The sequence below is a fragment of the Chryseobacterium angstadtii genome, from assembly GCF_001045465.1.
In the GTDB taxonomy this organism is placed as follows: Bacteria; Bacteroidota; Bacteroidia; order Flavobacteriales; family Weeksellaceae; genus Chryseobacterium; species Chryseobacterium angstadtii.
On record NZ_LFND01000004.1, the window covers coordinates 115344 to 173014 of the forward strand.

The 57671-nt window shown below is 38.5% G+C and carries 49 protein-coding genes (2 of these 49 cut by a window edge); 18 read left to right on the plus strand and 31 right to left on the minus strand.

What is annotated here, in order from left to right:
* The 4 genes in view from ACM46_RS13905 to ACM46_RS13920 are tightly spaced (at most 54 nt apart) and all read right to left on the minus strand, a layout consistent with a single transcriptional unit that may run on beyond the window.
* Positions 1-4: the 5' end (the start) of a DUF2911 domain-containing protein gene (locus tag ACM46_RS13905; RefSeq protein WP_048507475.1), read on the minus strand. It extends 602 nt beyond the left edge of the window; 4 of the gene's 606 nt are visible here — the first part of the coding sequence; it begins with the start codon at positions 2-4; its stop codon lies off the left edge, out of view.
* A gap of 29 nt (positions 5-33) precedes the next feature.
* Positions 34-546, minus strand: coding sequence for a methylated-DNA--[protein]-cysteine S-methyltransferase (locus ACM46_RS13910; protein ID WP_048507476.1), 513 nt, complete (start codon positions 544-546; stop codon positions 34-36).
* 44 nt (positions 547-590) lie between these two features.
* On the minus strand, positions 591-1139 hold the full coding sequence (locus tag ACM46_RS13915; protein ID WP_048507284.1) for a DinB family protein: 549 nt from the start codon (positions 1137-1139) through the stop codon (positions 591-593).
* 54 nt (positions 1140-1193) lie between these two features.
* The gene (locus ACM46_RS13920) at positions 1194-1712 is read right to left on the minus strand and encodes a Crp/Fnr family transcriptional regulator (protein ID WP_048507285.1); all 519 of its coding nucleotides are present in this window, start codon (positions 1710-1712) and stop codon (positions 1194-1196) included.
* A gap of 75 nt (positions 1713-1787) precedes the next feature.
* On the opposite strand from ACM46_RS13920, the gene ACM46_RS13925 reads away from it, so the two are divergent.
* On the plus strand, positions 1788-2642 hold the full coding sequence (locus ACM46_RS13925; RefSeq protein WP_048507286.1) for a hypothetical protein: 855 nt from the start codon (positions 1788-1790) through the stop codon (positions 2640-2642).
* Positions 2643-3048: 406 nt separating this feature from the next.
* Here the strand turns inward: ACM46_RS13925 and ACM46_RS13930 are convergent, their stop codons facing one another.
* From ACM46_RS13930 to ACM46_RS13975, 10 genes are all read right to left on the minus strand, one after another.
* Positions 3049-4152 (minus strand): alpha/beta hydrolase, encoded by a 1104-nt coding sequence (locus ACM46_RS13930; RefSeq protein ID WP_048507287.1) that lies wholly within the window; start codon positions 4150-4152, stop codon positions 3049-3051.
* 26 nt (positions 4153-4178) lie between these two features.
* The gene (locus ACM46_RS13935; RefSeq protein WP_048507288.1) at positions 4179-5417 is read right to left on the minus strand and encodes a PepSY-associated TM helix domain-containing protein; all 1239 of its coding nucleotides are present in this window, start codon (positions 5415-5417) and stop codon (positions 4179-4181) included.
* Between the two features lie 57 nt (positions 5418-5474).
* A complete protein-coding gene (locus ACM46_RS13940) occupies positions 5475-7685 on the minus strand; it encodes a TonB-dependent siderophore receptor (protein WP_048507289.1) in 2211 nt (736 codons plus the stop codon).
* A gap of 177 nt (positions 7686-7862) precedes the next feature.
* Positions 7863-8687 (minus strand): acyl-CoA thioester hydrolase/BAAT C-terminal domain-containing protein, encoded by an 825-nt coding sequence (locus ACM46_RS13945; RefSeq protein WP_048507290.1) that lies wholly within the window; start codon positions 8685-8687, stop codon positions 7863-7865.
* Positions 8688-8746: 59 nt separating this feature from the next.
* A complete protein-coding gene (locus ACM46_RS13950; RefSeq protein WP_048507291.1) occupies positions 8747-9322 on the minus strand; it encodes a Crp/Fnr family transcriptional regulator in 576 nt (191 codons plus the stop codon).
* Between the two features lie 219 nt (positions 9323-9541).
* On the minus strand, positions 9542-12385 hold the full coding sequence (locus ACM46_RS13955; protein WP_048507292.1) for a T9SS type A sorting domain-containing protein: 2844 nt from the start codon (positions 12383-12385) through the stop codon (positions 9542-9544).
* A 214-nt stretch (positions 12386-12599) separates the two neighbouring features.
* On the minus strand, positions 12600-15779 hold the full coding sequence (carB, locus tag ACM46_RS13960) for a carbamoyl-phosphate synthase large subunit (protein ID WP_048507293.1): 3180 nt from the start codon (positions 15777-15779) through the stop codon (positions 12600-12602).
* Between the two features lie 45 nt (positions 15780-15824).
* Complete coding sequence (locus ACM46_RS13965) at positions 15825-16187, minus strand: four helix bundle protein (RefSeq protein WP_048507294.1); 363 nt, start codon at positions 16185-16187, stop codon at positions 15825-15827.
* 11 nt (positions 16188-16198) lie between these two features.
* On the minus strand, positions 16199-17281 hold the full coding sequence (locus ACM46_RS13970) for a carbamoyl phosphate synthase small subunit (protein WP_048507477.1): 1083 nt from the start codon (positions 17279-17281) through the stop codon (positions 16199-16201).
* A gap of 90 nt (positions 17282-17371) precedes the next feature.
* Positions 17372-18262, minus strand: a complete 891-nt coding sequence (locus ACM46_RS13975) for an aspartate carbamoyltransferase catalytic subunit (protein ID WP_048507295.1) — start codon at positions 18260-18262, stop codon at positions 17372-17374.
* A gap of 242 nt (positions 18263-18504) precedes the next feature.
* Between ACM46_RS13975 and ACM46_RS13980 the strand changes: the two genes are divergently transcribed.
* A complete protein-coding gene (locus ACM46_RS13980; RefSeq protein ID WP_048507296.1) occupies positions 18505-18966 on the plus strand; it encodes an Lrp/AsnC family transcriptional regulator in 462 nt (153 codons plus the stop codon).
* Positions 18967-19116: 150 nt separating this feature from the next.
* On the opposite strand, the gene argH is transcribed toward ACM46_RS13980, so the two are convergent.
* The 8 genes from argH to ACM46_RS14020 all read right to left on the minus strand — a co-directional run bounded on the left by argH (position 19117) and on the right by ACM46_RS14020 (position 27917).
* The gene (argH, locus tag ACM46_RS13985) at positions 19117-20421 is read right to left on the minus strand and encodes an argininosuccinate lyase (protein ID WP_048507297.1); all 1305 of its coding nucleotides are present in this window, start codon (positions 20419-20421) and stop codon (positions 19117-19119) included.
* A 264-nt stretch (positions 20422-20685) separates the two neighbouring features.
* Positions 20686-21768 (minus strand): M20 family metallo-hydrolase, encoded by a 1083-nt coding sequence (locus ACM46_RS13990; protein ID WP_048507298.1) that lies wholly within the window; start codon positions 21766-21768, stop codon positions 20686-20688.
* A complete protein-coding gene (gene argB / locus ACM46_RS13995; RefSeq protein ID WP_048507299.1) occupies positions 21743-22537 on the minus strand; it encodes an acetylglutamate kinase in 795 nt (264 codons plus the stop codon). The genes ACM46_RS13990 and argB overlap by 26 nt, the downstream gene beginning before the upstream one ends.
* Positions 22538-22599: 62 nt before the next feature.
* The gene (locus tag ACM46_RS14000) at positions 22600-23556 is read right to left on the minus strand and encodes a Rossmann-fold NAD(P)-binding domain-containing protein (RefSeq protein ID WP_048507300.1); all 957 of its coding nucleotides are present in this window, start codon (positions 23554-23556) and stop codon (positions 22600-22602) included.
* A 133-nt stretch (positions 23557-23689) separates the two neighbouring features.
* Entirely contained in the window at positions 23690-24829 is a 1140-nt protein-coding gene (locus ACM46_RS14005) for an aspartate aminotransferase family protein (RefSeq protein WP_048507301.1), read from the minus strand.
* 282 nt (positions 24830-25111) lie between these two features.
* Positions 25112-26074, minus strand: coding sequence for an N-acetyl-gamma-glutamyl-phosphate reductase (gene argC / locus ACM46_RS14010; protein ID WP_048507302.1), 963 nt, complete (start codon positions 26072-26074; stop codon positions 25112-25114).
* 75 nt (positions 26075-26149) lie between these two features.
* Positions 26150-27343: an argininosuccinate synthase gene (locus ACM46_RS14015; protein ID WP_048507303.1), complete on the minus strand. Its 1194-nt coding sequence runs from the start codon at positions 27341-27343 to the stop codon at positions 26150-26152.
* Positions 27312-27917, minus strand: a complete 606-nt coding sequence (locus ACM46_RS14020) for a GNAT family N-acetyltransferase (RefSeq protein WP_206541009.1) — start codon at positions 27915-27917, stop codon at positions 27312-27314. The genes ACM46_RS14015 and ACM46_RS14020 overlap by 32 nt, the downstream gene beginning before the upstream one ends.
* 160 nt (positions 27918-28077) lie before the next feature.
* Here ACM46_RS14020 and ACM46_RS14025 point away from each other — a divergent pair, with 160 nt between their 5' ends.
* The 13 genes from ACM46_RS14025 (at position 28078) to nhaA (ending at position 44849) form a co-directional block, all read left to right on the plus strand.
* Positions 28078-28494, plus strand: a complete 417-nt coding sequence (locus ACM46_RS14025) for a transposase-like zinc-binding domain-containing protein (RefSeq protein WP_048507304.1) — start codon at positions 28078-28080, stop codon at positions 28492-28494.
* Between the two features lie 539 nt (positions 28495-29033).
* Positions 29034-30413, plus strand: a complete 1380-nt coding sequence (locus tag ACM46_RS14030) for a hypothetical protein (RefSeq protein ID WP_048507305.1) — start codon at positions 29034-29036, stop codon at positions 30411-30413.
* Between the two features lie 50 nt (positions 30414-30463).
* Complete coding sequence (locus tag ACM46_RS14035) at positions 30464-32044, plus strand: MFS transporter (RefSeq protein WP_048507306.1); 1581 nt, start codon at positions 30464-30466, stop codon at positions 32042-32044.
* A gap of 43 nt (positions 32045-32087) precedes the next feature.
* Positions 32088-32315 carry a DUF6814 family protein gene (locus tag ACM46_RS14040; protein ID WP_048507307.1) on the plus strand — a complete coding sequence of 76 codons (228 nt, stop codon included), beginning with the start codon at positions 32088-32090 and terminating at the stop codon, positions 32313-32315.
* Between the two features lie 69 nt (positions 32316-32384).
* On the plus strand, positions 32385-32579 hold the full coding sequence (locus ACM46_RS14045) for a hypothetical protein (RefSeq protein ID WP_034731116.1): 195 nt from the start codon (positions 32385-32387) through the stop codon (positions 32577-32579).
* On the plus strand, positions 32572-35277 hold the full coding sequence (locus tag ACM46_RS14050; protein ID WP_048507308.1) for an ATP-binding protein: 2706 nt from the start codon (positions 32572-32574) through the stop codon (positions 35275-35277). Before ACM46_RS14045 ends, ACM46_RS14050 begins: the two co-directional genes overlap by 8 nt.
* Before the next feature lie 6 nt (positions 35278-35283).
* Positions 35284-35652, plus strand: coding sequence for a response regulator transcription factor (locus ACM46_RS14055; protein WP_048507309.1), 369 nt, complete (start codon positions 35284-35286; stop codon positions 35650-35652).
* Between the two features lie 165 nt (positions 35653-35817).
* Positions 35818-37704, plus strand: a complete 1887-nt coding sequence (locus ACM46_RS14060; protein WP_048507310.1) for an AMP-binding protein — start codon at positions 35818-35820, stop codon at positions 37702-37704.
* Positions 37705-37720: 16 nt separating this feature from the next.
* Positions 37721-39676, plus strand: a complete 1956-nt coding sequence (gene acs / locus ACM46_RS14065; protein ID WP_277619857.1) for an acetate--CoA ligase — start codon at positions 37721-37723, stop codon at positions 39674-39676.
* Positions 39677-39853: 177 nt separating this feature from the next.
* Positions 39854-40807, plus strand: coding sequence for a hypothetical protein (locus ACM46_RS14070; RefSeq protein WP_048507312.1), 954 nt, complete (start codon positions 39854-39856; stop codon positions 40805-40807).
* A 175-nt stretch (positions 40808-40982) separates the two neighbouring features.
* A complete protein-coding gene (locus ACM46_RS14075) occupies positions 40983-41348 on the plus strand; it encodes a hypothetical protein (protein ID WP_048507313.1) in 366 nt (121 codons plus the stop codon).
* A gap of 109 nt (positions 41349-41457) precedes the next feature.
* Positions 41458-43668 (plus strand): RelA/SpoT family protein, encoded by a 2211-nt coding sequence (locus ACM46_RS14080; protein WP_048507314.1) that lies wholly within the window; start codon positions 41458-41460, stop codon positions 43666-43668.
* Positions 43669-43670: 2 nt separating this feature from the next.
* Complete coding sequence (gene nhaA / locus ACM46_RS14085; protein WP_048507315.1) at positions 43671-44849, plus strand: Na+/H+ antiporter NhaA; 1179 nt, start codon at positions 43671-43673, stop codon at positions 44847-44849.
* Here the strand turns inward: nhaA and ACM46_RS14090 are convergent.
* Entirely contained in the window at positions 44846-45859 is a 1014-nt protein-coding gene (locus tag ACM46_RS14090; RefSeq protein ID WP_048507316.1) for a YihY/virulence factor BrkB family protein, read from the minus strand. The two genes, nhaA and ACM46_RS14090, sit on opposite strands and share 4 nt — an antisense overlap.
* A gap of 346 nt (positions 45860-46205) precedes the next feature.
* On the opposite strand from ACM46_RS14090, the gene ACM46_RS14095 reads away from it, so the two are divergent.
* Positions 46206-46679 (plus strand): 23S rRNA (pseudouridine(1915)-N(3))-methyltransferase RlmH, encoded by a 474-nt coding sequence (locus ACM46_RS14095; RefSeq protein ID WP_048507317.1) that lies wholly within the window; start codon positions 46206-46208, stop codon positions 46677-46679.
* Here ACM46_RS14095 and ACM46_RS14100 read toward each other — a convergent pair.
* The 4 genes from ACM46_RS14100 to ACM46_RS14115 are packed head-to-tail and all read right to left on the minus strand — an operon-like array spanning position 46676 to position 48903.
* The gene (locus tag ACM46_RS14100) at positions 46676-47131 is read right to left on the minus strand and encodes a tRNA (cytidine(34)-2'-O)-methyltransferase (protein ID WP_048507318.1); all 456 of its coding nucleotides are present in this window, start codon (positions 47129-47131) and stop codon (positions 46676-46678) included. The two genes, ACM46_RS14095 and ACM46_RS14100, sit on opposite strands and share 4 nt — an antisense overlap.
* Positions 47132-47185: 54 nt before the next feature.
* Complete coding sequence (locus ACM46_RS14105) at positions 47186-48001, minus strand: tetratricopeptide repeat protein (protein ID WP_048507319.1); 816 nt, start codon at positions 47999-48001, stop codon at positions 47186-47188.
* Positions 47998-48564 (minus strand): phosphatase PAP2 family protein, encoded by a 567-nt coding sequence (locus ACM46_RS14110; RefSeq protein WP_048507320.1) that lies wholly within the window; start codon positions 48562-48564, stop codon positions 47998-48000. Before ACM46_RS14110 ends, ACM46_RS14105 begins: the two co-directional genes overlap by 4 nt.
* Positions 48565-48567: 3 nt before the next feature.
* A complete protein-coding gene (locus ACM46_RS14115) occupies positions 48568-48903 on the minus strand; it encodes a Sec-independent protein translocase subunit TatA/TatB (protein ID WP_048507321.1) in 336 nt (111 codons plus the stop codon).
* A gap of 519 nt (positions 48904-49422) precedes the next feature.
* On the opposite strand from ACM46_RS14115, the gene ACM46_RS14120 reads away from it, so the two are divergent.
* Positions 49423-50367 (plus strand): hypothetical protein, encoded by a 945-nt coding sequence (locus ACM46_RS14120; RefSeq protein ID WP_048507322.1) that lies wholly within the window; start codon positions 49423-49425, stop codon positions 50365-50367.
* Between the two features lie 314 nt (positions 50368-50681).
* Here ACM46_RS14120 and ACM46_RS14125 read toward each other — a convergent pair whose 3' ends face one another.
* The 4 genes from ACM46_RS14125 to ACM46_RS14140 form a co-directional block, all read right to left on the minus strand.
* On the minus strand, positions 50682-51338 hold the full coding sequence (locus tag ACM46_RS14125) for a hypothetical protein (protein WP_241486018.1): 657 nt from the start codon (positions 51336-51338) through the stop codon (positions 50682-50684).
* Between the two features lie 75 nt (positions 51339-51413).
* Positions 51414-52313: a helix-turn-helix domain-containing protein gene (locus ACM46_RS14130; RefSeq protein ID WP_048507323.1), complete on the minus strand. Its 900-nt coding sequence runs from the start codon at positions 52311-52313 to the stop codon at positions 51414-51416.
* Between the two features lie 47 nt (positions 52314-52360).
* The gene (locus tag ACM46_RS14135; RefSeq protein ID WP_048507324.1) at positions 52361-53596 is read right to left on the minus strand and encodes a TCR/Tet family MFS transporter; all 1236 of its coding nucleotides are present in this window, start codon (positions 53594-53596) and stop codon (positions 52361-52363) included.
* Positions 53597-53827: 231 nt separating this feature from the next.
* Positions 53828-56737 carry a protein translocase subunit SecDF gene (locus ACM46_RS14140; RefSeq protein ID WP_048507325.1) on the minus strand — a complete coding sequence of 970 codons (2910 nt, stop codon included), beginning with the start codon at positions 56735-56737 and terminating at the stop codon, positions 53828-53830.
* Positions 56738-56955: 218 nt separating this feature from the next.
* On the opposite strand from ACM46_RS14140, the gene ACM46_RS14145 reads away from it, so the two are divergent.
* On the plus strand, positions 56956-57671 hold the 5' portion of the coding sequence (locus tag ACM46_RS14145) for a PQQ-dependent sugar dehydrogenase (protein WP_048507326.1). 658 nt of this gene lie beyond the right edge of the window; only the first 716 of its 1374 coding nucleotides appear in the window; the start codon lies at positions 56956-56958; its stop codon lies beyond the right edge, outside the window.

Sequence of the window (57671 nt, forward strand, 5' to 3'; positions counted from 1 at the left end):
TCACGTGTAAATTTTTGCCTAAATTTACAAAAATCAAAACAAAATAGCCTTTTCTAATTCCAATAATTTTTGTTTTCTCCAGATTCCTCCTGCATAACCTACCAGCTCTCCATTTGAACCAATTACGCGGTGGCAGGGGATCAGAATGGCAATTTTATTGATTCCGTTTGCCGTTCCTACTGCACGTATTGCCTTAGGATTTCCCAGAAATTCAGACTGTTGTTTGTACGTACGGATTTCGCCCATCGGAATCTCCCGCAGAAGCTGCCATACCTTTTCCTGAAATTCTGTTCCTGTGGTATAAAGCGGAACATCAAATTTAGCTCTTCGTCCCTCAAAATATTCTTTCAGTTCTTCTTCGAGTTGCACGAAGTGCCTGTGATCTCCATCTTCAAAACCGGCCTTTAAAGCTTTTGAAAGAGATATAAACTGTTTTTCAAAATTCTTTCTGTCTGTGAATTCAAGCAGACAGATTCCCTGCTCAACGGCGCAGGCAACCATTTCCCCCAGTGGAGTCTGTATTGTTTTTCGGTAGATGATTTCCATTGATTTAAAAGTAATCATTATTTGGAATCTTTACCGCCGTTATCTCAAATATTCTCCAAAATCCGTTCTGCCTGTTTCATATGTCTCGTATTATGATTGATCACAAAACGGAACGTATCTCCCAGTTTCAATTTTATCAGTCTGGTAATACTGATGCTGGTTTTCACTTTATTGAGATTGATATTTTTTGATTTTTCGAGTAATTCCAGGATTTGATTCTGCTGTCTGATGAATTCTTCCACCACCGTTTTATTCAGTTCACTATGGATTGGATTCATGTTTGAAAGGGTTTTCATTTTATTCAGTTTTTCTTTAGGAAGCATGGATTGAGCAAAATAATTTCCGAGAATTCCGGATTGGAAAGCAGATGCAGGGGAAGTTTTAGAAGAAGAAATCCTGCGGCTTATTTCCGGAATGTAGAATTTGCCGTAGCGGTTGAGATGCTCCATACATTCCAGCACACTCCAGCTGTTTTCTGAAATTCTGGAATTTATTTTATCTTCAGGTTCCTGCAAAAGGCGCTCTGCGTGTTGAATATGTATCAAAGTCCGGGCTTTCAGTTCATCCAATAATTGTGACGTAGAAAATTTCATTGATTATTTTTATACAAATTTCGGAATCACTTTTTTCTTAAATCTTGACTGAACTCAAGATTTTTTAAGCCTCGACAAGGTTTCCGGAGACATTCTAAGATAATTCGCAATGTATTTGTTGGGCACTTCCTGAAAAAGTTTAGGGCTTCTTTTCAATACTCTTTCAAAACGTTCTTTAGGTGAATTGATCAGTAAATCCTTTTCTCTTTCAATCTGCTGCAAAACAAGGTCTTCCAGAATGCTGTTCCAAAATCTGAGATTCTCTTCACCCGACCGGATAAATTCGTAAAAGTCTTTTTTAGAAGCTACCCTTACACCGGTCTTTTTTATCGCCTGAATATAAAAATCCGATGGTTTTCCGGACAGAAATGAATCAAGAGATACAATAATATTTCCTGTATATCCAAAGCGGATGATTCTTTCTTCCTTTTCATCCATCATAAAAATCCGGACACTACCGCTTTCTACAAAATAAATATGAGTATCCGTACTTCCTGAGATCTTCAGAAATTCATTTCTCCTGAATTCTTTTTTTTCCCAATGAAGGCCACTGTCAAGAAGTTTTTGAATCATATGAATTTAGTATTTGCTTTTCCAAAGATAATGGGTAATTTTAAATTTCACGATTTTAACCATTAATCACGTTATATGTTCAAAAAAATAAGCCTTATTTTTCTTTTCTCTTGTGGTATTTTCAATTGCTATGCACAACAAACCATTCCTTTCCGAATTACGAAACATAATAATATCATTGTAAAAACGCTGGTCAATAAAAAAGACTCTCTGGATCTGATGTTCCAGATCGCAATGGAAGGTGCTTCTATTTCTCCGGATAGGCAAAGAAAGGCAGATCATATTGTTTTTAATAAAGACGAAATCAGTGAAAATAATACCGTTCAGATTGGAAAGTTAACTTTAAATAACATCCGTTTTTCAGATAATCAACTGACCGGACACGAAGCAGACGGAAAGATTGGAACTGCTCTGTTCGGAGGAAAAGCATTTAAAATTGATTATGATCATAATCAGTTCATTATATATAATCAAAAGCCCGATCTGAAAGGGTACCAACCTATTACCACATTATATGAAGAGGAAGCTTTTTATATTGCAGCAGATAACATTATTGACGGCGACAAGCAGCAGGAAGCTTATTTCGTACTTCAATCCGGATATTCGGGAGGGTTGTTATACAGTAATGATTTCGCCGCCGAAAAAGAGCTGGATAAAAAACTGAAGATAACGGGAGAAAAAACACTGAAAAATTCAAGCGGAAAAAGTATCGTTACCAAACAGGCCATACTTCCTTTCCTGAAAGTGGGAAATAGTGTTTTAAAAGATGTTTCGGCCGGTTTTTTTGTTGGTGATCTGAAAAAACAGACAGTCAATTATTTCGGGGCTGATTTGCTGCGAAGGTTCAACTGGATTTTTGATGCGGATAGAAAAACGGTGTATATCAAACCGAGTAAGTATTTTTCGGAGCCGTATTATAAGATTAATTAAAGGGAGCATAAGAGGATTTTTTATGATAGATGGGTTATTTGTTTTTCCCGCGCAGATTTTGCAGATGGAGCGGATTTTAAACCAGTCTAAATATTTTTGCAGTTTGATCAATGGGAAAATGATCTACAGGATAGAAGCTAGGTTTTGGCTAAAGCCGTGCTTTGTGTGTTTTTATGTTTAAACGGGCTAAAGCCCGTTCCTATTGAATTGAATGTTTTTCCGTTAATTTTTAACAATTGAATGGTTTTTTTAGTTTAATCAATCCAATAAAAAAGAAACTCTCCATCCAAAGACAGAAAGTTTCTTCAAGTAAAATCAAATATGACAAATTAGACGTTTTTTGTTGATACCTTTATAATCCCGGAGATTTCTATTGCATTATATATTCGGTTTACAAAGGCCTTCCCTAGTTTTTTTGAGGATAAAGTTTATTTTTTAATCCATCAAAATAAGTTTCTGATTCTTTAAAGCCATTGGTCTTCATAAATTTTAAAATGACATTCAGATAGCTTTCGGAAGGGATAAATTCTGCTCCTGCTTTCTGTGAAAATTTTTTGTATTCTTCTTCCAGCAGCTGTGGATTTTTAGACAGTTTCTTAATATCTGTTCTGAATCCTTTAAAAATATATTTCAGAGCATCATAATTTCCCGGGTAAGAAACTGTTCCGTGAACTTCATTTTCAAAGAAATGATGTTTGTAGTTCAGAGATCCGTTTTTTTCGACAATTCCCCTGAACTCTTCAATGGCCTGCGTCATATCCGAGTTCCAGTTTTTGTTCTGTTCTTCGTTATCGGCTTGCGAAACATACAGAAATTTATGGTCCGGAAACTTTTTGTTCTTATCCAGGTATTCTTTTGTTTTGGTGATCAAAATTTTGTTGTCCCACCATAGGCTTGGATCATTCGCTACATAAGCATTGAAATATTCAGGATGGGTAAGCAGTACATTCACGGCAAAAAGTCCACCGAAAGAATGCCCTACCAGTATGGAATAATCAAGGGTCCGGTAGTTTTTATTGATGAAAGGTTTTAATTCTTCCTGAATAAATCTTACAAAATTCTCACTTCCCCCACTGTCTCCGAAAAGAACCACATCAGGATTTACCGGACTCTTTTTGTGTGACTTTGTAGGAGTCAGGTCTCTGGTTCTTTCCGTATTTTTAATTCCGACAACGATACATTCGGGCATATCAGCGTAGGGTGGTTTGGCCAGAAAATCGCTCATTCCGGCATAGGACTCAAAATTGATTTCACCATCCAGAAGATAGATTACCGGGTATTTTGCAGGGTGGATGCTGCTATCGTTGTAGGTTTTCGGAAGATGAATCCATATTTCTCTGTTTTCGTTAAGAATGGCTGAAGATAAATTCTTTTTTTCTCCGATTGAGATTTTTTCCTGTGCTTTGCCCGACAGACTGAGAAGCAGAAACAGGTTTAATAATAAGCATTTAAGCCGGTTGTTCATGATACTGGTTTCTATGTTGATGAATGTATTTTTTCTTTTAACCATCAGATCTATTTAAGTTGTAAGGATAGTTAAGAATTACTCAAATTGACGGTTACTTTTTTGGGTGTTTTTTTACGTCTTCCCCACCAGATCAGGAATCCGGTAACGGGAAGGCTTGTACAGATAATACCGATGGCAAAAGTGAAAATTTTTCCAAACATTCCACCCCAGTATCCTACGTGAAGATCAAAGTTCATATGTTCTATGATTTCATGCCTCTGCACTTTCTCAGGATAAATAATTTCTTCTCCGGTATATTTGTTTGCTTCCATGCTTTTTCCTTTTTCCAGACTTTTCAATCCGATAAACTGAGCGGCTACCACATGATAAACCGTAGCTGAATCATTCCTCGGAATGCTCATTCTAAACTGTCTGGCCTCGGGAAATTTTCTGAAGTTTTTATCTGCAAAAGCGGCATAGGTAAGTGCTTTTTTATCCGGATCAAATTGAGGTTCATACTTTTCTGCAATTTTATGGGCATCCTTTGTCCCGCCGAAGGCTTCCTGGGTAAGGTTCGTTAGAATTTCATAAGCCATGATCAGCCCTGTTATCGTAATAAATACAGCCGGAAGCAGGGAATAGAACCCAAAAACATTATGAAAATCATAATTCTTTCTTCTCCATTTTGTTCCTGATTTTATTTTGAATGCTGTCGTTCTTGTTGTTTTGTTCCATTTTTTCGGCCACCAGAGAATCAAACCGCCAATAAGCTGTACAAAAAATATAATAGAGGCTACTCCAACTACTGTTTTTCCAAATTTACCCGCCAGAAGCTGAGCGTGAATATGGGCCACCACGTAGAAAAATTCGTAGCTTTTTGTTGAACCGATTACTTTTCCGGTGTAAGGATCAAGATAATGGTAGGCAAATACGCCTCTGGGACCCCGTTCTTTTGATTTTCCTTTCTTTGATGCCTTTTTATTTTTGTCTTTCGGAGGTTGAGTGGCGGAAGCTACCCTGAAGCTTCTGTCGGCCTCTTTATAGGTATCAAAATAAAATGCTTTCCTGTCCGGCACCTGCTGATGAAACTGAGCCAATAACTCTTCCGGGGACAGTTTTTGTGCATGGGCAGGAGCCTGTACATATTTCGCGCTTCCTCCGCAAAGGTCGATAATTTCATCACAAAAGACGAACATCGTTCCGGAAAGCGTCACCACCAGTACGATAATCCCTGAAACCAATCCGAGCCAGAGATGCAGCCATCCGGTTATTTTTTTGACGGGAGATTTCCCCTGCCGTTTCTTCTTATCTGTTGTTTTCTTTTCCATATCTATCAATACATGAGAGCGGCAAAGCATTACCGCTCTTATTTTGTTTATAAAAGCTTAGAATTTAAAAGCAAAATTGGCGAGAATTTCTCTGGGCTTCTGGGGCTGGCCGTAGAAGTTCCAGTACGTTTCATTCAATGCATTATTCATTTTTACTCCTATTCTGTATTTCTTTTTATCATAGAATATGGTAGCACCTACGGTAGTATAAGCGGGAGACAGAAAATGGTTGGTGATATTGATATAGGTTTTATCTACAAAATTGAATCCTGCCCCGAAGCCTAATCCTTCATAAGAACCATCCATGATCTTGTAGCTGGTCCAGAGATTGGCAACATGTTTAGGGGTCCAGGCGATTCTTTTGCCATTGTCTTTACTTCTGTCGTCATTTTTATTATCATTATATCCGTAGCCGGCAACGATATTCCAGCCTTTAAAAGGATTGGCTATAAAATCGATCTCAAATCCCTGGTTTTTAACGTTACCATCCTGTCTGTTTCCCATTCCGGAAGGATCTGCGATCAGTCGGTTTTTTACGTTCATGTGATAGTAAGTAATCGTTGAAAGGAGTTTTTTGCCGAAAAGATCCAGTTTAAAACCTCCTTCAACCTGATTTCCCTGTTCGGGATCCCATTTGGTAAGGATTCCGTCCTGATTGGCAGACGGAGCGAAGTATTTAAATCCGTTGACATAGTTGGCGAAGAATGAAATCTGCTCTTTCACAATCTCATAAACCAATCCGAATTTCGGAGAGAACTGAGTCTGCGTATATCCCATGACGTATTTGGGCTGAAAACCATTCGCCTCAGATACTTCCACTCCATTGACAACTGTATTTTCGTTTTTGTAATTATCCATTCTCAAACTGGCCATCACCAATAGATTATCCGTCACATTCAATACATTGGAGACATAAGCACTGAATGTACTGAATCTTGTGATCTCATAATTCGTTGGTTTTGTCAGGCTGCTTGGATTATCCAGACTCCCAGGATTCGGATTGACCGGAATTCTTTCTAAATTTTCTACCAGACTTCTGGAAATAGGCTGCCACGGTGAAGTCTCATTCAATTTAATGATATCGTAGGGTGCAAAAACAGAACCTACGGTATCTGTCGCGTTTCTTTTAAACATTCCGTACTGGTTTTTGGCGCTCTGCTGATAATAGTCCAGACCAACTACCAGTCTGTTTCTTAAATTTCCGATCTTAAAATCTCCGATGAAATTCTGCTGAATATTGTCCGTTGTAATTTTGTAGCTGTCAAAAGGACGGATTCCACGACTTACAGTATTATTATCAATATAGCTTAAAACTAAAAATATAGATTCATTTTCATTGGCCATTCCTCTTTGGTATGAAGTTCTGGATGTCCACTGATCATTGAATTTATGAGTTACTTCTGCCATCGTCACGAAGTTGGTTCTTTTGGAGCCAATATCATTGCTGGTAAATGATCTCTGGTGAGCTCCTGTAAGGTCTTTCATAGATGTGATTGTCAATTTTTCAGACTGTCTCACATATGCATTCAAGGTTTTTTCCGGAGCGTGGAATTCCGTATCTAAAGTAACGGTGGTTTTATCACTTACTTTATATAAAATACTTCCTGAAAAGAACAGTCCTTTATTGTATCCTGCATCCTGAAAAGAATCCTGGGAATAAGCAGCTACATTAAATCTGGCAAGCGCTGTTTTTTCTTTGTTCAAAGGGGCATTCACATCTGCCGTGATCCGGTTCATTCCCCAGCTTCCTGTCGTATATCCGATAATTCCGCCAAAGTTTTCCTGAGGTTTTTTGGTTACAATATTCACGACACCGCCATAGTTGGCCAATGTACCTCCAAACAGGGTTCCTGAAGGCCCTTTAATCACTTCTACCCTTTCTACATTGGCTATTTCAGACTGTACTCTCGGATTTTGAATAAGTCCGTTCCTGAAGTTGGCAGAAGAGCTGAATCCTCTCAGAAAGATATCATTTCCACTATCGTTCACACTGTTATTCACTACAATTCCCGGAGCAGATGCCATTGCTGTATTAAAATCCACGGCATTCATTTCGCTGATAATTTCTTTAGGAACGATGTTGTAAACAGTTGGATTTTCCAGGTTTTCAAGAGGAAGTCTCGCTACAGATTCTGTTTTCTTTGTTCTGTAATTATGGGTTCCCTGCAATGACACAGACTGAATTTCAGAGACTCTGACCGTATCCGTTTTCTGGGCACTCAGCATGGAAACCGCCAGTAAAGAGGCAGAAATAATTGATTTTTTCATTGTATAAGTAAGTTAGTTGCGCAAAATTATATTATTTTTATTAATTCTAAATAAAAATTGATATAAATCATAAAATTTAGCTTCCATAAATACACGATGAATAAAGGGTTTCCAAGTGAATAAAAACCCTTTGAGTGAATTATAAAAAGATGATTACAACTTCAACTGAGGTTCAGATTAAAAGTTATTCTGAAGAAAATCAAAGACTTTATCAAAATGCTGGTAAGGTTCAGAATGCCCTCCTTTGAACTCTATATGTTCATAACGGTAATGAAACCGCTTGTTTTTTAATCTTTGAATTATTTTTTCTGACATTTCCGATGAAGGACAGATTTCATCATCAGTTCCGGACATCAGCAGCACCGGAGCTTTGATATTTTCAACTTTTATGAGTGATTTTTCTTCGGCAGTTTTGTCCTGCAGCATCGCTTCAAAGGCTTTCCTTATTTTCCGTTCCATCATAAAAGGAACTGCAGCTTCATTCACCGGGACAAAAGGAAGCTCTTTTCCGCCAAACGTCCAGCTGGATGTAGAAAAATGATCTGTATTTCCGGGAAAAACGGCATGACTTGACGACAAACCGACAATGCACGAGATATCAGAATAGTAACTTCCCAACAACAGAGCCAGATCTGCTCCTCTGGAACCTCCAATTACGGCAATTTTATCGGTCGGAACTTTGCTTTTTGCTATATCAATGGTATTATGAACATCCTGAATTTCAATTTTATCGAGTTGTTTCGGAGAGTTGACAGACCCAAAATAAGCAAGCGCCAGAAATGCATATCCTTTGTCTAAAAACTGATCCCTTACGGTTTTCCAGCGTTTCGATGCCCAGGCATTTCCTCCCTCTGATCCTCCAAATCCTACAACGAGGCCCCGGACATTTTTGGAGGGTTTATACAAAACAGCATCTGTATTTTTAGATTGAATGGTATCCTGACCTTTAACAAGATTACAGGTGAAAATCAGGAGGAAGGCAATTTTAAATAGTAGTTTCATTGTTTTTTTTAACAAAAATATCTCAGTCTTTCCGGATTATTTTTGCTCTAGATCAAAAACTACTTTTCTGCCCTTAATCTGCTGAGTGTGGATTGTGTAATTCCGAGATAAGAAGCCGTCATTCCCAACGGAATTCTGTGATAAATTCCTTTGTAAACCGTCAGAAAATGTTCGTATTTTTCTTTGGCAGTGGTAAATCTTTGGGAGGTAATACGTTCCATCAGGTGCCCGAACACACTTCCCATAGAAAGTCGTGCATATCTTTCCATTTCAGGAAAATTATCGAACAGGTATCCCAGATCGTTTACTTTGAGGCAGAAGGTTTCCGTTTTCTCGAGACAGTCGATGAAATAGATGTCTTTTATGCGTCCTATAAAGCTTTTGGGAGAATTCACCCATTCGTTTTCGCAGGAAAAATACTCGCTGATTTCTGTTCCATCCTTCAGGTAATAGGTTCTGGTCAGGCCGTTTAGGATAAAATAGCTTTTGGTGCAGATCTTATCAGCATCATGCAGAAGTTCTCCCTTTTCAAAGGTTTGAAAGGATAATCTGTCGAGCAGTTCTTTTTTTAAAGTCTCGCTGAGCTTGATGTATTGGGAAAAGTGATTTAAAACGGGAGTAAATTCTGAGGACATGGTGGTGTTTTTGTAAAGATACAATAAAGAGCTATGCTTTAAACCACACCCCCTATTTTTCTAAATTTTCTCACTTATAAGAAGATGTTTTTCCCGGCTCCAATAATAAGTTTTCTGAGTATTCATCAAAAAGTTGTACTGACAAAAGAACAGCTGTATGAAACTAAAACGTTCGGGTTATTCTTCTGTCAGTACTCTATTATTTAACTGATGAATGTATTATTTTTTTATAATTTTTCCGGAAAACAAAACTTTATTTTCTGTTCCATATACGCTTAGTATATAAGCTCCTGCACTTAAATCTGACAAATTAACAGTCTGCTTTTTACTTGAATTAAAATTGACAGTTTTAATATTTTTTCCTGAAAAATCAGTAACCAATATCTTTTCAAACTTCTCAATCGATTCTATTGTAATCTCACTTGAGAAAAGGGCAGGATAAATTTTGAACTCCGTATTTGATTTTGGAGATTCATTGGTATTCAGATAATAGCCTGTCATGTCTATTTTCCAAACATCATTATAATTCAAATGATCATAAGTTTCTGTTTGTGTACCCCCGAATAAATACAGGTTGCCGGCATTGTCATTCCAAGTTGCAGAATAGCGTCTATAAGGCGGTAAATTTGTATTAGAAGGGACATTTAACAGGCCGTAATTATATGAAGATGAGGTTTGAGGGCCATACATCCAGGTCCAATTGGCTGTAAGAATATTATATCTCCAAAGATTCTGTTGAGATGAACTGTTTCCGCCAAAAAGCCATAAATCACCATTCTTTCCGCTCCAGGTTAATGCTTTAGGTCTATCGCCAGGGAAGTTGGCTGCGCTTTCTGTTCCCATAGTTCCATAATTTGCATTTCCGTAAGGAGGAGGAGTTCCTATTGTAGACCAGCTATTGGTGCTGGTCTGATATTTCCACATTTTAGCATTTGTAAAATACCAGAAATTTTTATTGTCATCAACCCAGTTAATTCCGGTTCCATAGTCAGCCGGAGGATAATTGGTAGCGGAGAAGTTATTAACTGTTTTATCTCCGCTTAACCATACCCATTGATCTATGCTGACATCGTATTTCCATACATCATTTAAATAGCCTTCATTGGTAGATACTTCATCAAATCCGTAGCCGCCATACAGATAAAAATTACCCTGGGCATCTGTCCATGTTTTTCCTCTTACTCTTGCTCCCGGAATATTAGTTGAAGAATATATTCCCTGGCTTCCGTAATTTGCGCGTCTGTTTGATCCTAAACTGGCATTTTGTACACCTCCTTTCCAAACCCAGTTATTGGATGTTTTATTGTACATCCACAGATCCTGATAATAAGAGTTTACCTGTGGCGTCTGCCCTCCGAACATCCAGAGATTTCCGTTGGCATCTGTCCAGGACATTGCGTCAATACGGCGACCCGGCGCGCTTCTTTTGTTTTCGGTATTGAGTGATCCGTAATTGATCAGATCTCCTGTATAAGATTTAAAAAAACTGTTTTCGTTGCCGTTGATCCATTGCCATTTTTTTTGTGAGGAAATAAACTTCCATAAATCAACAGAAGAGTACGCTGTAGTGTTTACTTCGTTACCATATTTTCCATAAATTCCATATACCCATAGATTTCCTTCAGCATCTTTCCATTGAGCACCATATTTGGCCATTCCACCCGGAGTATTTTCACTTTCTACAAGACCTTCCAGCTTTTCATAGGAAACAAAATCATATGAATTACCGCCGCTTGTCACTCCCGGACCCTTTATCCGAACCCAATTATTGGTAGTGATATTGTATTTCCAGAAATCAACTCCATAATTTCCTGAAGAAGTGATGTTTCCGTTATACAAATAAAGATTTCCTTCATTTCCGGTCCAGCAGGCTGAAGAACTTCTGAATCCCGGGAAATTTTGTGCATCCTCTACATTCAATGTTCCATACACCGGCGGTTGGGTCACAGGAGGATTTCCGTTTTTTTTCATAACGGTCCAGGAATTACTGGCTGGGTTATATTTCCACATATAGTAATTGATCTGAATCCAAAAGTTCCCGTTTTTATCTGTCCAGTTATTGGGTTTGGAACCGTCTATGGTTCCCGGCATATTGTTCGTATTTTCTATTCCTACGCCCGCAGCAATGTTCTCAGTACTTGTCTGGCTTCCCTTTAGCCAGGTCCACAATCCGTTTACAGGATTAAATTTCCATAAATCATTGTAATTGTATCCCTGAGTCGCGGTACTGTGATAGCCTCCATAAATAAATATGTTTCCCTGTAAATCTTTAAAACTGCAACTTCCAAATCTTGAACTGGGCTGGTTTAAAGCATTTTCCTGTCCAATACTGTTGTAGGTTCCATTGATGTTGGCTTGATCTGTTCCTCCTATCCAGGACCACATATTGGTAGAAATACTATACTTCCAAACGGTATTGTATTCGTTTCCGTTTGATGTTTTTCCACCAAAAAGGAATAGATTTCCTGATGAATCAGTCCATGTGGTTGTATTGATCAATGCAGGAGGAATATTTGCAGGGTTTTCAATGTCTTTTGTTCCGAAATTGCCTTCTCCATTGGATGTTCCGTTAGAAATTTTAATCCAGTTATTGGTGAGGCTATTGAATTTCCACAAATCATTTTTTTGCTTACCGGATGCATCTGCTCCTCCAAAAATATATAAATTTTTATTCGTTGAAGACCACATGGAAGACTGTCTTACCGCTCCGGGAACATTTCTATAACTCTCTACATTTACTCCTTTATTGTATCCGTTAAAGTCATGATAAAGCCATCCCTTTCTAAACGTAAAATTATTATTTTGGGAATTATAGCTCCATAATAAGCTTGAGGCATTACCCACCCAACCTGTACTGTGGCCGCCAAACATCCAGAAAGTCCCATCACTATCTGCAACATAAGACATTTCTTTCAAAATATTGGGCCAGTTTTCACTGCTTTCCAATCCGTAAATGCCAAACTCAGCATCCTGCTCAATCTGATTACCTCCCTGTACCCAAGTGAAATTAATGTTTTGTGATAAGCAGAATGTACTTATCAATAGAAAAAAGATTTTCTTCATGCTTTAAGATGTGTGTTTTTTAATTTTCATTTATAAAATAATCTCCTTAGCCCATTTTAAAAGTAAAAAATGTATACTAATCGGAAATTATATTATTAATTTTTAGCGAATTTATACAAATTCTATAAATTAACAAACAATTTAATTTTTCTTGAAAAACAAAACCCCGCAAGAAAACTCGCGGGGTTTGAAATATATTATCTGGCTTCGATGATTACATCGTCTCCATTTTGAAACTCATGCTTTCAATTACTTTCAGGATGGCTTCTACTGTATCCATTGACGTCAGACAAGGAACACCGTTTTCCACACTCATTCTTCTGATCTGGAATCCGTCTCTCTCAGCCTGCTTACCTTTGGTGGTGGTATTAACAACATACTGAACTTTTCCTTTCTGGATCAGGTCGATCAGGTTCACATCTTCCTCTCCTATTTTGTAGCCTATTTTACAAGGAATTCCTTTGCCTTCGAAATATTTGGCCGTTCCTTCTGTAGCCCAGATTCTGAATCCTACTTCGTGGAATCTTTCTGCCAGAGCTGCAGCTTCTTCTTTGTGCTTATCTGCTACTGTGAAGAGAATGGAACCGTGCATCGGTACTTTTCTTCCTGCTGCAATCAGTCCTTTGTAAAGTGCTTTTTCCAGAGTGGTATCTTTACCCATTACTTCTCCTGTAGACTTCATTTCAGGGCCTAAAGAGATGTCTACTTTCGTCAGTTTTGAGAAAGAGAACACAGGAACTTTTACATAAACACCTTCTTTGCTTGGAACCAGACCGTTTTTGTAGCCTAAATCTGTCAGCTTTTGTCCTAAGATGGCTTTTGTTGCCAGATTTGCCATAGGAACTTCTGTAATTTTAGACAGGAAAGGAACTGTTCTTGAAGAACGTGGGTTCACCTCGATTACATAAACATTTCCTTCGAAAAGAACGTACTGGATATTCATTAAACCAATCACATTCAATCCTTTGGCCAGCCTTTGTGTGTAGTCTACTAAGGTATCAATTTCCTTCTGTGAAACATTCTGTGTAGGATACACCGCGATAGAGTCTCCGGAGTGTACTCCTGCTCTTTCGATGTGCTCCATAATTCCCGGAATCACTACTGTTTCTCCGTCGCAGATGGCATCAATTTCTATTTCTTTTCCTACCATGTATTTGTCTACCAATACCGGGTGTTTAGGGCTTGCTTCAACGGCATTTTCCATGTAGTAGGCAAGTTCAGCCTCACCGTACACAATTTCCATCGCGCGGCCTCCCAATACGTAGCTTGGACGAACCAGAACCGGATAACCGATCTCGTTGGCAATTTTTATGGCTTCTTCTTTTGAAGTGGATGTTTTTCCTAATGGTTGAGGAATTCCCATTTCCTGAAGCGCTTTTTCAAACTTGTCTCTGTTTTCAGCTCTGTCAAGGTCTTCAAGAGTAGTTCCCAGGATCTGTACCCCATGTGAAGCCAGTTTATCGGCAAGGTTGATGGCCGTCTGTCCTCCAAACTGAACCACTACTCCTTTAGGTTTCTCAAGCTCGATAATATTCATTACATCTTCTTCCGTTAATGGTTCGAAGTATAATTTATCTGAGATAGAGAAGTCTGTAGAAACGGTTTCAGGGTTATTGTTGATGATAATCGCTTCGTAACCCATTTCTTTAATGGCCCAAACCGAGTGAACTGTTGCGTAGTCGAATTCTACTCCCTGCCCGATTCTGATAGGCCCTGAACCTAAAACGATGATCTTTTCTTTATCTGAAACAACGCTTTCGTTTTCTTCTTCGTAAGTTCCGTAGAAATACGGGGTTTCACTTTCAAACTCAGCCGCGCAGGTATCTACCATTTTGTAAACCGGCATTACTCCATTTTCTTTTCTGAAATTGAAAACTTCACGCTGTTTCACTTCCCAAAGGTGGGCGATATTCATATCTGCGAAGCCTAATTTTTTAGCTTCAATTAAAGTTTCTTTGTCAAATTTGTTGGCAGCGATTACTTTTTCGAAATCAACCAGTTTTTTCAGTTTCCAGATGAAGAATTTATCAATCTTGCTCCATTCTACAATCTGCTCCCAGTCATATCCTTTTCTTAAAGCATCTCCGATAATGAAAAGTCTCTCATCATCACAAACTCTGATTCTTCTTTCGATTTCTTCAGCCGTTAACGCTTCAGCCTGTTTTGTTTTTAATCCTAAATGTCTGATTCCGGTTTCAAGAGAACGGATGGCTTTCTGTAAAGATTCTTCAAAATTTCTACCGATAGCCATTACTTCTCCGGTTGCTTTCATCTGTGTAGACAATCTTCTGTCCGCCGTTTCGAATTTATCGAATGGGAATCTCGGGAATTTTGTTACCACATAGTCAAGTGCAGGTTCAAAACATGCGTATGTTTTTCCTGTCACCGGGTTCATAATTTCGTCAAGTGTTAAACCTACCGCGATTTTCGCTGCAATTTTTGCAATCGGATATCCAGTTGCTTTACTTGCCAGTGCGGATGAACGGGAAACTCTAGGATTCACCTCAATGATGTAGTAGTTGAATGAATGCGGATCCAAAGCCAGCTGTACATTACAACCTCCTTCAATTCCTAAGGCTCTGATGATCTTCAGAGAGGCATTTCTCAAAAGCTGATATTCTCTGTCCGAAAGTGTCTGAGAGGGTGCCACTACAATAGAATCTCCTGTGTGAACTCCAACCGGATCTATATTTTCCATGTTACAAACCACAATCGCATTGTCGTTCGCATCACGCATTACTTCGTATTCGATTTCTTTGAAACCTGCAATTGATTTTTCGATAAGACATTGCGTCACCGGACTGTATTTCAATCCTAATTCAGCGATTTCTTTCAATTCAGCTTCCGTAGAGGCGATACCTCCACCTGTTCCTCCCATTGTAAAGGCAGGACGAACAATGACCGGATATCCAATCTCATCAGCAAAACGAATAGCTCCTTCTACTGTATTTACGATATCTGATTCCGGAACGGGTTCGTTCAGTTCTCTCATCAGCTCACGGAAAAGATCTCTGTCTTCCGCTCTATTGATTGCAGAAAGCTTAGTTCCTAAAACTTCCACTTTACATTCTTCAAGAATTCCTGATTTTTCCAGTTCTACCGCCATATTCAGACCTGTCTGTCCTCCAAGCGTAGGTAAAAGAGCATCCGGACGTTCTTTTCTGATGATGTGGCTTACAAACTGAAGGGAAATAGGCTCGATATATACTTTATCTGCGATTTCCACATCCGTCATAATAGTTGCAGGGTTTGAGTTGATCAAAATCACCTTGTAGCCTTCTTCTCTCAAAGACAAACAAGCCTGCGTTCCTGCGTAATCAAATTCAGCTGCCTGCCCGATGATGATGGGCCCTGAACCGATTACTAAAATTGTTTTTATGTCGTTTCTTTTCATAAGTTTAAAATGTAACAATTTATCAATCTAACAGTGTAACAATTTTTACAAACCGTTTTCCTTTGATAAACTTGTGCTTAAAATTTTATAAATAATTTTTCCAATTTCTATGATCTGTATTTCCAACTTATCTTCAAAAGGATAATTTTTGGAGTGTTTACACAGATATAACCAATATTTTGTTTCTTCAAGTTCTTTGGCTGCAATTTTTATTTTATTAACAAAATCTTTCTTACTATAAGGATTTTGCGCTTCAAAAGAATTTGCACCAATACTTGTTCCTGAGCGTAATAACTGTTTAGCAATGACGAATTTCTTATGTTGTTCCAATAATTCACAAAACTCAATAATATCCAAAGAGAATTTCATGGTTTTTTCAATTAAAGGATTCTTTTCGAAATTGATCATTTAATTTATTGTTAAACTGTTACATTTTTAAATTGGTACATTAAATCAATGAACTCATCAAACAAATAATTTGCGTCTTCAGGGCCGGGGCTTGCTTCCGGGTGGTACTGAACGGAGAAGCAAGGGTGAATTTTGTGTTTCAGGCCTTCGTTGGTTCTGTCGTTCAATGCAATGTGGGTTTCAATAAGGTCTGTTCCTTTAAGACTTTCCTGATCTACGGCGTATCCGTGGTTTTGAGAGGTGATGGAAACTTTGTTTTTCTCAAGATCCAGTACAGGGTGGTTTCCTCCTCTGTGTCCGAACTTCAGTTTGAACGTTTTTGCTCCACACGCAAGACCAATCAGCTGATGTCCCAGGCAAATTCCGAAGATGGGAACTTTTCCTAATAATCCGCGGATCATTTCTAATGCCTGAGGGTTGTCTTCAGGGTCACCGGGACCGTTTGAAAGCATAATTCCGTCCGGATCCATCAGTAAGATTTCTTCTGCTGTAGTATCTTGTGAAACTACTGTGATATCGCAGTTTCTCTGAGATAATTCTCTGATAATTCCTAATTTGGAACCAAAGTCTACCAGAACTACTTTAAATCCTCTTCCCGGATTGGCGTAAGGTGTTTTTGTAGAAACCATTTCTACCTGATTGGTAGGGAAAGTTGTAGATTTTAATTCCGTCACTACTGTATTTTCATCAGCATCGGAATTTACAATCTTTCCTTTTACCACTCCATAATTACGCAGAACTCTAGTCAGTCTTCTGGTGTCGATTCCAGAAATTCCTGAAAGATTTTTCTTTTTAAATAATTCATCTAAAGTCATCTGAGTACGGAAATTAGAGGGAAGATCGCACAATTCTTTTACGATAAGTCCTTTAATAGCCGGCTCGATACTTTCATAATCATCACGGTTAATACCATAATTTCCGATAAGCGGATAAGTCATGCAAACAATCTGACCGCAGTATGACGGATCGGAGATCAACTCCTGATAACCTGTCATTCCGGTATTGAAAACTACTTCTCCTGCAGTTTCCAATTCTGCTCCGAAACCTTCTCCATGAAACACTTCACCGGACTCCAGTATTAATTTTTTCTTCATTTTAAAATTAGATTTTCTATTATTTTTTTGTACAATGTATTCACGTATTAATGTATTCATGAATACTTTTTACAGTTTTACTTTTTATAATTATTTAAAGGTATATCCTTCTTTTTCCAGTGCTTCTTTCAGAATGGCCATTCTTGCGAAAACACCGTTCTGCATTTGTTTGAACACTCTTGAACGTTCGCATTCTACAAGATCCGTATCAATTTCAACGCCTCTGTTAATAGGTGCCGGATGCATGATAATGGCTTCTGCTTTCATTGCTCTTTCTCTTTCTTTAGTTAATCCGTATCTTCTGTGGTATTCAGAAGCGGAAAAACTCATTTTTGCATCGTGTCTTTCGTGCTGAATTCTCAACAGCATCAGTACATCCACTTCAGCGATTAACTGATCCACCGGTAAGTAAGTTCCGTTAATTAAAGCTCCTTCATCAAACCAGTCTTCCGGACCTGAGAAATATACTTTAGCTCCCAGCCTTCTTAATGCTTCTGCATTTGAATTGGCTACACGGCTGTGTTTTACATCTCCTACAATTCCTATCTTCAGGCCTTCGAATTTTCCAAATTCCTGATAGATGGTCATCAGATCCAGCATACATTGGGAAGGATGATTTCCTGTTCCGTCTCCCCCGTTGATCACCGGAATGCTGATGGTATTCAGCTCTTCAAAATATCTGTCTTTTTTATCTCTGATAACCACCAGATTAACGCCAAGACTTTGAATGGTCTTTACTGTATCATAAAGACTCTCGCCTTTATTTACAGAACTGTGCGAAGCATCAAAAGGTACTACCTGCAGGCCCAGCTTTCTTTCTGCAATGTCAAAGCTTGTCTTTGTTCTTGTACTGTCTTCAAAGAAAAGATTTGAGCAGAAAACTTCTCCTTCAATTTTTGCAGTTTTTCCATTGGCAAAAGCCATTGCTTCGGCCAGTATACTGTTGATTCTCTCGGTGCTTAGTTCTGTAATCGTAAACATAATTCTTAAATTTTGTGCATAAAAAAAGCGAAGACAAGATCTTCGCTTAATAACAATAAATATCGTAAAGGGCGCTTTCGCCCGGTAAATCTAATGATATAAATACTCTTTTATTCATTAGGTGCAAAGATATAAAAATTTTACGAACCTACAAAACCAAAGTTTCAAATAAATTTAAAACAGTAATCTTTTTTTTATTTTCATTTTTAATTGATATTTTTGTTAAAACTCAAAACAACTCTATGGATTTAAAAGATAAAATGATTCTCAGTATTATTCAGGAAGACTCTACATTATCTGTAAAAGAAATTTCTGAAAGGATCAGTCTTACCTTTACTCCGACGTATGAGCGTATCAAACAGCTGGAGAAACAGGGCATTATTGAGAAATACGTTGGCCTTTTAAACCGTGAAAAGCTGGGTCTGAACATTGTGGTCTACTGTAATGTGCGTCTTAAAGAACAATCTCAGAAAGTGCTGGAAACTTTTGAAAAGAACATTATCAAATATGATGAAGTTCAGGAAATCATCAGTCTTTCCGGAGAGTATGACTACATGCTGAAAATCATTGCAAAGGACATTAATTCTTATAATGATTTTGCTGTGAATGTAATATCAAATCTTCCTAATATTGGCCAGTATCACAGTTCAATTGTGCTTCACGAGGTGAAAAAATCCACTAAATTTAAAATTGATCTGGAATAATAATTTAAAATTTAATTAAACCATTAAGCTTTTTAAAGTAAATAAGAGTAGTTAAGAATTCGCAAGCGAATTGTAATCTTCCAGCTGTATTTAAAAGCATAGATTTTCTTAATTAAACTTAAAAACTTCAACGATCTTAATGGTTTAAAATCAACCCAATAATTTGTTTTTCAGCTTATTAAACTGATATTCTATTTTATCAAGACAAAGATTTCCTATGCTTCCCTGGTGGGTATGACTAAGATTTCCGGCCTCAAACTCGAATTCATTATTTTCAATCTCCTGACCTACTTTCACATAGGCATCACGGAATGAACTTCCCTTTTTCACTTCTTCATTGATCTTTTCTACACTGAACAGATACTTATACTTTTCATCTTCCAGAATTCCGTCTTTTACCTGGATATTTGGTAGGGTATAACTTAGTATCTCCAGACATTCTTTCAATGAATCAATAGCCGGGAAAAGAATTTCTTTGGTCAGCTGCACGTCTCTGTGATAACCTGACGGAAGATTATTCGTCAACAAAATCAGTTCGTTGGGTAACGACTGAATCCGGTTGCATCGTGCACGCACCAGCTCAAAAATATCCGGATTTTTTTTGTGAGGCATAATACTGCTCCCTGTTGTAAATTCTTTTGGAAAGCTTATGAAATCAAAGTTCTGGCTTAAATATAAACACACGTCATAAGCAAACTTCCCAAGCGTTCCTGCCAAAGTAGCCATGGCCATAGAAAGCATTTTTTCGGATTTTCCACGGGTCATCTGTGCATAAACAGAATTATAGTTCATCGACTGAAAACCCAGGTTATAAGTTGTGCTTTCGCGATCAATCGGGAAAGAGGAACCATATCCTGCTGCGGAACCCAGCGGGTTTTTATTGATTATATTCTTCACCGAAAACAACAGTTCAACATCATCAAGCAAGGCTTCTGCATAAGCTCCAAACCACAATCCGAACGAAGACGGCATGGCAATCTGAAGATGGGTATAGCCGGGAAGCAGTATATTTTTATGCTGTTCGGCCAGCCCGATCAGGATCTGGAAAAACTCATCGGTCAAGGCGGTGATCTCTCGGATTTCGTCCAGAAGATAGAGTTTTATATCCAACAAAACCTGATCATTACGGGATCTTGCGGTATGAATTTTCTTTCCGGTATCTCCTAATTTTTCAATTAAAATGGATTCAACCTGAGAATGAATATCTTCCGCTTCTTTATCAATCTCAAAGTTTCCGGTTTCGATATCTTTTAAAATATCTGCCAGCACAGAAAGCATCTGCTCTGATTCTTCAACGGAAATAATTCCGGTTTCTGCCAACATCCGGCAATGCGCCATTGAGCCTTTAACATCGTATTTTGCTAAACGTTCATCAAAGTCAAGATCTTTCCCGACTGTAAATTTGTTGACTAATATATTGGTGGCCAGGTCGTCCTTCTGCCATATTTTTTTCATAATACTATTCTTTATTATATTGAATTTGTTTCAACCTGCCCAGCAGAGCACCTTTAACTATAAAAAAACATATCCTTACCGGAAGTTGTTCGTTTTTAATCTTTTTTTGCATAAATCTTTATTAAAAACTGAACTTTTATTTGCCTGCTGAGCGTGGTTAAAACATTTACTTTAGATATTAGAAGCTAGAAATTAGATGTTAGTGCTAAATGTGTGTGTAAATTTTCCACATCTAACTTCTAATTTCTAGCTTCTAACTTCTTTTCATAAAACTTTTTCTAAGATCCTGATATAGATCTCAATTCCCTCTTCAATCTCGTTTATACAGATATATTCATCCGCTGTGTGAGAGCGCCTGCTGTCGCCGGGACCTATTTTCACTGATGTACATGGAATAATGGCCTGATCCGATGAGGTTGGCGAGCCATAGGTTGTCCTGCCTGTTTCCAGACCTGCCTGTACAAAAGGATGATCCATTTCTATTTTTGAGGAATTTAACCTGAAGGACCTGGCAGTTAATGAAGATTTCATCTGCGACTGAATGATTTCAAACGCTTCTTTGTTGGAATATTCATCGGTAACCCTCACATCCAAAGTGAAAGTACAGGCTTCAGGAACCACATTATGCTGAACTCCTGCATGAATTCCTGAAAGTGTAACTTTAACTTCACCCAAATAATCTGAAACTTTTGGAAATCTGAAGTTCAGAATATGCTGAAGATCTTCCATGCATTTCACAATAGAATTATCATCATTTGGATGAGCAGCATGAGAAGGAGTTCCTTTCATTTCCCCGTCTATCACCAAAAGTCCTTTTTCCGCAATGGCCAGATTCATCTGCGTGGGCTCTCCTACAATGGCCAGTTCGATATTCGGAAGCTGTGGAAACAAGGCTTCAATTCCATCAAATCCTGAAATCTCCTCCTCTGCTGTCAACCCAATCACTAAATTATATTTTAAGTCTTCTTTCTCATAAAAATGCAGAAAAACCTGAGCCATGGAAACCAGAGAAGCTCCGGCATCATTGCTTCCCAACCCATATAATTTCCCCTCTTTTTCAACAGGAAGAAAAGGGTCTAATGTATAGGCTTTATTGGGTTTTACGGTATCGTGATGAGTATTCAGCAGAATAGACGGCTTGAATACATCAAAATTTTTATTGACTGCCCAAATGTTATTTTTAAAACGCTTTGTGGGAATCTGATGTTTTGTGAAAAAGTTTTCAATCTCCACAGACGTATTGTATTCATCTTTGCTGAAAGAAGGAATAGCAATCAGTTTTTTAAGCAGTTCAACCGCATTGGACAGCAATTCTTCTTTACTATAAACAGATTTCAGTTCCTCCATGATGATTTTCTATATGATTTTTTAATTGGGTTTCTTTAATTAAGAATACCTTATCTACATTATTTTTCACTGCTCCGAGTGCATTTTCAAGTTTGGGAAGAATTCCTTTGTGAAGTTTCCCGGCTTCTTTTAAAACAGAAAATTCTTCTTCTGTTACACTTTTTATAACCGATTTTGGATTATCAACATCCTCCAGCACACCTTCTTTATCAAAACAATACAGCAACTCCACTTCATATTTTAGCGATAAAGCCTGTGCAAGCACTGATGCAATGGTATCTGCATTGGTATTGAAAAGATTTCCTTTTTTATCGTGTGTAATGGCTGAAAATACCGGAACAAGATCCAGTTTGATCAGCTTTGAAATCAATTTCTTATTGACACTTTTCTGGGTGATATCACCTACAAATCCAAAATCAATCTCGGGATGTTCTCTCTTTTTGGCTTTAATCAAATTGGCATCCGCTCCCGAAAAACCTATTGCTTTACATTTTTTTTTCTGGAGTTTTGCTACGATATTCTTATTGATCCCTCCCGCATACACCATAGAAACAATATCCAGCGTATCTTTATCCGTGATCCTTCTTCCGTTGATCATTTTTTGCTCAACGCCCAATTTATCAGCTAAAGTAGTGGCTAATTTTCCGCCTCCGTGAACCAGAATTTTCTTTTCCTTAATTTCAGAAAACTGCTCTAAAAATTGGTCAAGCAGCTCCTGATCATCGATCAGGGCGCCTCCTATTTTTATGATGTATAATTTTTCTTTCATTTTTGTGGATGGGTTGATAGGACTGCGTCTTATCTTTTGTTAAATCATTCCGTTGGAACTCTTTATGGGTTTATTTCATTTAAGATTTCTGAAAAGACAGCTTGGGCAGAGAAAATTCTGTTTTTGGCCTGCTGATAGATAATGGAGTTTCCTCCGTCCATTACTTCATCACTTAATTCTACATTACGACGAACCGGAAGACAGTGCATTACTTTTGCCTGGTTGGTATTTTCAAGTTTTTTTCCTGTCAGCATCCAGTTTTCTTTTACCTCGGGCATTGCTGCATAGTCATCAAATGAGGACCAGTTTTTCACATAGATAAAATCTGCATCTTTTAAAGCTTCTTCCTGATTATGAATCACTTTAATGTCTTTTGTGAAGTTTTTATCCAGATCATAGCCTTCAGGATTGGTAATGACAAAGTCTACATCCATTTCCTGCATCCATTCTGCAAATGAATTTCCAACGGCCTGAGCTATTGGTTTGATGTGTGGAGCCCATGTAAGAACCACTTTCGGTTTACGTTCTTCTTTCCAGTTTTCCGTGATGGTAATACAGTCTGCAAGGCTTTGCAAAGGATGACGGGTAGCCGATTCCAGTGATACAACAGGAACTTTAGCATGCTGTTCAAACTGACTCAGGATACTTTCGTTGACATCATCTTCTTTAGATTTCATGCCTGCAAAACAACGCACTGCAATAATGTCACAATATTGGTTCAGGACTTCAATAGCATCTTTGATGTGTTCAACGGTATCTCCGTTCATAACCGCTCCATCGGCAAATTCCAGATTCCAGGCTTCCTGGGCTGCATTTAACGTCAACACATTTAATCCTAAATTCTGTGCTGCAATCTGACTGCTTAAACGGGTTCTTAAACTTGAATTCAAAAATACAAGTCCTATTGTTTTTCCTTTCCCTTTTTCGGTTTCAGAGAGAGGGTTTTCTTTAATTTCTAAAGCTTTTTTTATGATATACTGTAAGTCTTTTACATCGCTTACAGAGGTGAAATTTTTCATTTGATGATTTTTTTCTAATTAATTCTGATGATTTTTACCACAATTTTTTTTATTTAAACACTTTAGAATACATAAGTAAGTTTAAAACAGTTCCGTTTATTAAAGTGTTTATATCTTTTGTGACTTTTGTGGTTTAAATCTTATCTAAAACGGCTTTCAAAGCATGGATAAAAAGATCTGTTTCTTCTTTTCCGATATTCAGGGCCGGAAGGATCCTCAGTACACTTTTATCATTAGAATTCCCTGTGAAGATATGATGAGTGTACAACAGGTTTTTCCTCACTTCAGAGCAATCCTGATCAAGCTCTATTCCTATCATCAAGCCTTTCCTTCGGATGGATTTAATATGTGGAAAGTCTTTAATTTCGTTTTCAATATAATCACCTATTTCCTGAGCATTTTCAGTAAGATTTTCTTCCTTCATCACATCTAAAACCGCAATTGCCGCTGCACAGGCCAAATGATTCCCTCCAAAAGTGGTCCCTAATAAACCGTTGCTCGCTTCAAATTTCGGATGAATCAAAACACCTCCGATCGGGAAACCATTTCCCATTCCTTTTGCTGTCGTGATCATGTCCGGTTCGATTCCAAATTCCTGATGCGCAAAGAAATAACCGCTTCTTCCGTATCCGGACTGAACTTCATCCAAGATCAGTGCTGCATTATATTTTTCGCAGAGTTCTTTAATTTTGGATAAAAATTCTGCTGTCGGGATCATAATTCCTCCCACTCCCTGAATTCCTTCAATGATGACGGATGAAATTTCATTTCCCTGAGTTTCAAAAATTTCTTCAAGCTGCCTGATATCATTCCAATCAGATTTAATGAATCTTTCGGAAAAATTGACCGGGGCAACAATTTTCGGATTATCTGTTACAGAAACTGCCGCCGAAGTTCTTCCGTGAAATGAGCCTGAAAAATACAGCACTTTGCTTTTTCCGTTATGAAAAGAAGCCAGCTTCAGTGCATTTTCATTGGCTTCAGCTCCTGAATTACACAGGAAAAGGTTATAATTTTCATATCCTGAAAGTTTTCCCAGTTTTTCAGCCAGCTCAGTCTGTAATCCGTTCTGAACAGAGTTGGAATAGAACGAGATCTTTTCCAGCTGTTCTTTTAATTGAGTTTGATAATGCGGATGATTGTGTCCGATTGAAATCACTGCGTGGCCTCCGTAAAAATCAAGGTATTTCTCGCCTTTATCGTCCCAGAGAAAAGACCCCTGGGCTTTTACAGGATTGATGTTGAATAATGGATATACGTTGAATAAATTCATGTTTTTTATTTTAATTAATTTCTTTTGTCTTGAAACAAAAGAAACAAAAGTTCAAGACCTGGAAACTTCCACTAAAAATTATTTCTATTCTCTAAAAATTCTAAAACTTGCGCAATTTCCATATTTGTTTTTCTATTCAATATTTTTGTCGCGCTTCAAACAGTAGAATTTTCTTAACGTTCATAGAATTAATTTTCTTAACGCTCCAATTTCCTAAGTCGAATATTTCAGTTTTTCAATTCACAATTGACTTATTGACCATTCACTTTTTTGATCACTTTTTTAAAATGCTATCGGTTTTAAATTCAGTCCCAGATTTTCTTCCCAGCCCATCGCTATATTCATATTTTGCACTGCCTGCCCGGAAGCTCCTTTTAACAAATTGTCAATCGCTGAGTGAATAACCGCTACATTTCCACTTTTTTCAATCTGAATCACACAGCGATTCGTGTTGACAACCTGCTTTAGATCAATTGCTTTCTCACTTACCTTTACAAAAGGCGCATCTTCATAAAAATCCTGATACAACTGAACGATATCTGAAAGTATTAAATCTGTTTTCACCGTTGAACTTGTAAAAATTCCTCTTGCAAAATCTCCTCTCCATGGAACAAAATTCAGACTGACCTCTTTATTATTAAACGAAACCAACTGCTGTAAAATCTCTTCTACATGCTGATGCGTAAGCGTTTTGTATGCTGAAATATTATCATTCCTCCAGGTGAAATGCGTTGTAGCCTGTAAAGACTGCCCTGCACCCGTTGAACCCGTAATTCCCGTAGTATATACCTCATCCAAGATTCCTTTTTCTGCTAATGGAAGCAGCGCTAACTGAATAGCCGTTGCAAAACATCCCGGATTGGCAATACTTTTTGATCCGGCCAGATTTTTTTTATTGATTTCCGGAAGTCCATAGATAAAATTTCTGTTTCCGGAATTTCCATCCAGGCGGAAATCATTTCCTAAATCAATGACTAAAGTCTCCTCTTTAACCGGATTCTGCATCAACCAGTTACGACTTTCCTTGTGGGGAAGGCACAGAAAAAGAATATCCACTTCTTCAGGTTGGTCCGTTAAAACCTGTTCGCAAACTGCCGTTAAATCCGGGTACAAATCTGAAATTTTTGTCCCCGAATTGGAACGGCTATATAAAAAACTCAGTAACACATTGGGATGAAAAGCCAGCACACGAATCAATTCGCTTCCTGTATAACCGTTGGCTCCTACAATTCCTACTTTTTTCATATTTTAAATGATATGATGATTGATAATTGACAGGACTGCATCCTATCCTGGGATAAATCGTTCCGTTGGAACTTTTTATTTTGAATTGATCTGGTGATATATATTTAAAGAATTGCTTACAATTTTCGTGTATCCTTTTACATCCTCACCTGTCCAGGCTCTGTTTGCTTCGCCATAACTTCCGAATTTATCAGACATCAGATCGTGATCGGATTCAATTCCATTTAAAACAAACCTGTATGGATGAAGGGTCACAAATACTTTTCCGCTGACCATTTTCTGAGAATCGGTTAAAAAAGATTCTATATTCCTCATCACCGGATCCAGAAAAAGTGCTTCATGCAGCCAGTTTCCGTACCAATCAGAAAGCTGGGACTTCATCATCTGCTGGTATTTTGAAAGCGTGTGTTTTTCCAGTAAATGGTGCGCTTTGATAATCACTGATGCTGCTGCCGCCTCAAATCCTACTCTTCCTTTGATTCCAACTATAGTATCTCCAACATGAATATCACGTCCGATACCATAAGCCGAAGCCAGTTCTTCTACTTTCTGGATTGCATAAACAGGATGTTCAAAAGCTTCTCCGTTTACTGCTGTAATCTCTCCATTCTTAAACTCAATTTCCAGCTCTGAAGATTGGGTTTCTTTAATCTGGGATGGAAAAGCAGTTTCAGGAAGAGAATTTCTTGATGTTAAGGTTTCTTTTCCTCCTACTGAAGTCCCCCATAATCCTTTATTAACAGAATATTGAGCTTTATGGAATTCCATTTCGTAACCGTGGTTTTTAAGGAATTCTATTTCTTCTTCACGGGACAGGTTCATGTCGCGGATGGGAGTAATAATCTCCATTTCCGGACACATCACCTGGAAAATCAAATCAAAACGAACCTGATCGTTGCCGGCACCTGTACTTCCGTGAGCAATAGCATCCACCCCCGTTTCAATGGCATATTTCGCAATTTCCTGTGCCTGAACCGTACGTTCTGCACTCACAGATAATGGATAGGTATTGTTTTTCAGCACATTTCCGAAAATCAGATACTTCACACAAGAATTATAATAATCCTCCTGAGCGTCTACGCACCTGTATTCTTTAACCCCAAGATTAAAGGCTTTTTTCTCCAGTTCTTTTTCTTCCTCTTTAGAAAAACCGCCGGTATTTACAGTAACTGCATACACTTCATACCCTAGTGTCACACTAAGATATTTAGCACAGTAAGAGGTATCCAAACCTCCGCTAAACGCTAAGATTACTTTCTTTTTCTCCATTATACTCATCAATTTCGGACTGCTGAATTTCAGTCCCGTTTACTTTATTATTATTTTCAGGAACAAAAAGCATGGCTGTACAAAGACAGTTCTTACGTTCCTTTTTCATTAAAATTTCATAATTCACACAGTTCTTACATCCGCTCCAAAATTCTTCATCCTGAGTAAGCTCCGAGTAAATTACCGGCTTATACCCAAGATCACTGTTGATTTTCATCACCGCAAGTCCTGTTGTCAGCCCAAACACCTTTGCATCCGGGTATTTTTCTCTAGATAATTGGAAAACTTTATTCTTTATCAAAGTGGCTACCCCTCTGTTCCTGTAATTCGGAGATACAATAAGTCCTGAATTGGCCACAAACTGACCATGTGACCAGGTTTCAATATAACAGAAACCCACCCATTCCCCGTTTTCAGTAGCAACCACAGCATTTCCTTCTGAAATCTTTTTCGTTAAATATTCGATGGAACGTTTTGCGATCCCCGTTCCTCTGCGCTGTGCAGAATCATACATTTCCTGCTGTATTTCACTCACATACATTAGATGTTCGCATGAGGAAATTTCTATTTCCATTTATTTATCTGAATTTTTTGGCAAATTTAAAGTATAATAACTTTAAAAACCAAATTAAAAAGATATTTTTTTTGTTTAAATAAATTATACAGGTAATTTTATCTTTATCAAAAAATATAACTTTGCTAAATTATTATATATTTGCTAAAAACATATAGTTATGGAAAACAAGTGCCCAAAATGCGGAAGCACTACCATCGTAAAAAGTGGAATCGTTAACGAAAAACAACGCTTCCTTTGCAAGGACTGTAAGTACTATTTTACGGTAAAAAAAATGGGAAAACAAATCGATGACTATTACGTAACCAAAGCTCTTCAGCTCTATCTTGAGGGGTTAAGCTTCCGTGAAATAGAACGAATTATTGGTGTTTCTCATGTAACAATCAGTTCATGGATCAAAAAATACAACATCACCAGACCGCCTCATTCCGAATTCCATCCGGTGTATAAAATCCTAAAACAGAACGAACTGATTGAATATATGTCGAAGGAAGAAAACATTAAAAACTCAGGGCTTATTATTACTCAGTTTGCGGATAAATACATGTTGATTAAGTGGGAGAGGTTTAAGAAGTAGATGAGGTTCAAGAAGCAAGAGCCAAGAATCAAGAACCAAGATGCAAGACATCAGATTTCAGACAGTGTAACGGTGGCTTCGAGAACCTCAGCCACCGGGTGATAGCCCCTCGTGATGTAAGATGCCATATATCAGATTTTAGACTTTGGTAATGGTGGCTTCGAGAACCTCAGCCACCAAGTGATAGCCCCTCTTGATGTAAGATGCCATATATCAGATTTTAGACTTTGGTAATGGTGGCTTCGAGAACCTCAGCCACCAGACAACCACCTTTCATTATCAAAATTAGCAGATATCAGATCTCGAAGATCACTGGCGGTGGCTGAGGTTCTCGAAGCCACAAGCCACCTACCTCCATCTACCCTATCCCCCTTACACTCACCACATCGAACCCGAACCCCGCAATTCGTAACCTCGAATTTCGCTCCTTAAAAACACCAAAACTATACTATTACCACTAATATATATTAAATTTTTATAAACAAATTATTAATTACAATTTGGCTTTCACAAAAAACAACGCCAAAAATTGATAATTTATGAAGAAATTACTTTCATTTATTGGATTAGCTCTAATCAGCAGTTCTTTATATTCACAGGGTTCTCCTGATTACGGAGGCGGACTAAAATTAAACCTCAACCCGGAAGGAGATAAATTTGTCAGATTTATTTTATGGGATCAGTTCTGGCTAAGGAACACAGAAATGAACCCCGGAAGTATGGTAGGAGGTGAAGCTACCGACAATTCCTGGAGCGTGGGAAACAGAAGATTACGGGCCTTAGCTTATGCTCAGATCTCTAAAAGATATATGATCCTTCTCCATTTCGGGATCAATAACCAAACCTTTATTAATGGCGGAGCCACAGGAACTACAGGCACAGGAGGTTACGGAAACGGGAAAAAGACCCAGCTGTTTTTTCATGATGCATGGAATGAATACGCAGTTATTTTACCTGGAGAAGCCGGAAAATTCAGTTTATCTTTAGGCGCCGGGCTTCATTATTATATGGGACTTTCCCGTATGACCATGGGTTCCACCCTGAATTTCCTTACCATAGACTCTCCTATTTTCTCATGGCCCCTTATTGATAACTCAGATCAGTTTGCCAGACAGCTCGGAATGTTTGCTAAAGGAAAATATGGTAAACTGGAATACCGTTTCAGCTTAAACAAACCTTTTGCCACAGACCTTGTTCCCGTGAATGTTACAGACCCTTCAAAAGCGGCAGCTGTAGATAATAACGGAAATCCAAGCTTCTCAAAAGCAGGATATGTAGAATACCAGTTCCTTGATGAGGAATCCAATACTCTTCCTTTCAAAGTAGGTTCATATTTGGGAACAAAGAAGGTTTTCAATATAGGAGCAGGTTTCTATCATCAGGCAGACGGAACAAGAACTTCCGTCAATTCAAATATTGAAAAACATGACATTACACTTGTCGCAGTGGACGCTTTTGCAGATATCCCATTAGGAAATGCAAAAAACAAAATGGCCGTTTCCGCTTACGCAGGATATTACAACTATAATTTCGGTCCGAACTACGTCAGAAATCTGGGAACAATGAATATTGCTGCTTCCGATCCTAATTTTGCAGGGAACAAAGCCATCGCAGGTCCCGGAAATCTACAGCCGATGATCGGTACAGGAAATGTGATCTATGCACAGGCGGGACTTCTTCTTCCAAGCCAGGCCGAAAAACCAAAAATCAGAATACAGCCTTTCGCGGCCTACACCCATAAAAGCTTTGAAGCATTTGACAAGTCTTCATCACAGTTTGACGTAGGCGCCAACTGGTTTATAGACGGACATCATGCAAAAATTACCACCCAATATTCCACGAGACCTGTTTACACCAGTCCTACGGAAAGTCCTTCTTCAAAAGGAGAGTTCATAGTACAGTTTCAGATCTACCTTTAAACTCCGGATGAAATCAATATCCTAATTCTTTAACATCAAAATCAATCAACATGAGCGAAAATCACCACGAAAACTACGAGAATATGACCGACCGGCAGAAAAACCGCACCATCTGGAGCGTGATCACCGCCTCATCTCTCGGTACTTTGATAGAATGGTATGACTTCTACATTTTCGGAAGTTTAGCCATCGTTTTAGCGACCAAATTTTTCCCTGCAGACAATCCTACGGCAGCCTTTTTATCTACGCTGGCTACTTTTGCGGCCGGATTTGTCGTAAGACCTTTCGGAGCCTTATTCTTCGGAAGACTGGGTGATATTATCGGAAGAAAATACACCTTCCTGGTAACTTTACTGATCATGGGATTCTCCACTTTCCTGATCGGGTGTATTCCGGGATATGAAACCATAGGATTCATGGCCCCTGTTTTAGTTTTAATTTTAAGACTTTTACAAGGTTTGGCATTGGGAGGAGAATACGGAGGAGCCGCCACCTATGTTGCAGAATATGCACAACCTCACAGAAGGGGTTACTGGACTTCGTGGATTCAGACTACGGCTACCGCAGGACTTTTCATTTCATTAATTGTTATTTTAATTACTAAAAATTCGTTATCCGCAGAAGAATTTGATTCCTGGGGATGGAGAGTTCCGTTCTGGATTTCAATTTTAATGGTGGGAGTATCTTATTTCATCAGAAAAAACATGAAAGAATCTCCGCTTTTTGCAAAGGCCAAAAGTGAAGGGAAAACATCTAAGAATCCGTTAAAAGAAAGCTTCGGAAATAAATTCAATTTCAAATTTGTCTTACTGGCATTGTTTGGCGCTGCAATGGGACAAGGTGTTATCTGGTATACCGGACAATTCTACGCCATGAGTTTCCTGCAGAAAGTAATGAATATAGATTCGATGCAGGTTGATTATTTAATGGCTACTGCCCTTTTAATGGGAACACCATTCTTCGTATTTTTCGGCTGGCTCTCGGATAAGGTCGGACGAAAGGCAATTATGATGACAGGGATGCTGGTTGCCATCTTAGCCTATAGACCTATTTACGACAGCATGTATAAAAGTGTAAACATTGAAGCTAAAACCGTTGCCGACAGCGGAATTAAAGAGACAAGAACGGCAGCCATTCACAAAGATATTGCATCGGACAGCTTAATTACCTTTCACAAAGAAACGACATTCACAGACGGAACTTTCATGAAAAAAGACAGCATTGTACACTGGTCTGCAGCCGGTCCTGTTATGAAAGACGGAAAAGCAGAAGAACCCAAAGTCACAAAATCCATTACATTAAACAGTGATACAAAATGGTATCTGGTATTTTTAGTTTTCATTCAGGTGATTTTTGTAACGATGGTTTACGGCCCGATTGCAGCTTTCCTTGTAGAAATGTTCCCGGTGAGAATCCGCTATACCTCGATGTCACTACCTTACCATATCGGAAACGGTGTATTCGGAGGGCTTCTTCCGGCAGTAGCAACGTATCTGGTTACTCAGGGAAAGGATGCAGGACACCCAACCTGGTATCTGGAGGGACTTTGGTACCCGATTGGAGTTGCCGCCGTCTGTTTAATCATCGGATTGTTTTATCTTAAAAATAAGAACAATAATATTCATGATTAGGTACCGAATCACTTAATTTTTTACTAATTTTAAAACTACTAAAATGAACGGATTAAAAAAAATATTAGGCATACTCTGGATTGCAGTGGCTCTGGTGGTGGGATATTTCGGAACTACGGTTTTAGGGATTCCAAAGCTCACCTCAGGAAAGCAGGAAGATCTGGTATTCGGGATCATCATCTTATTTGTGCTGATGCCGATTATCTCGGGCGGAATGGCTATTTTCGGCTACTATTCGCTGACAGGAGAATATTCAGACGATAAAATTTAATTTATAAATGATGAATGATAATTGATGAGTGACAGGTTCCTCATCAATTATCTTTTATCAATCACCCATATGAAGAAGAGACACGAACAAAAACTGATTATTTTGAGCATCGGGCTTATGATGGCTTTCAGCATTCCTATTTCACTGCTTTTCAACAGTGAAAAAGATGTTTTCGGCTACCCGATGATCCTTATCTATCTGTTCGCGGTCTGGATGATCTCCATCATTATTTCTTTTGTAATTGTAAAAAAGTATGATGAGTAGTTTTGCATTATTTGTTGTTGTTCTGATTTATCTGGCTCTTTTATTCTTAGTTGCCCATCTTGCCGAGAAGAAAAAAAGTAAAAGATGGATCAATAACCCCTACATTTATGCTTTATCTCTGGCGGTATACTGTACGGCCTGGACGTATTACGGAAGTATTGGCGTGGCAGCCACAAGCGGACTGAACTATCTGCCGATCTACATTGGCCCCATCATGATCATTCCGGCATGGATTTACATTAATACAAGAATCGTAAGAATTTCAAGAATCAATAAAATAAGCAGTCTTGCGGATTTTATTTCTTTACGATACGGCAACAGCAGAAGCTTCAGTGCTATGATCACCATTGTCTGCCTTCTTGCCATTGTTCCTTATATTGGACTTCAGATCAAGGCTATTTCCGAGACGTTCCATTTGGTTACGGAAACTTCAATGTCAAGCAATATCCTGACTGACAATGCCACATTTGTAGTCGTTTTAATTGCCTTATTCTCTTCCTATTACGGAACCCGGTATGTTGATGCTTCTGAAAAACGTTTAGGAATTATTTCCGCCATTGCTCTGGAAAGCTTCTTAAAACTTTTCTTCATTATTATTCTGGGAATATTTGTTATTTATTTTGTCTTTGACGGATTTTCAGATATTTATGAGAAAGCCAGCCAATTTGAAGATTTTAAAGAAAAAAACACCTTTAACGGCATTGAGGGTGCCATGAACTGGATGGTTTTATGCATGATATCAGCTACGGCCATCTGCATTCTTCCAAGACAGTTTCATACGGCCATTGTTGAGAACCGCCAGGAAAAGCACATCCGGACAGCGATCTGGTTTTTTCCGCTTTACTTGCTGATTTTCACGATATTCATCTTCCCGATTGCATGGGGAGGAAGGCTTATTTTCGATGGCGAAAAGGTGAATCCTGAGTTCTACTCCATTCTAATTCCTCAACATTTTGACAATACCTTAATTACAGTTTTTGTATTCCTGGGTGGGCTGAGTTCATGCATTTCCATGATCATCATTTCAGCCATTACCCTATCTATTATGCTTTCCAACAACCTTATTATTCCTTATGGTTTATTGGGGAAGTTTAAATCTGACAACGAGGTTCAGAATACGCGAAACATTACGAATATCAGAAAGTTCAGCATCTTTGCACTGATCATTATGGCCTTTGTGTTCTATAAATATTTTATTCTGAAGACATCGCTGGACTCTGTGGGATTGATCTCGTTTGTTGTAATTGCGCAACTGGCTCCTTCCTTTTTCGGGGCTATTTTCTGGAGAAGAGGAAGCTACAAAGGGGCCGTAACGGGACTTCTCGCAGGATTAGCAATCTGCTATTTCGGACTGATTATTCCGCAGTATTATTTTTCCTACAACCAGGAACTGAAAGGAGTGATCCGTGAAATGTATGATGCATTCACGTTTTTCAACATTCCTTTTTTAAGCAGGATTTCGCAGATTTTCTTCTGGTCGATTTTCGTTAATACATCCCTGTTTACCATTATTTCTGTAAGCGTTAAAGGAAATTACCGGGAAAGAAATTTCGCAGAATTGTATGTAGATATAGACAAACACATCCTGAACCATGAAAATGCTTTTATCTGGCGAGGAACCGCTTATATTTCGGATATCAAAAATATTCTTGAACGTTTTTTGGGCAAAACGAAAACAGAACAAGCTCTAAGGATTTTCAATTTAAAATATAATATAGATTCCAAAACTGAAACGGCAGATTCCAGATTTATTAAATTCTCGGAAAACCTTCTGGCAGGAAGAATCGGTACGGCATCGGCCAAAATTCTGATTGAAGGAGTAACAAAGGAGGATAAAATATCTTTAAAGGAAGTTCTCAATATTTTAGAGGAATCCAAAGAAAATATTAGCCTGAATAAAAAACTGACGGAACAGTCTGAAGAACTGCAAAAACTTTCCGACGACCTGAGAATGGCCAATGAAAACCTGATTGTTAAAGACCGTCAGAAGGATGATTTTCTGGACTCCGTTGCCCACGAGTTACGAACTCCCATCACCGCCATTCGCTCGGCAGGAGAAATCCTGGCGGATGATGATGATATTCCAATGGATATCAAGCAGGAATTTTTAAATAATATCATTACGGAATCGGACAGACTCAGCGAAATCATCAATGACATTCTTTATCTCGACAAACTGGAACATGGTGAAATTGCCTTAAACATTAAAGAAAATAATATTCTTGATACTTACAAAAAGGCTTTAAATCCACTGCTCCATCTGATACAGCAGAAAAACATTCATTTGAGTGAAGTCAATCTTCTGAATGAAACTGTATTTAAATATGATGAAGCAAGAATGATTCAGCTTTTTCAGAATATCCTCGGAAATGCATTGAAATTCACAGAAGAACAAGGCACGATACAAACCAAGTTATCCGAAAAAGAAAACCAGCTGATCATCAGCATTTTTAATACCGGAAGACACATTCCTGAAGAGGATCTGGAAATGATTTTTGATAAATTTTACCAGTCAAAAAACCAGAATATTTTAAAACCCACAGGCAGCGGGCTCGGACTGGCTATTTCCAAGAAAATTGTTCAGGCTCACCATGGAACAATAAAAGCGGAAAACAGCGGTTTAGGCGTAACTTTTGCGATAAGCATACCTTACAACCTATTAAAAGAGATTAAAAATGAAGTTGAACAAAAACAATAACCTTTTATGAGAAAGATCATTATTGCCGATGACGAGCACAAGATATTAATGTCACTGGAATACAGTTTTAAGAAAAACAACTACGACGTTTACATCGCAAGAGACGGAACAGAAGTCCTCGATTTTCTGAAAAACATGGTTCCCGATGTAATCCTACTCGATATTATGATGCCCAATCTGGACGGATACAGTACGTTGGAAGCCATAAAAAAAGATGAAAAACTGCAAGACACCAAAGTCATTTTCCTGAGTGCGAAAAACAATCCAAAAGATATTGAAAAAGGCCTGAAAATGGGGGCTGACGCGTATGTAACCAAGCCTTATTCTATTAAGAAGCTGATGCAGCAGATTGAGGAGATGTTTGGGGAAGACTAGGAGGACAAAGAATTGAGAATTGAGAATTGAGAACCAAGATGCAAGAATCAAGAGCCAAGATGTCAGACTTTAGATTTTAGATGCGAGACTTACGACCGGTATATTTGGAATTTGAGTAAAGGAGCCTCTTCGCAATAAACAAAAACATGAAACGCAAAAATTAACATGGACGCTGATATTTTATTTAAACAAAGCATAGAAGACAAGGAAAATTTCTGGAAAAAGCAGGCGGGAGAAATTCAATGGTTTAAGTTTCCGGAACAGATTCTTTCTACAGATGAAAATAATTACCCGCAATGGTATTCAGACGGAAAGCTGAATATATGCTACCTATGCATTGATAAACACATAGAAGACGGTTTTGGAGACCAACCCGCTATCATTTACGATTCTCCCGTTACAGGCCAGAAAAAAACATATACTTTCAATCAGGCTAAAGAAGAGATTTCAAAATTTGCCGGAGGGCTGGCGTCGCTGGGATTAAAAAAAGGAGATACAGCGGTGATCTACATGCCCATGATCCCACAGACTCTTTTTGCCATGCTCGCCTGTGCAAGAATCGGTATGATTCACAATGTGGTTTTCGGAGGTTTTGCGCCTCATGAATTAGTGGTGAGAATTGATGACTGTAAGCCTAAAGCCTTAATCACAGCAACAGCAGGTATAGAAATCGCAAGAAGAATTCCTTATTTGCCGCTGGTGGAAAAAGCCATTGAACTGGCACAGGACAAAGTAGATCATATTATCGTTTACAACAGAAAACTGGTAGACAATCAGCATGAAATGTTTGACGGTCTCACCGATTACGAAGAGCTGGTTCAGAAATCTGAGCCCGCAGACTGTATTTCTGTAGAATCTACCCACCCTCTATACCTTCTCTACACTTCAGGAACTACAGGAAAACCAAAAGGAATTGCAAGGGATACCGGAGGATATGCAACAGCGCTGAAATTTTCCATGAAATACGTTTACGGTGTTGAACCCGGGGAAACTTATTGGGCAGCCTCTGATTTCGGATGGGCTGTAGGCCACAGCTTCAGTGTTTACGGACCTTTAATCAACCGCAACACAACGGTTATTTTTGAAGGAAAACCTATCATGACACCCGATGCAGGTACATTCTGGAGAATTATTTCGGAATATAAAGTTTCAACCATGTTTACAGCGCCTACCGCCATCAGAGCCATCAAAAAAGAAGATCCGAATGGTGAGCTGGTTAAAAAATATGACTTGTCCCATTTTAAAAAACAGTTTCTGGCCGGTGAAAGATGTGATGTTGCTACTTTGGACTGGTTTGCAGAACATATCGGAGTTCCCGCCATTGATCATTGGTGGCAGACAGAATCCGGCTGGCCTATGCTCGGTTTAATGACATTCGATGATCAATACAAAATCAAAAGAGCTTCAGCAGGAAAACCTGTTCCGGGCTACGATATTAAAATTTTTGACGAAAACGGATATGAACTTGATGCGCATCAGGAAGGTTACTTAATCATCAAACTACCACTTCCTCCGGGAGCACTTCTTGGGATCTGGAATGATTATGAGCGCTTTCACAGCAGCTATCTGTCCCAATACAAAGGCTATTATTTTTCAGGAGACGGAGCCATTCAGGATGAAGACGGTTATATTTTCATCACAGGAAGAGTGGATGACGTGATTAACGTAGCGGGGCACAGGCTTTCCACCTCGGAAATGGAAGAAATTGTCTCTTCTCATCCGGACGTTGCAGAATGCGCCGTTGTAGGAATTGATGATGATCTCAAAGGCCAGATTCCTTTTGCCACAGTGGTACTGAAAAACGGCTCTGCTATTACCGAAGAAGATATTGAAAAAGATATTATCAGAATGGTTCGCGAGAAAATTGGTGCAGTTGCTTTTTTAAAAAACGCAATGGTTGTCAAACGCTTACCTAAAACCCGTTCCGGAAAGATTCTGAGGAAACTGATCAGGACATTACTGGATGGTAAAGATTTCCAGATTCCATCCACGATAGATGATGAAAAAATCATTGAAGAAATTCAGGAAAAAATCAATGAATATAGGGCCTAAGCCATAAATTAAACATATATTTAATACTAATAAAAATTCAAATTTCAAAAAACGAAGGGATATGAGAAATTACTTAATTGAAGATCTGCCACACTATTTTGAAGAGTATAAAAAGTCTATTAAAAACCCTAAAAAATTCTGGGATAAAATAGCTGATCAAAATTTTGTGTGGTACCAAAGATGGAGCAAGGTGGTTAAGTATGATATGAATGAAGCTAAAATTACCTGGTTTAAAAACGCTAAATTAAATATCACTAAAAACTGTATCGACAGGCATCTTGCCGTAAGAGGCGAGAAAACCGCGATTATCTGGGAACCCAACGACCCTAAAGAAGAAGCACAGCATATTTCCTACAACGATCTGTACACCCGCGTGAATAAAACAGCCAATGTTCTCCGCGAAATGGGCATCGAAAAAGGAGACAGAGTATGCATTTACCTCCCTATGATCCCGGAACTGGCCATCACCATGCTTGCCTGCGCAAAATTAGGAGCCGTACACTCTGTGATTTTTGCCGGATTTTCCGCTTCTGCTGTAGCTTCAAGAGTGAATGACTGTCATGCTAAAATGATCATCACTTCAGACGGCAGCTACAGAGGAAATAAGGTTCTGGACCTGAAAAGCATTGTTGATGAAGCTCTGGAAAAGACACCCAGCGTAGAATCTGTACTGGTTGTGAAAAGAACACACAACGAGATCAAAATGAAGGAAGGCAGGGATTACTGGATGGCTGATCTGTATGAAAAAGCCTCCGCTGACTTCGTTACCGTGATTATGGATGCCGAAGACCCACTTTTCATCCTGTATACTTCAGGATCTACCGGAAAACCGAAAGGAATGCTTCATACGTGTGCCGGATATATGGTGTACACGGCTTATACGTTTAAAAATGTCTTTAACTATAAAGAAAATGATATCTATTGGTGTACGGCAGATATCGGATGGATTACCGGGCATTCGTACATTTTATACGGACCGCTGCTTAACGGCGCCACTACCGTTATTTTCGAAGGAGTTCCTACCTATCCTGAACCGGACCGTTTCTGGGAAGTGATTGAAAAACATAAAATTACTCAGTTTTATACGGCTCCTACCGCTATCCGTTCATTGGCTAAAGAAAGCACAGAATGGGTAGATAAGCATGATCTCAGCACATTAAAAGTTATCGGATCCGTAGGAGAACCCATCAACGAAGAGGCATGGCACTGGTTCAATGATCATGTTGGAAAGAAGAAGTGTCCGGTTGTTGATACCTGGTGGCAGACAGAAACAGGAGGAATTATGATTTCCCCTCTTCCTTTTGTAACTCCAACCAAACCGACCTATGCTACCCTTCCTCTTCCGGGAATCCAACCTGTTTTGATGGATGATAAACGCAATGAAATTACCGGAAACCAGGTGACCGGAAATCTCTGCATCCGTTTTCCATGGCCTGGAATCGCAAGAACAATCTGGGGAGACCATCAGCGATATAAGGAAACATATTTCTCAGCATTTCCGGGAAAGTATTTCACGGGCGACGGTGCACTGAGAGATGAGGTAGGTTATTACAGAATTACCGGCCGTGTAGACGATGTTATTATTGTTTCGGGGCATAATTTAGGAACCGCTCCTATTGAAGACAGTATCAATGAACATCCGGCTGTGGCGGAATCTGCCATTGTAGGTTATCCGCACGACATCAAAGGAAACGCCCTATACGGCTTTGTGATCCTGAAAGAAACCGGAGAGGGCCGTGATAAAGAAAACCTTAAAAAAGAGATCAATCAGCTGATTTCAGATCAGATAGGACCTATTGCCAAGCTGGACAAGATTCAGTTTGTTTCCGGGCTTCCAAAAACACGTTCCGGGAAAATTATGCGTAGAATCCTCAGAAAAATTGCGGAAGGAGATTTCAGCAACTTCGGAGATATTTCCACTTTATTAAATCCTGAAATTGTTGAGGAAATTAAAAACGAAAGAATCAGTTAAGTAAATTGATTTAGAAACTATAAAATAAATGCGCAGAGGTTTTCTGCGCATTTATTATTTTTAAAAGCAATAAAAAACACATTTGAGCTATTTTAAACAGGTGTAAAACATTTTATTTAATCTTAAAATTCTAGAAAAAAGTAAAAGAACTGATTAAAAGTATTATTTTTGAAAACCATGAAACATTTCCTGTCAATAGCCATTATAGCCATGCTATCTTCCTGCAGTAAAGAGAGAGAAAACGAAAAAAAAATTTCAACAATTTTCGAAGCTCATCCCTGTTATCAAAACTTCACCATCAATGACAGTTTACCTCCAAAAATGCATTTTTCAGAGAATCCTGCCTTTAAAGAAAAAATAAAAAAGGAAAATATCCTGCCTTTTTATGTGTCAGATCTGAATCATGATGGTAAAGATGATTATGTTATCAATATTAAAGAAAAAGAAGAGCACAAGGGAAAAGATATTGCCATCAGTGCTTTTCCTCTCAACCTATGTAATAATCTGGGAAATATTGCTATCGCTCTTAGTCAGAAAACAGGCAAATACAAAATATTTAATCCTTACAAGGATCTGAATGAAGACCCTATTGCTATAAAACTTTCTCCGGATGGAAAATCTATTCACGTTATAAAAGTAAAATACGATCCATCCAGAAATTATGATTTGGTGAATTTCTATACCACCGATGTTTTAACGATTAAAAATGATGTTGCAACGGAATATATAAAAGCGCCGGAAAAACATAAAATTAACAATGTAAGAATAGAACTTGAAGGAAAATTCGTCATGACATTGGATTTTAAGGAGAAAAAAATGTATCTCGATGACACCTGGCTTAATAATCTGGATGCCGGAAAGACCTATTTTAAGAAAATATCACAAGAAGACGAAGATCAGCTTCAGATGCTTTTGAATACTATGGATTTTACCCATATCGATAACTCAGACAATACTCCCATCAAAAATATCGGCAATTACTTTCTGGATATTAATTATGATGCTGATCAAAATAAAGAAATCTGGAATTATGGTAAAAACGGCGGCTTACGGACCATGAATTTTTACGACCAGATCCTTCTTTATCTGTATCAGTTTGGCTGGACAGAGCTTGAGTATATGAATGATTAAGGAAAACAGGCTTTATTTAAATATTATTAATTTCAAACACGCGTTCAATAGACATTCCTAAACATTTTAACATTATATTATAGATGAAATAATAAATATTAAATTTTATTAAAATTAACCTAATAATATTAAAAAATATTTATTATCTTTAAGTACAATTTTAAAACTATTGCTTATGTCAAATATATTAGCTGGATTATTTGCACATCACAGCGATTACAAAAAGCTTGAAGCCGATCTGGAGAATTCAGGATTTGAAACTTCAGATTACATAGTATATCTCAATAACGACTCTGATACTTCCCAGTACCTTGCGAGTGTTGCGGTAAAAGATAATAACCAAACTGACGGCGTCCGGAATATTTTCAGCCAAAATTCAGTATTGAAAACCTATTTATTCGAGAACATGGGTATTGGGCAGGCCAATTATGATCATATCAAAAGATTTATCGACGCCCGAAACAGAGCCGAAATCCATAACAGCCCCGATGTGAAAATAAAGGCATCAAGCAGTGGCATAGATTCAGAAGTGAAATTCTGACAAAAAATAAAATCTAATAACCGGAAATCCGCAGAGCGTTCTGCGGATTTTTATATGTGAAAAGTTTAAAAAATTTCGTATTTTCGTTTAAATATAGGCATTAGCACAAATGAGTTACGATTTAGAACAGGAAAATAAAGAGATCTTAGCCCGATATAAAGATCTGATTTCGAATACATACAGAACTCTGGACGAGGAAAATAACAAGCTCATCCGGAAGGCATTTGATATTGCATTGGATGCCCATAAGGATCAAAGGAGAAAATCCGGTGAACCTTATATTTACCACCCCATTGCCGTTGCTAAAATTGTGGCTACCGAAATAGGTTTGGGAGCTACTTCTATTGCCTGTGCCCTGCTGCATGATGTGGTAGAGGATTCGGATTATACATATGAGGATCTGAAAAAAATATTTGGCGAAAAAATCGCCAGTATTGTGAACGGGCTCACCAAGATCTCCATCATGAATCATCAGAATATTTCTGTACAGTCTGAGAACTACAGAAAACTGCTGCTGACTTTATCTGAAGATTTCAGGGTAATCCTGATCAAAATTGCAGACCGTCTTCACAATATGCGAACGCTGGAAAGCATGGCTCCGGACAAACAGAAAAAAATTGCTTCGGAAACGGTTTATATTTACGCTCCTATGGCACACCGTCTGGGTTTGTACAACATCAAATCTGAACTTGAAGATCTTTCTTTAAAATACAACAATCCGGAAGTTTACAATGAGATCACGGAGAAGTTGGAATCTGCCAAAGAAAACCGTGAAAGATATATTGAGGAGTTTAAAACTGAGGTTTCGGAGAGATTAAAAGAAGAAGGTTTAAATTTCAATATCAAAGGCCGCGCAAAAGCCATTTCTTCTATTTACAGAAAAATGCTGAAGCAGGGTGTTCCTTTTGAGGAGGTCTTCGACAATTACGCGATACGAATCATTTACAAATCAGATGCAAAAAACGAAAAATTTCTTGCCTGGAAAATCTATTCTATCGTAACGGATGTGTATCACAGTAATCCTTCAAGAATGAGAGACTGGATTACGCAGCCCCGTTCCACAGGATACGAAAGTCTCCATTTAACCGTTTTGGGACCGGATAAAAAATGGATTGAAGTACAGATCCGTTCGGAGAGAATGAATGAGATTGCAGAAAAAGGGGTTGCTGCCCATTACAAATATAAGGAAGGCTACAAACAGAGTTCCGATGACCGGAATTTTGAAAAGTGGGTCACCGAGATCCGCGAAGTTCTTGAACAGCAGCAGGATCTTTCTACTTCAGAGCTTTTGGATAACATCAAACTCAATTTATATGCTAAGGAAGTATTTGTATTTACTCCGAAAGGGGAAATCAAGATTCTTCCTACCAATGCTACAGCCCTGGATTTTGCTTTTGCCGTTCACTCAGATCTTGGAATGAAATGTCTTGGAGCTAAGATTAATGGAAAACTGGTTCCTATTTCTTATGTTCTTCAAAACGGTGACCAGATAGATATTCTGTCTTCACAAAACCAGAAACCCAAGTCGGACTGGCTGGAATTTGTAGTCACTTCCAAAGCAAAATCCAAGATCAAAAGCTACCTGAATTCCCAGAAAAACCAACTGGTGGAAGACGGCAAAGAAATTCTTCAGAGAAAGCTGCGCCATGCGAAGATCAACTTCAATGATGAAGAAATCAATAAGCTTCAGAAGTTCTTCAATTTAAAAACGTCTCAGGAGCTGTTTCTTAAATTCCAGAGCAACGAACTGGATGTAAGCAGTTTAAGGAAATATATTGAAAGTAAAAACGTATTCAACAATTTACTTTCCAGATTCAGAAAATCGCCTTCGAAGAATGTTCATTTTGAGGAACCGAAAGAGCAAAATCTAGATATGATTGTCTTCGGGAAAGACGAAGAAAAGCTGAATTACAGCTATGCTAAATGCTGTACCGTAATTCCCGGTGATAAAATTTTCGGATTTATTACCATTTCAGACGGTATCAAAGTCCATAGTGACAACTGCCCTAACGCCATCAATCTGAGAGCTCAGTACGACTACCGTGTGATTCCGGCCAAATGGGTGAATGCAGAAAGCTTTAAGAACAGAGTGAAGATCGAGATTGAAGGTCTGGACAGAATGGGAATGATCAATGATATCACCACCGTCATCAGCGGAAGTATGGGAATGGATATGAAAAGTATGTCCATAGAATCCAACAACGGTGTATTTATGGGTAACATCAATCTTGAAGTTAAGAACAAAGGGCAACTGGAAGAAACATTTAAAAAACTTAAAAATATTGACGGCGTCTCAAGAGTGAGACGATTACAATCATAGGCATGAATTTATCTTTATACTTTAAAAAATTTTTCAAAAGCAATCAGTCATCAGGAATTATACTTATTTTTTGTGTGCTGATTTCATTATTAATCGCTAATTCGTCTGCCGGAGAAGGTTTTCAGCACTTTTTAGATCAGGAAGTCGGAATTCATTTATTCCACCTTACTTATCCTGTCAGCATTTGGATCAATGACGGGCTGATGGCCGTTTTCTTCCTTCTGGTCGGGCTTGAAATCAAGCGTGAAATGGTGGAAGGCGAACTGTCTTCTTTTAAAAATGCATCACTGCCTATTTTTGCAGCTGTCGGAGGAATGCTGGTTCCTGCCATCATTTATACCTTTTTCAACTCCGGAACGGAATACAGCAGCGGCTGGGGAATTCCTATGGCTACGGATATTGCTTTCTCACTGGCCATTATTTCAATGCTGGGAAAAAGAATCCCCAATTCAATCAAAATATTTCTGGCAGCACTCGCTATTGTAGATGACCTTGGAGCTATTCTGGTGATTGCTATTTTTTATACGGAACAAATTCACTGGACTTATCTATTGTTGTCTTTCGGGACGGCTGCCTTGTTGTTTTTACTGAATTTTTTAAAGGTTACCCGTCTTATTTTCTATATTATTCCCGGGTTATTTTTATGGTATTTCCTGCATCATTCAGGAATTCATGCTACGATAGCAGGTGTTTTACTGGCCTTCTCCATTCCTACCAATGCCTCAAATGTAGAAATTTCTCCTCTTGAAAAACTGGAGCATCAGCTTCATTTTCCGGTGAGTTTTCTGATTATGCCGATATTTGCTTTAACGAATACCAATATTGCATTTACCAGTGAAATGGTGGCCGGAGTAACCAGTACTTTAGGGTTGGGAATTATCTGCGGACTGGTATTAGGAAAGCTTGTCGGGATCAACCTGTTTTCTCTTATTGCCATAAAACTGAAACTCAGCTCTCTGCCGCAAAACAGTAACTGGCTTCAGATGGTGGGAGTAGGTTTGCTGGCGGGAATAGGATTTACGATGTCTATTTTTATTGCTCTGCTTTCGTTCAAGGATGATATTGCTATTCAGGATGAGGCTAAATTTGCTATTCTTATTGCTTCGTTTTTAGCAGCCGTTTTAGGTTTTGTCATACTGAGCGTGAGTTCAAAGCAAGACATGAATGCTGAGGAAAATTAATCTTTCTTTTTTTCTTCCAGCTTTCTTCTGTGCTCTTCATCGCTTTCCAGATTCGGTTCTGTAACGTCTGCATGATAGTTAACGGCCTCTTTTTGAAGTTCATCGGACAACAGTTTCTCTATTCTGAGTTTTCTCAATGCCATATTCAGCTCGTTTCCAAACAGCAGAAGGTATACATTAACGTTCACCCAAACCATTAGCAGAATCATACTTCCGATGGAGCCGTAAAGAACGTTATACCGGGCAATATCTTTCACATAAATAGCGAAGATAAAAGTAGTCAGAACAAACAGAACCGTTGTTAAAATAGCTCCGGGAACAGCCTGCCTGAACCTTGCGATTTTCACAGTCCCCAGCCAGTAAAAAAGAGTCAGAAGAATAAAATAGAAAAGTGGAAAAGATACAAACCCGATGATCTTCGAAAGGTTGTTCACCAGCCACGAAATATCATAAGCCGGTGTAAAAAGCTTCATAACAACTTCCACGTAATATACGCCGAAAAGCGCCAGAAAAACGATGGTGATAAAGCCTATGGTGATAAAAAAGGAGAGAATGAATTCCTTTACGTCCGTAAGTTTTTCGTCTGAATTTTCGTTAAATCCATTAATCAAAGAAAATGTTCCGTTGGTGGCAAATACCAATGCCAATACAATGGTAAGATTACTGATTCCCTTCATATTGGGGATGATATTGGTTTCTATATAGCCTCTCACATCACCTTCCATATTAGAAGGGAACACATTGTGCATCAGAACTTCAAAAATATAGAACTGAAGCTTGTCATAATGGGGCATATAAGGCAGCACAGAAAGCAAAAACAGAAGAAAAGGAAATAAACTGATGGTAAAGCTCCACGAAATGGCGGCCGCTTTTCGTCCGATATTCCCTTTGAAAATCCCGGAAATATAGATCTGAAACATCTGCCAGAGCGATATTCCCAAAACAGGAATATGGATACCGTCAAAAAACTCTTGAATCTTTATGATAAATCTGGGAACTTTTATACTCATCTATTTGGTGTATTTCACTTAAAAACAACTCTGTTCAGCCCTGTAAACAGTGAATTTTTTGCTGTTTTAAATAAGTCTTTATACAAATATAAACATTTTCCCTATCCTTACTCCCATCCCGGATGATGTAAAAAATAACAAATAGTTAACAGATCTATATTTCTCCTTTTAATCACGGACAGAAAAAGACACAAAACAGAAAGATTTAAAAGTGAAATGATGAAAACATTAAAAATGATCAAAATATCATGTATTTCTCTTTTTATGTTCCCATCTTGGGTTCGTCTTTCCTACTCTATTTTTCAGTATAAAAAATGGTATCTTTGCGTTTTGAAACCCTCTATACATGCGAATCAGCTTACTTTGTATCGGAAAAACAGACGACAGGGAAATTACCTCCCTGATCAACTATTATCTGACAAGACTTCCCAAGCACTGGAACTTTGACATCACAGAAATTCCTGATGTAAAAAATGCCAAAAATCTTTCTCCGGAACTTCTGAAGAAAGAGGAATCTAAGCTGTTTCTGAGCCATATCGACAAAAATGATCTGGTTGTGATTCTTGATGAAAAGGGAAAACAATTTACCAGCCGTGAATTTTCTCAAAAAATTGATGCCTGGATGAATTCGTCAGTGAAGAAAATTCATATCCTGATTGGAGGAGCTTACGGTTTTTCCGAAGAAATCTACACGCGTGCGAATGAAAAGATGTCTCTGTCTAAAATGACATTCACCCATCAGATGATCCGTCTTTTTATCGTGGAACAGCTTTACCGTGCCGATCAGATTCTACAGGGAAAACCTTATCACAACGACTAAACCTTTAATGAGATCTGTCTTTTGGCTTCACCCACTACAAAAGCCACAGAATTGGCAATATTAAAACTCCGGATCAGCTTTGACATAGGAATAGTTAAGTGGTTTTCGAAACGATCCAGTATATCTTTACTCAGACCAACGCTTTCCTTACCAAAAACCAGCCAGTCGCCGTCCTGGAAATCATTCTCAAGATAAGATTTTTCAGCATGTGAACTCATCAGGAAAACCCGTGACGGATCGGGAATATTTTGTATCCATTCTTCTACATTTGCATATTCGGTAACGTCAAGATGTACCCAATAATCCAGGCCGGAGCGTTTCAGGTTTTTATCATTAATAACAAATCCAAACGGATGAACCAGGTGCAGTCTGCTTTCCGTGCCTACACACAATCGGCCGATATTCCCTGTATTATTAGGTATTTCAGGTTCTACAAGAACAATATTCAACATCTATCTCTCTTTCTTTATTGATTTTGACAGGAAAAGGTTTGTCTTGAAGTACAACTACTTTTTCACTGTACATTTAGTGTAATAATTGGCCAGAATTGCTTTTTCATAGCCCAAGTTCACCGCTCTGTCGAGATTTTCACAGGCTTCCTTCGGTTTTGCCGTATCGAATAAAACCAATGCTTTAGTCACATAAGACTGGGCAAATTTCGGATCTATGGAAATCGCTTTATTGACGTCGGTAAGGGCTTCTTTGGTCTTTTTCATTTTGACATACACATCTGCTCTTCCGTTATAAAGAAGAGATTCCGGTTTTTCGGAAATAAGCTGATTGTAGTCTTTTAAAGCTCCGTCCAGATCACCGCTGTTTTTCTTCAAATTGGCCAATCCTGTTTTGGCGTAAATATTATCGGGAGCAAAGGTCAGGATCTGTTTGAGATCATTCAGTGCGAGATCTTGTTTCCCCTGACTGTCATAGATTTTTGAACGGGTAAGGTAAAATTCCGGATTCTCTACATCAATGCTAAGGCCTTTGGAAATATATTCAAGAGCTTTGGCTTTATTTCCTTTCTGGCTGTTTAAAGATGCAAGATTGGCATATACCGGGGCAGACAAAGGATTGGCTTTCAAAGCATTTTCGTAAGATTTCAAAGCCAATGCAGTCTTTCCAAGCCGTCTTTGGGCAGTTCCCAGATTATTATAATATTCGGATTGGAATTTCTGGATCTGCTCTTTTTCCGCAAGTTTGGCGTATTGTTCTTCAGCACATTTATAGTCTGCTTTTTTAAAACATTCTTCGGCTGTTTTCTTATCCTGTGCGTAAAGACTGAATGAGGAGCATGTTAATGCTGTGAGTAATAAAAATTTTTTCATGAGGTTATCGTTTGCTTGTTGATGACTTTTTTGGCGAGTAATCCAAATACCACTCCCAATAAAGATCCAACAAACGCCCCCACCAAAATATCTATCGGGAAATGCACTCCTAAATATATCCGGCTATAAGAAACTACTATAGCCCACACAAATATAGCATATGGAAACCAATTGAGCTTCTTTTTTAATAAAATACTTAAATAGGATGCCAGAAAGAAAGTATTGGACGCATGAGCAGAATAAAACCCATACTGCCCGCCGCACTTCACGATCCTCATGTAATGCTCCAGGCTGGGATCATGACAAGGTCTCAGTCTGGCCACTCCAAATTTGAAAACACTCGCCAGCTGATCTGAAACGGTAGCTCCCAGTGCAATAAATATAAGGATAAAAACTAAAGATTTTAGTTTGAAATTTTTGTATAAAAAATAAAGAAATATAATGTAAAGCGGTACCCAGATCCAGGTACTGGAAATCAGCATCCAAAACTGGTCGAAGGAAGTATCGCCCAAATTATTAAGGTATAGAAAAACCTTCTTGTCTTCCTGAATTATCTCCTCCATAAATTATCTGCTTACCGGCCCTTCGTAGGTATCATCATCGGCAGGCTTTAGTTTTGGAGGTTCATTATTGGCTAAAGGTTCCTTTATGATATCTTTTTCAATATCCTTCATGGGATTGAAATCTTTTGCAGCATCTTTCACCTTCTCAATCTCACGTTTGATCTCAGAAACCGGGTTGTCGGTTTCTTTCATGATCTCAGTTTTAATATCTTCCACTGCACCACGCATTTTTCTAACGCCTGCCCCTAAGTCACGCGCTATCTGAGGAAGTTTATCCGGACCGAACAATACGACAATCGCTACCGCGATGAGTGCCATTTCTCCAATGCTTAATTCCATGGGGTAAAATTACGAAAGTTTAGACAGTTATTTTACCGTAAACTAAAATTTTAAACAAATTTTAAGATTTTGGAGATGAGGTGCGGGTTTCGGGGGGGAGAGTTTGAGGGTTTGAGGGGATTAAAATAGATGAAGCTTAGGATGATTATATTGGATCTTGGGTGATGAAAAGCAGGGGTGTGGTGGCTTCGAGGGCCTCAGCCACCACTACTACTGTATAACATCTAATACCTGGTATATTACATTACAAAAGGCTGCCATCTGGTGGCTGAGGTCCTCGAAGCCACCATCCCTAACATCTTATATCTTATACCTTAATTTCCCACTCTTATCATTCACAATTCACCCAAGTTATCAAGCTGACGATCAGTATCTGAAATCTGACATCTGTTATCTTGATTCTTGATTCCCCCTTAACCTCCCCACAACTTTCAGTTAACAAAAATTTAATTCAAATAATCGGGAGTTATTATAAATTTAAGTATATTTAGGACACACAAAAAACAATATCTATTTACTATGAAAAAACTTGTTACTACTTTTAAGCTTTTTGCCGTCATATCGGTATTAACGCTTAGTGCCTGCCAGGATGAGAGCAGCAACATGGTGCAGGAAACTGCTTCTGCCAAAGTATCCTCTGCAGATTTGAAAAAGGAAATCACTCCGGGATCGAAAACTGTTCCTGAAAATGTTCAGCTTCAGATCAATGATTCTAAAAAGAATCTGGAAAAGTATCTGAACAATGATCTTCAGATTACAGGAATGAATGTTTTAGGGAAACTTTCAACTCAAAAAGGTCTTGAAATTTCCCAGGAATTAGTTTCAAATAGAGAGCAATTTACGGCAGAAGGAAATATTCTTGCTCCGGAAACTGTAAAAGTGGGTAAAATCGGTGGATTATTTTCAGGAGACCAACTGGCTGAGGCTCAAAAGGGGCTTAAAGAAGCTGCTGCTGAACAGATCAAAACCGGAACCGATGTTCTTGAAATTTCATGGAATTACAAAGGAGAACAGTTTACATCACTTTGTTTTTATAACGATTCAGGAATTATCTGGGACAATGTATTTGCAGGACTTGTTATGATGGACGCAAGAGGAAACACAGAAGTTTCTCCTACTGATGCACAGGCTAAGGTAGCTTCAAAATGGTTTAAGGAATGGTGGACAGCGAACTGGCTATGGGGTTCTAAGAGAGGAGAAATCGGGTATCAGATCACTATTTACTATACAGGATCTACTGTTTCTAACGTGGATGTAAGTGACTGGGGAAATATCAGCCTCGGAAAAGCGAAAAGCGAGAGTAAAGTTCTAAAAAGAACAGGAGCTTACGGACAGTGCCGATATGCACTTGGTCTTTGTACTCCAACAGGTTCTTTAAGCTTTAATTCAAGCAATTTCACCGTATCTTTTTCAGGATTGGGAAGCAATATCGTAAGCAACGGTACCAAATCTCTTTATCCTTAAAAATTTTAAACACATTATTATACTTTCAATAAAAGATGGGGAAGCTTTAAGGGCTTCCCTATTCTGTTTATCCTCATTATTAATCCTTATTATTTCTATTATATGATTCATCCTCTAATTTCTATCTTCTACTGGATTGCTGCCTGTCTTCTGGCTCTCTTCCATTTCATTCTGTAATGAATCGCTGTAATTTTCATTGCCGGATCTTACCTTAATTTGCTTCAATTTCTTTATTGGAGAAACAGATATCACCTGCTTTTCATTGAAAATAGCTTTAGAATTAAATGATTCTATAAAGTAAGAATAATATATTTTTAATTGAATAATGTGGTCGCAGCAAACACTCCATAATTTTCCTTGCTTTCTTTAAATGGTCCGTAACGGTCAAAGTTCGCGCCGGCACCAAAAGTGATGGTTTTATAAGTCAGCCCCATTCTAAGCATAAGATAGCTACGGGCATGCATCCCATCCTGCAGGGTTTCCGAGTACAGTCCCTGAACTCTTGAATAGATACTCCATTTCTCACTGATCTTAGGTTTGTATTCCATCAAAACAAGACCTTCGGCAATACTGCTTTGGGAAAAGCCGATAAATCTGGGATTTACAATCAGTAAAAAGTCATAAAAATTCAAAGAATACAGCACTCCTGCAGTGGGTCTGAGCCCTGTTACCGGGGTATAATGTGAACCTCCGATAAGCCGGAAATTTTTAATAATCTCAAAGGTAAGGTTCGCCTGAATCATGGCATCTTTGGAATTGTCTTCGGACCATTTTGAGGAGATATTTGCTACACTGAAAAAGCCCAGTCTTTTACTTCCTTCAAACCTTTTATTTACAGTCATTTGAGAAGCGAATCCGTTGTTTCCTGCTAAAGCTTCAAAAAAAACAGGCGGGTTGGGTTTTTGGTCATTATTCTGGGCACTCAACAGCACAGGAACCAACAATGCTGTAAAAAAGATCGTTTTTTTCATATTTTAACCGTCATCAATTATAATTTCAAAATTCTGAAATACAATACAATAAGGTTAGAACAGACAAATCTATTATTAGGACAAATCAATCCCTTTACGGTAATCAGAAGGGCTTATTCCACTATGTTTTCTGAAAAACCGTGAAAAATAAGAGACATCTTCCACACCCAGCGAAAAGGCAATTTCCGAAACCGAAAGATGAGGCTGGGAAAGCAAGGCTTTTGCTTCCATCAGCAAAGATTCATTGATAATTTCAGAAGCGGTTTTTCCTGTGGTCTTTTTAATGGATTTATTCAGGTGATTGGGTGAAACGTTGAGCAGATCAGCATAGTCTTTTACCGAGTGTAGATTCTGGATCTGAGTGGTAATCAACTTGCGAAAACGAAATACCAGTGTTTCATTAGCGGAAAGGTCTCGTTGCGGAAGCTTTTCTATAAAATGCCGGATCTCCCCGAGTAAAGTGAAAAGATACAGACGGATAAGTTCAAGATCCTGATCGTTTTTGTAAATTTCCTGCATTTGCTGAAGAATAAGGTAGATTCTTTCACGATGCTCCTCATCCGGAAAAAGGGTCGGATTGTAAATAAGATCCGCATGGTTCAGTATATCCTGTAAATATTTAAGCCCAGGGCCATCCGCTATAAAATCATTGGAAAAGTGGCAGTAAAAGCCTTCTACATTGGGGGTATTGTGAATGATTGTACGGATTTTATAAGGAGGAAGAACGATGATCATTCCTTCTTCTATCCCGAATAAGCTTGAACACACCATTTTTCTGATACTCCCCTTCCGGATGAAAATAAAATCATTCACTGTCTTCCGATGAGGATGGGAAGGTGTTTTACCTTCTTTCAATACCTGAAGGGGATCTATAAAAAACTCATTCAGATCTTTTTTCAAGACCTTTCTTTCACCCCAATCTATATCCGAAATGGGTTTAAATTCATCTGGTTTATATTGAGGGACCCGGCTCATAAGATCTGTTTCATCTACAATAATTTCAATCTTTTAACTCCTTCCTTCTATAACTTTTTAATCAGTTTTTTATCCTTTTTCTTAAATGCGTAATACGTCATGACCACACTTATTGCCATTAAAATAAATGCCAGGAAGAATGGGGCTCCGGAGAATTCAAACGGGGCTTCATCATGGGTAAAGAAGTAGAACAGATTGGTCATTAGTGGCGGGCCTATGATGGAAGTGGCACTCATCAGACTGGTGAGCGCTCCCTGAAGCTCTCCCTGTTCGTTAGACGGAACACTTTTGGTGATGACGGACTGAAGTGCAGGTCCACAGATTCCTCCAAGACAATAAGGAACCAGAAAAGCAAACATCATCCAACCTTCCGTTGCAAATGCAAACAGAAGCATTCCTATAGCGTATAAAGCCAACCCGTAATAAATACTCTTCTCTTCTCCCAGCTTCGGAGTGGTCCATCGTATGAGAACTCCCTGAACCAAGCCTACCAAAAGACCGACTACCCCTAATGAAATTCCAACCATTCTTTCCGTCCAGTTGAATTTAAACATGGTAAAAAAGCTCCAGTTACTTTGTACGGCATGGCCTGCAATATAAATTAAAATCAAGGCAAAGATAAGTCCCGAAATCTCAGGATGCTTCCCTAAAAATTTAAATGAACCGACAGGGTTGGCGCGCTTCCAGTCGAAGGGTCTTCTTTTATCTTTATCTAAACTTTCAGGAAGAACAAAGTATCCGTAAAGGAAATTCAGGAGACACAGACCTGCCGCTGCATAAAAAGGAACTCTTGCTCCATAATGCCCCAAAACGCCTCCCAAAACAGGTCCTATAATAAAGCCCAGCCCAAATGCAGCTCCAATAAGGCCGAAGTTTTTAGCTCTGTCTTCATCTGTAGAAATATCAGCGATATAAGCACTGGCCGTCGTAACGCTGGCTCCTGTAATTCCGGCAATCACTCTTCCCAGGAAAAGCCACCAGATGGTAGGTGCCAGAGCCAGGAAAATATAATCTATGGCAAATCCAAAAAGGGAAATCAGAATAATTGGTCTTCTTCCGTATTTATCACTGAGGTTTCCCACTACCGGAGAAAATATAAACTGAGTAAAAGCGTAAGCAAAGCCCAACCAGCCACCATATTTGGCGGCTTCGCTTATGTCTGCATGAATAAGCTCCTCAATAAGTTTGGGAACAACAGGGATAATAATTCCCCATCCGGTAATATCAATCAGTAAGGTAATAAATATAAAGCCGATAGCTGCTTTTTTCCTTGAGTTTTCCATAGTGCTGCAAAATTAATCAAATCTGGAATATGGTAGTGTTAAATTATGGGTTTGGAGAGAAGTTTTGGTTCTTAGGCATCAGATTTCAGACTTTGGGTATTAGTAATGGTGGCTGAGGCTCTCGAAGCCACCATTTCCTTGCTTCATTTACTCTAAACCTCTCAAACAACAGATATGCAAAAAAAGACCGTCTCTTTCGAAACGGTCTTTACTTATTTATCGTAGTTGATATTATTTTGAAGCCAATACCTCTTTATTGGATGTTGATTTACCATGTACCTCTTCTTCTTTCCCTTTTTTAAGGAAATCGTAAGCAATTGCAGATGCAACAAAGATAGATGAATAAGTACCGAACCCAATACCTATTAACATCGCAAACATAAATCCTCTCAGGTTATCTCCACCGAAAATAAAGATGGCCAGAATCACAAGGATTGTAGTAAATGAGGTGTTGAATGTTCTACCCAATGTACTTGAGATAGAGTCATCAAATAAACCTGCTAATGTTAAAGCTTTCTTCTCTCTTAGATACTCTCTGATTCTATCGAAGATGATAACGGTATCGTTGATTGAATATCCTAATACGGTAAGGATCGCCGCAATGAAATCCTGGTTGATCTCCATGTTGAACGGCATATACTTATGAAGCAGTGAATAAGCTCCAAGGATAATTACCGCATCGTGGAATAGCGCCGCTACCGCACCAAGTGAGAACTGCCATTTTCTAAATCTTATCAAGATATAAACGAAAATCATTCCCAGAGCAGCTAATACTGCATAAATACCGTGAATCTTAATATCGTCTGCTACAGAAGGACCTACTTTTTCCGAAGAAACAATTCCTGCATGGTCTTTATCTGCAGATTTGAAATCTTTTAAAGTAATTCCTTTCGGTAATTCAGCTTTTAGACCTTCGAATAATTTTTGTTCAATGATCTGGTCAGCTTTTAATGATTCGTCTTCGATAAGGTAATCTGTAGAAATTTTCAGCTGCTTGTCGTTTCCAAAAGTTTTAGCTTCTACAGAAGAGTTTTTACCGTCTTCCGTTTTAAATAAAGCTACTAATTTTTCTTCAACCTGCTCTGCCTTTACATCTTTATCAAATCTGATCACATAGTTTCTACCTCCTGTGAAGTCGATACCATATTTGAAACCGTGAGTCGCAATTGAAATGATACAAACTACCGTAAGTACTGCAGAAATAATGTATGCATATTTTCTTTTCCCGATAAAATCAATCCATGTATTTCTGAAAAGATTTTTCGTTAATGGAGTCCAAACAGAAAGTCCTTTTCCTTTATTCAATCTAGAGAAAATCATTACTCTCGAAAGTAATACAGATGTGAACAATGTCATCGCAATACCAATCATCAGCGTTAATGCAAAACCTTTGATAGGCCCTGTTCCGAAGAAGAACAATACAACAGCTGTTAAGAAGGTAGTCGTGTGACCGTCAATAATAGCATTTAATGCGTGTTTGAAACCATCTTTGTAAGCCTCAAGAATACTTTTTCCGAGGAATAGTTCTTCTTTGGTTCTTTCATAAATGATAACGTTGGTATCCACCGCAACTGCCATCGTTAGAACAATACCTGCGATCCCCGGAAGCGTAAGCGTAAAGTCTCCCGAATCCATGATCCCAAAAATATAGAATAAGTTGATAATCATTGCAATTACAGCATACACACCTGCTCCGCCGTAATAGAAAATGATATAAACGATAATAATACCGAATGCAATAATGAATGACATTAGACCTGCATCAATAGATTCCTGACCAAGAGACGGCCCTACTACTGTAGCCTGAACCACTTTTGCTCCTGCCGGTAATTTACCTGCTCCTAAAACATCTACCAGTTCTTTAGCTTCCTCCTGAGAGAAGTTACCGGAGATCTGAGTTCTACCGTTAGGAATAGCATTCACAACATTCGGAGCAGTATAAACTCTTCCGTCCAATGTTACGGCAACCGGTTTACCAACGTTTTTCTCGGTTAATGTTTTCCATTCTTTCGCTCCTTTAGAATCCATTTGCATGTCTACTACTACTCTGCTTAGTTCATCATAGCTGATGCTAGCCGTTTCAACAGCACCGTCTACAGGAGCTTTTTGATTGATGTTACCTCTGATGGCATACAATACCAAGCTTTCGCTGTCTGTAGCTTCAGGTTTGTAACCCCACATAAATTGGGTATATTTAATGTTGGCAGGACGTAAAGACTGACCTACTTTGCTGCTTAAAATTTTGTTTACAGCAGCCGTATCTGAAAGTTTTACACTTGCAACACCATTTGATCTTAATTTGTCAATGTTCAGAAGATTCATGAAGTTGGTATTCTTCGCAACTCCCATAGAATCTCCTTTAATAGCAACCATTGTAGCTAAAGTCTGGAAATAAGGCGCTATTTCAGGAACCTGCTGTACTTCCCAGAACTGAAGTTTTGCGGAAGTCTGAAGCATTTTCTTCACCTTGTCGATATCTTTCATACCAGGCATTTCCACAGAAATCCTTGCGGTACCGGGAACTCTCTGAACGTTTGGCTGGATAGCTCCAAGCTTATCAATCCTTGTTCTGATTACCTCGAAAGCTGTTCCTACAGAAAGATCAATTCTTCTTTTGATAATACTTTTTACCTGATCATCGGAAGTATTATACTTGATTTCCGATAGATTGGTATTTCCGAAAAGTTCAGGATCTGCAAGCTTCAGGTTCGTCCCTTTTGCCTTGTTGATCGCTTCAAACTGATCAAAGAAATTATCAATATAAGGTTTAGTAGAATTCTTCTGTACTTCATCAGTCTTGTTTAAAGCCTCGATAAGAACAGGATTGGTAGAATAATTGGTTAAATCATTCACCAGGTCTCTTTGGTTGATTTCCAAAAGAACGTTGATCCCCCCTTTCAGGTCAAGACCAAGTTTCATTTCCTTGTCTTTGGCTTTAGTGTAATAAAGTTTCGTGAATCCTAAGTTCAAAGTATCTTTAGAAAGTCTCGCGATTTCTTTCTGATACTTTTCCGGATTGTCTCCTGCAACAGCAGTCGCCTGCTTTTCAATTTTGCTGGCGTACCAAGTTGGTAATAGCTCATTTAAGCAAATTAACCCTAGTACAATAGCAACAATTGTAATAAGTCCTTTTCCTTGCATTTTGTTATAACTACGTTAAATTAAGTCGGCAAATATAATGATTTTATTGTTATTTTATGAATTTTTTAACAGCAGAAAGAGTTTATTTTCAGATATATCGGGGTTTTGATTTCTATTTAAGATTTAATAATTTTTTACATGTATCGTAATGAAATTTTCAAATTCCGATTGGTATAAAATTTTCATTCATTAATCAATACACTAAATATCAAAATATTATGAAAAAACTACTTTTTACTTTCTCCCTCTTTTCTTCTTTAATCGTTAATGCTCAAAGCATTAATTTAGTAGAATTTGCGTCCGGGCTTACCAGTCCGGTAGAAATCACGAACGCCAATGACACAAGGCTTTTCGTTGTTCAACAGGACGGAATTATCAAGATTATTCAGCCCAATGGAACCATCAACAGCGCCGATTTTATGAACATCAGTTCCAAAGTTCTTTATGGCGGAGAACGCGGCCTTTTGGGGCTTGCTTTTCATCCCCAATATGCAACCAACGGCTATTTTTTCGTGTATTACAACAATACGGCAGGAAATATCATCGTGGCAAGGTATTCCGTAAACCCAACCAATCCGGATATTGCAGATCCGGCTACTGAAAAAATTCTGTTGAATATTCCCAAACCTTTTGACAACCACAATGGCGGAAGCATTCATTTCGCTCCGGACGGAAATCTCTGGATAGTAACCGGAGATGGGGGCAGCGGCGGAGATCCAAACAACAACTCTCAAAATATCAATTCACTATTGGGAAAAATGCTGAGAATCGACGTGAACTCCACAGGACCGTATAATATCCCACCCGGAAATCCTTTCGCCGGAAATTTAGTGACCGGAGCAGATGAAATCTGGTCTTACGGGCTCAGAAATGCCTGGAAATTTTCTTTCGATACGGATACAGGAAACGTCCTGATTGCGGATGTAGGACAGGG

Coding starts and splice junctions, on each gene's coding strand:
- ACM46_RS13910 (WP_048507476.1), bottom strand. CDS start 546: ATGGAAATCATCTACCGAAAAACAATACAGACTCCACTGGGGGAAATG.
- ACM46_RS14055 (WP_048507309.1), top strand. CDS start 35,284: ATGAGAAAGATCATTATTGCCGATGACGAGCACAAGATATTAATGTCA.
- ACM46_RS14090 (WP_048507316.1), bottom strand. CDS start 45,859: ATGAGTATAAAAGTTCCCAGATTTATCATAAAGATTCAAGAGTTTTTT.
- ACM46_RS14075 (WP_048507313.1), top strand. CDS start 40,983: ATGTCAAATATATTAGCTGGATTATTTGCACATCACAGCGATTACAAA.
- ACM46_RS14100 (WP_048507318.1), bottom strand. CDS start 47,131: ATGTTGAATATTGTTCTTGTAGAACCTGAAATACCTAATAATACAGGG.
- ACM46_RS14040 (WP_048507307.1), top strand. CDS start 32,088: ATGAACGGATTAAAAAAAATATTAGGCATACTCTGGATTGCAGTGGCT.
- ACM46_RS13925 (WP_048507286.1), top strand. CDS start 1,788: ATGTTCAAAAAAATAAGCCTTATTTTTCTTTTCTCTTGTGGTATTTTC.
- ACM46_RS14110 (WP_048507320.1), bottom strand. CDS start 48,564: ATGGAGGAGATAATTCAGGAAGACAAGAAGGTTTTTCTATACCTTAAT.
- ACM46_RS14070 (WP_048507312.1), top strand. CDS start 39,854: ATGAAACATTTCCTGTCAATAGCCATTATAGCCATGCTATCTTCCTGC.
- ACM46_RS14005 (WP_048507301.1), bottom strand. CDS start 24,829: ATGAATTTATTCAACGTATATCCATTATTCAACATCAATCCTGTAAAA.
- argB (WP_048507299.1), bottom strand. CDS start 22,537: ATGAAAGAAAAATTATACATCATAAAAATAGGAGGCGCCCTGATCGAT.
- ACM46_RS13950 (WP_048507291.1), bottom strand. CDS start 9,322: ATGTCCTCAGAATTTACTCCCGTTTTAAATCACTTTTCCCAATACATC.
- ACM46_RS14035 (WP_048507306.1), top strand. CDS start 30,464: ATGAGCGAAAATCACCACGAAAACTACGAGAATATGACCGACCGGCAG.
- ACM46_RS13920 (WP_048507285.1), bottom strand. CDS start 1,712: ATGATTCAAAAACTTCTTGACAGTGGCCTTCATTGGGAAAAAAAAGAA.
- ACM46_RS14115 (WP_048507321.1), bottom strand. CDS start 48,903: ATGGAATTAAGCATTGGAGAAATGGCACTCATCGCGGTAGCGATTGTC.
- ACM46_RS13945 (WP_048507290.1), bottom strand. CDS start 8,687: ATGAAACTACTATTTAAAATTGCCTTCCTCCTGATTTTCACCTGTAAT.
- ACM46_RS13965 (WP_048507294.1), bottom strand. CDS start 16,187: ATGATCAATTTCGAAAAGAATCCTTTAATTGAAAAAACCATGAAATTC.
- ACM46_RS14135 (WP_048507324.1), bottom strand. CDS start 53,596: ATGGAAAACTCAAGGAAAAAAGCAGCTATCGGCTTTATATTTATTACC.
- ACM46_RS13990 (WP_048507298.1), bottom strand. CDS start 21,768: ATGGAGGAACTGAAATCTGTTTATAGTAAAGAAGAATTGCTGTCCAAT.
- ACM46_RS13915 (WP_048507284.1), bottom strand. CDS start 1,139: ATGAAATTTTCTACGTCACAATTATTGGATGAACTGAAAGCCCGGACT.
- ACM46_RS14080 (WP_048507314.1), top strand. CDS start 41,458: ATGAGTTACGATTTAGAACAGGAAAATAAAGAGATCTTAGCCCGATAT.
- ACM46_RS13955 (WP_048507292.1), bottom strand. CDS start 12,385: ATGAAGAAAATCTTTTTTCTATTGATAAGTACATTCTGCTTATCACAA.
- ACM46_RS14120 (WP_048507322.1), top strand. CDS start 49,423: ATGAAAAAACTTGTTACTACTTTTAAGCTTTTTGCCGTCATATCGGTA.
- ACM46_RS14020 (WP_206541009.1), bottom strand. CDS start 27,917: ATGGAAATAGAAATTTCCTCATGCGAACATCTAATGTATGTGAGTGAA.
- ACM46_RS14025 (WP_048507304.1), top strand. CDS start 28,078: ATGGAAAACAAGTGCCCAAAATGCGGAAGCACTACCATCGTAAAAAGT.
- ACM46_RS14095 (WP_048507317.1), top strand. CDS start 46,206: ATGCGAATCAGCTTACTTTGTATCGGAAAAACAGACGACAGGGAAATT.
- ACM46_RS13930 (WP_048507287.1), bottom strand. CDS start 4,152: ATGGTTAAAAGAAAAAATACATTCATCAACATAGAAACCAGTATCATG.
- argH (WP_048507297.1), bottom strand. CDS start 20,421: ATGAAAAAAATATGGCAGAAGGACGACCTGGCCACCAATATATTAGTC.
- ACM46_RS13975 (WP_048507295.1), bottom strand. CDS start 18,262: ATGTTTACGATTACAGAACTAAGCACCGAGAGAATCAACAGTATACTG.
- ACM46_RS13980 (WP_048507296.1), top strand. CDS start 18,505: ATGGATTTAAAAGATAAAATGATTCTCAGTATTATTCAGGAAGACTCT.
- ACM46_RS13970 (WP_048507477.1), bottom strand. CDS start 17,281: ATGAAGAAAAAATTAATACTGGAGTCCGGTGAAGTGTTTCATGGAGAA.
- ACM46_RS14060 (WP_048507310.1), top strand. CDS start 35,818: ATGGACGCTGATATTTTATTTAAACAAAGCATAGAAGACAAGGAAAAT.
- argC (WP_048507302.1), bottom strand. CDS start 26,074: ATGAAAAAAGTAGGAATTGTAGGAGCCAACGGTTATACAGGAAGCGAA.
- ACM46_RS14125 (WP_241486018.1), bottom strand. CDS start 51,338: ATGAAAAAAACGATCTTTTTTACAGCATTGTTGGTTCCTGTGCTGTTG.
- ACM46_RS14105 (WP_048507319.1), bottom strand. CDS start 48,001: ATGAAAAAATTTTTATTACTCACAGCATTAACATGCTCCTCATTCAGT.
- carB (WP_048507293.1), bottom strand. CDS start 15,779: ATGAAAAGAAACGACATAAAAACAATTTTAGTAATCGGTTCAGGGCCC.
- ACM46_RS14050 (WP_048507308.1), top strand. CDS start 32,572: ATGAGTAGTTTTGCATTATTTGTTGTTGTTCTGATTTATCTGGCTCTT.
- ACM46_RS13935 (WP_048507288.1), bottom strand. CDS start 5,417: ATGGAAAAGAAAACAACAGATAAGAAGAAACGGCAGGGGAAATCTCCC.
- ACM46_RS14000 (WP_048507300.1), bottom strand. CDS start 23,556: ATGAAAAATTTCACCTCTGTAAGCGATGTAAAAGACTTACAGTATATC.
- ACM46_RS14045 (WP_034731116.1), top strand. CDS start 32,385: ATGAAGAAGAGACACGAACAAAAACTGATTATTTTGAGCATCGGGCTT.
- ACM46_RS13940 (WP_048507289.1), bottom strand. CDS start 7,685: ATGAAAAAATCAATTATTTCTGCCTCTTTACTGGCGGTTTCCATGCTG.
- ACM46_RS14015 (WP_048507303.1), bottom strand. CDS start 27,343: ATGGAGAAAAAGAAAGTAATCTTAGCGTTTAGCGGAGGTTTGGATACC.
- ACM46_RS14130 (WP_048507323.1), bottom strand. CDS start 52,313: ATGAGCCGGGTCCCTCAATATAAACCAGATGAATTTAAACCCATTTCG.
- ACM46_RS14140 (WP_048507325.1), bottom strand. CDS start 56,737: ATGCAAGGAAAAGGACTTATTACAATTGTTGCTATTGTACTAGGGTTA.
- nhaA (WP_048507315.1), top strand. CDS start 43,671: ATGAATTTATCTTTATACTTTAAAAAATTTTTCAAAAGCAATCAGTCA.
- ACM46_RS14030 (WP_048507305.1), top strand. CDS start 29,034: ATGAAGAAATTACTTTCATTTATTGGATTAGCTCTAATCAGCAGTTCT.